A 57,671-nucleotide genomic window follows, 5' to 3' on the forward strand; every position below is an offset into this window, starting at 1 on the left:
TTAGTGAACTGTCCGAAGTTGGCGGAGGGGATCAGTTAGCTATTTTTGGCCTTATAAAATCAGACTTCTATATACCCAAGACCTACCCGATCATGTATCGCGGGTTTGTACACAACCTGATTCATCGGGATCACTACCTAAGAGTTTTGAAAGATAGGAACATGAAAAAGTTTTTATCAGAACTGAAATATACATCTTGCCCAGATGAAGTTTTTTTTAATAGCGCACTCAGCAATCTTGTGCCTGAGCATCAGCTGGTTAAAAACAACAATCTATTAATCACGTTTTGGAGAAAAGGCAGTGCCAGCCCGGACAAAATTAATGACGATGATATTAATGGGCTAATTAACGGACCCGGATTTTTTGCCCGCAAATTCGAGTCTCTCGCGCTGATGAAAAAAGTTGATGCGCTGCTAGACAGCAAAACAATTGATTAAAGGCACATGACATGACCGACGAGACAAATGAAATAATCAAACACTTAAGGACATCAATAAGTGATGAGTGACAAAAAAAAGCTATTGCTATGCATCCCTGATTTTCCGTTTCCTGCGCGCAAGAATGGGATTTCAATTCGCTATTATCCCATTCTGGAGAATGCAGCGAAGTCGTTTGATATTCACTTGATTGCTATTACCAATTCCACACCAAAGTCGGCAGATATGGAAACTGCCAAAAGCATTTGCAGCAAGGTTTCCGTATTCACTAGAACACATAAAAAAGTCGGCGCACTGCAAAAAATCAAAGCAAGGTTCAAATCTTTAATACCTAATCAAACACCCTTTGATTACGTGCATTATGACGAGCAACAAATTGCCAACTTCATCAAAAATGAAACGGCGGGAACCGAATATGATGTTGCGTTAAGCGTGCTAATTACGCATCAGAAATGGGTGAGAAAATATGTATCAGCCAAACGACACACTCTCGATGTGATCGACTCACCCTATTCAACCAGGCTGCGCACCCAGAAACCAGGGTTACTCAATCGCTATGACAGCTGGATGGTTCGTAAGTGGGAGCAAAATGCGGTTAATTCATGCGACTACGCCTGTTATATTTCACCACTAGACAAAGCGATTGCACTCGGAGATCTGCCCGCGAAGAATGTCGGTATAATACCCAACGGCCTATACCTACAAGATTATTCAACAGAGAAAATGGGTTTTGGATGCACTACTATAGGTTACCTCGGGAATATGGCCTATCCCCCGAACATTCGTGCAGCGATAAGGCTCTACCGTATTTTTAAAACGCTATCGGGCACAGCGCCCGACACCAAACTAGTGATAATTGGGCGCACCCCCGCAGCTGAAATTCAGGCTCTCGCAGAAGACCCAAATGTAATTGTGACAGGAAGTGTTGATAACATCTGGCCTTATGTAAATGGCGTAGATGCCTTTGTATTTCCTATGGAAATTGGCAGCGGGCAACAAAACAAATTATTGGAAACCATGGGCGCAGGTAAGCCTGTGATTTCAACGGAGCTGGGCAACTCCGGCATTGGCGCACAACACAATGAACAACTCATTGTGGCCAATACTGATGCTGAAATAGCACAAGCCGTCACTAGTATGTTGAGCGATGCACAAGCTCGTGAAAATATGGGGTTTAACGCACGCGAATTTGTTAACCAACGCTATTCATGGGAATCAATTTTTTCCCTTATCGACCAGACATTATTGAACACCAAGAACAATAATATTGCGCCAGATGGTCATTACAAAAAATGACCCGGTAAACAAATAAAAATTGACCGCACACAAGTACCTGCAGATATAACAAATCTGCAGGTTTTAATTAATACCCTCAATACAGAAGCGACGCTTCGGGTTTTTTATTCAGTGATTGGATTTACAACAAAATGGAAAAGAAAATTAAAAGAACGCTAAAACGCGCACTTTCCTTTGTAGGTGTAGAAATTAAACGAATTGGCACCGAAACAGATACGCCAATGTTTTTTGATAGCTACAAAGAAGCACTCTTGTTTAGTCAAGGCGGTAAATCCGCAGCCTTTCTGTGCCCGATAGAAAAATGTACGCACTATATTGGCTTGGGGTTTTCAAAAAGCCACTGGCACCCGTTTATTGAAACGGTTAAGCAATACAAAGCAAACCCTTTGCTCACTTATGATACGTCTGTTTTAAGACAGTATTATGACAACTGGACACCCAACTCAGCAGCGGATGCCATAGCGGGTTTCACCGGCTGCCCGCCTGTATTTGAAAATTTGTTACCGCACCATTTATTTTTGTCGCCCTGGGCGGCACTTAATCAAACTGACGTAGATATTGATGTACGCTGGTGGAACCGCAAAGACAACACCGAACATGGACGCGAAGACTTGCACTACCCAGAACACGGATGGGCATTTTTTGGCCCAACTCATCCAGACAAAGGAGCGCTTGAATTTGAACGGCTCATCAACCTATACAAAAGCTTGACCGCACACGGCTACGACAACTCAAAAGGGTGCGTTGGTGTTTCAGTATTAAAACGCGGCAATGACTGTATTTATCTGATTGGCGGTGGTGGATACCATAGAATTGCGGTTATGGCGGCAATGGAATTTGAAACTGTTCCGGCAAAGTTTCATCGCAATTCAATCATCGATGTAGCAGATGTAGGCCTCTGGCCTAATGTGCGCAACGGAATTTGGAGCGAACAACAGGCAATTGATTATGTAGATCATCTTTTTGCGTTTGATTCACGCCAATGGGCTAAAGAGTTGGGCTTATTGCGCTCTGGGATTTAACGTTTTAAACCGTGCAAGATGCATTTATTCACCTTTTAAAAAATTACCGGGAAAACAGATGACTCGCTTTTCAATTTTTGGCTATTACGGACAGGGCAACGCAGGCGATGAGGCGATTCTAGCTGCGCTAATTGATGGAATCAAAACAGAGTTACCCAAGGCTCATATCAGTGTTTGTTCAGCCAACCCGGAAGACACAAAAATAGAACATCGTATAAATGCCTTCCCCTATTTCGGAATTGATCTTAAATCAATCATCAAAGGCGTGTTAGGTAAAAACCGTAAAAGTTACCTCAATGCGATAATCAGCTTCTTTAGATCAGATGTAATTGTGATTGGCGGTGGTGGGTTGTTTTTTGATAACCCAGAAACTAATCGATGGTTTTTTGGTTACATTAGATTAATTCACCGCGCCAAACGGTTTGGCAAGAAAGTAGCACTTGTGGGAATAAGCGTTGGACCTCTTCATCACAAAAGCTCTGAAGAGGCAATTAAACAAACTTTTGCATTAGTTGACCTTATTTCCGTGAGAGACAACACATCCCGAGACACGCTAATACGCTGCGGTGTGGCGCCAGACAAAATTCATGTGATTCCAGACTTAGTATTTACACTGAATTCGGCGAGCGATGAGCGCATTGCGGAAATTCTTGCGCATGAATCATTTCCCACGCAGGGCAGCCGCAACATTGCCCTAACCCCCTGCTGCTACAACATAAAACAATCAGGCTGGATAGAACAATATGTTGCATTTTGTGAGCGCGCCACTACCGAATTAGATTGCAATTTGTGGCTAATACCAATGCAGCGCAACAACAACCACGACGACCTAAGCGCAATTGAGAGCATTTATTCAAAACTCTCACCTGATACCAAAAGCAGGACACACAAGTTGTTCGGCCGATACAGTGCAAAGGAAATTCAAGGAATTATTAGCAAAGCAGATTTTGTATTAGCAGAACGCTTGCATGGCTCAATAATGGCCATCAATACAAATACGCCTGTTATGAGTATTGCGTATATGCCAAAGGTGAATGGAGTACTCGAACTAGCTAAATTGACAGATAGACTTATTCCAATGAATAACTTTATTGACGGAAATTTCTTGATAGCCTCTCAGTTTCAATCCAAAGAAAACTTCAATTGTTTTATAGCAGGAACCGAAGACCAATTAAGTGAGACCAAAAATCACGCAACCTCTAATTTTTCCATGGTAGTTAAGATTACACCCCAACGGTAACCAATTAGTTTTTAGCATTTATAAGGCAACTGTCGATGAAGATTCTAGTATTTGGAAAATGCACCTTACCACATTCGTCTCAAATATATACAGGGATGTATCGCCTCAAAAATCAACAGATATTTGACCTTAAATATATCCCTAGCGAAAAGGCTCAAAAATATATTTCTATTGAAAAAGAAGTAATAGACCAGCTTCCGGGGGTGCTGGCGTTAATTAATTCGGATCTTGTTTTTTTCGACTTGCTAGACTCACCCAAGATAGAAAATCAAGTTTTAAATGAAGTTGATTTTTATCTGAAGCGTAGTTACAGAAAAAGTGGATATGAATCCCAAAAAATTCTTCCGTTAGGCCTCAATTTTGAAGTATATAACAATTATCCCTACTGGTTTGAAACATACAGATATCTTTCTCTCAACTACAGCCCGAAAAAGGCTCTCAAAACAAATTTAAGTGTTATTTCAGATTCGTTGGGGATTACCTTTGTACCAAGAATTGGAAGCTTTGAATGTAAAGAAAAAAATGCAGCCACTAACAATAAAATACTTTTTATGGCTAGAACTTGGGATCCGCTGGAGCCTGGAGCAAACCTTACAGCTGCAGAGCAAGAAGATCGGTATAAAATAAATTGCGAGAGAGCAGCATTAATTACACGCCTTAAGGCAGAATTCGGGCGTAATTTTGTGGGCGGATTCGCACAAACTGCGCATAGCAATAAAGAGTTTTCTGAACAAGTAATACCAGATAATAACCTCTCTCGAAAAAAGAACTATTTAAATTTAGTTAAAAGCATACCGATTTGTGTAGCCACCACTGGACTACACGGTTCGATTGGATGGAAGATGGCTGAGTATGTAGCCTTGGGCCGCGCAATCGTTTCAGAAGAGAATACTATCTTAGTTCCGTACGGATTTGAAGAAAGGAAAAACTATTTGGAGTTTAATAACAACTCGACTTGCATAGAGAAAATCGTTGAGTTGACTCAAGATAAAGATCTAAAAAGCAAAATGATGGAAAATAATTCTCAATATTACAAAGATTTTTTGATTCCAGAAAAATTAATAGCAAATGCGTTCATACAAATTGCGGCACATGCAAACCAACTTCAATGAAGACTGTTTTATCCCACACAATTGGTCGATCACGACAATCTGGCTTAAGCATCTTAACCCACGATTATTATCCCGCTAGAGATGGCGAGAACAGCCATCTTGACCTGCTCAGGATCAATGCAGACATCAAAAGCAAAAAAAGTAATGGCGGCTCACTCACCACGGTTTTTTTGACAAGTAATGTACTTATTTCTGCCGCGCCATCCAAGTTAAAAAGATAATAGTCTGAACCATCGTATTTCACATCTACAATCTTCTTTTCTAAGCCCGCCACAATATTAGGGTTTGCCAGACTAATAGCTGAAGTTTTACGCGAAACATCAAGCTCTTCCATAATATAGGCTGCCCCCAAATAACCATCTTCATCCACAAAATAACCCCAAGCTAGATAGGGTAAGTGGTCACTTGGCGTTTTGTTGGCTCCCCAAAGGTCGAATATTCCGCTTAGGTCAGAAGCTGTTAACTTCACCCAGAAATCAATTACCTCTGCCTCGGAAGGAAGGCGCCAGCCTGAATATGTACCGTTAAGATTAGTGACGACAGAGTTGATGCTTTCGCCATTATTAACACCAAAATCCAACCAGACCAAACCAGTTTCAACATCTCGTATGGCCAGATTATCGCCTTGCTTGAATGCATCGACATTTTCTATCGTGAGGGAATGTGCGACACAAGAAAACAATATTAGGAATAAAAATACCGATTTATATACGAACCTAGACATGCCTTACTCCTTGTTTGCATAGATCAGATTGCATTAGCGTGAACATATAAAAAGTATCAGATGAAACAGTTTAAATGGTTGCAGTTGATCACATTGCCTAAGTAATTTAGCCAGAATTGTTAGCTGCATACAAATAAAGCATTTTTTGAGGCGCCACGAAAAGCTGCACCATTGCCTTTCTACTTCTTGGGAGTTGGGTTTCGCTTATCCTGAAGCTTCACTGTGGGAGCTGAGTATATTCCGAATACCATTACCAATTGAAGCGGAATCACTCTCTTTGTGTATTGTGATGCCATCATCTCAAAAATAGCCGCAAGATAATTCCCTTCGCCATTGATAGGACAGGGGACACTTACTCTTTTAGGATATCAGCTTCTTTTTTTTGTAAATGAATGACTAAAAAGTGACAGAAAACGAGCAAAAAAATAGAGATAATTTAGAAAAAAAACAGTCAGGAATTGGCGCAACGAAACAACCCTCAATCGCTTAAGTAAAGCCATAACATTAAATAAACTAATGAGCGCTATTACTCCAAATGCAGCACTATACTCTCCGCCCAGAAACAATATGACACTTAAAAAAGTAAGCATCATCATTATTAGTGAAGCGATAGCCACTTTTGACGCAAAAAATTTCTTAATAGATTGTGTATCTCCGATCCCATGCCATCTTTCACGCGCAAAAAAATCTAATATCGTTTTAGGATATCCTTCATGATATACAAGAAAAGATGGATCCGGCCGCACCGCTATCCCTAAATTCTTAGCCCTATGACAAAAATCGACATCTTCTCCGGTCTTTAGGCTTTCACAAAAACCATTAACTCTATTAAAAACCTTTCGTGAGCAGATCAAGTTTCCTGAATTTATGTAATTCGCCCCATACGTTTTCATCCAGCGAAACCAAGATTGCTCAATCCAAGAAGGCTTTCTAGAAATGGCCACCTTGCACCCTGTAATGCTTAACGGCTCCTCATCGCAAATATGAGCAAAATCTATTAGCGCAGAAAACCATTCTGAACTAACTAATATATCTGCGTCGATAAATGCAAAGCAACTTCCTATTGATGCCCCTACACCTGCATTTCTTGCAGCGGCTACGGTAACACGCTCAGGCAGGGTAATGAGTTTAACCCACGAGCGCCTCCGCACAATATTTCCGGTCCCATCGGTACTAGCATTATCAATAACAATTACCTCAATATCACTCCTATCTTTTATTAAGTCTTGTAACTCTTGCAGCGTACAATCAATAAAGGAAGCTTCGTTGTACGCAGGTATTATTATTGACAGCACTTAATCCATTCCTTATTCAATAATTGCTTTTGTTGTCACAGGCCTATTTGACTCATCAAAGCCGCCTAAAGTTATGCGAATATTATCGTACCAAATTTCAAATGGTTCGCTAATATTTTGAGACCAATCTAGAAACGCAACCTTCCGAATCGGTTCATTTGATGGATGACGATTCAACAGTCCTGTGGCGTTAACAAAAACCTTACCATCAATCTCAACATAATATGCTCCATCATGTATTTCTTTTATGACACCACCTGTCGTGTCAACAGAGTTAAATTTTATTTTGAAGCGAAAATGGTGCCACGAATCACCCCAATCTGCCGCAGTCCAACCCTTTTTTTCTGGAGTTTCTACAACAGCTGTTCCATGAGAACGACCAATCCATTGAGGGTGCGCTCCATTGAAGTTAATTACATTCTGTGTATCATTTTGTGTCGTTGTTCCATCACCAAACGAAACTTGATACATTGATCCCTTACCAGTTGAAATACCTGTGTAATCCAAACCAAAAGTTGTATTAGCACCACCAAAGATCTTCAAAAACTTTATGCCCTCTTTAGCTTTTGGCATCTTCGCATGAAATTCAACATAGACTTCGTAAGTGTTGTAAGGCTTCATATCAAAACTTGCCCACCCGTATATACCGCCATTCGCTTTTGGATAAGTTGCCTTTAAACTACCACCCTTATTACCTAAGACCTCCTTGGGATCAGTGGAGACACCTACAAATCCTCCCGCCTGATAGCCAACACCCCACCCAGGGATTTCTTTTAATTCTCCAGAATCAAAATTCTCTTCAAACAGAATTTGAACTTCCGCAAACGAGAGACTACTAAACAATAAACATTGGATAAGTAAAATAGATCTTAAACTACACATAGTTATCTCCAAATAATTTATGACGATCTCTTTGGTTACGGAACTATTTTTTGGCCGCATTGAGAGAATATTTTGACCTTGAAACGGGCTTATTAATTTTAGTCAAGCAGACAATAAATGCCAGATGAACCCATAGAAATGGATAGTAACTCACAGTTACAAACTGACCAGCAACAAGAAACCCAAGAACACCGATAGCTAAACCTACTGCTATATTATTGAATAAGGATTCGGTTTTTAGAGCAAGAAATCTCCATATTGCAGTGAAGCAATAACCAATTATCATAATAAAAAAGATTAATGCAATAAAACCCGCATCTGTACCCACTTGAATGAAAATATTGTGCGGCAACTGAGCTCGAGGATATAACATATCGTAGGAAAAATGAGCCTCATAATACGGAATAAAATTAAAATAGCCGACCCCGGTAATAGGATAATCCTTCATCATCTCCCAACCATGCTTCCAATAGAGCAACCGTTGCTCAGACGTTTTGTCATCGCCCGCACTACTGAATCTATCTTTTTGTTCTTGTGGTAACAAATAATAGAGCGAAGTACATAAAACCATTATTCCAATTAATGGCTTTATACGAAATAAGCTCTTCCTAAACATTACAGCAAGTTGAACAACAAGCGCCACTTGCGCTCCACGGCTACTTGCGCCGAGTATTGTAAGAATAGGGCAAACCCAAAAGGCAATGAGCAACGCTTTTTCCCACCACAGAACCTTGTCTTTTAGGTATTGGTACATGTAGAAAGCCAAAGGGAATAGCATCAACATTAAGATCGCGAGCTCACCCGAGTTTTGAAAATAACCTTTTGGCCCCATTAAGCCCCAACTAGTAAAGCTAAATCCACGAAATGCCCATGATTTAGATGTACCCAAAGCAATTTTTCCAGCTGCGAGAAGATAAATAAGTAAAAACAGATACAATCGTTGTGGAGTATTAACAATATTAATTATAAGAAAATAGATAACAAACCAACTAAAGAATAAAGTGAAATGCTGCTGAGCAACATCTGTATAGATTGCACACAGTATTGAAATTAATATTGTGATGAAAAACAACACTATCAATACATTAGAAGCCGAAGAAACCCACTTAACCGTAGGGTCTATAAACGCGCCTACCATTGCCCCCATCAATAACAATTGCGCCCAGGGCAAAAAATCTATTTGGGGGAAAAGCGCTTGTGGTTTTACAAATTCAAAGAATAGATAGCCACAAATCATCCAAAATGAAAAATGTTGCTTTTTAAAGTAGCGCCACATGGCGCCTACTTTAAATGCGTAGAAATTTTCAACAGTTTCATTACTCATTGAATTTAACGTCTCTGTTTTTGCTATCCGTTTAAAGCTTGTGGTTTTTTAATTCATATTCAGCACTTGCTTGCGGTGCCAAGTGCTGTATTGCTTGCAGTAATTTATTGGCCGAATCTGCCACCATTTGTTCACAGCGTGAAAAATATTCTGGCCGCGCGTTATAAGGATCATGCAAATAGGCCAGCGGCGACTGCAACCACAAGCCTATAAGAGTAATTTGTACTGGGGCTTGTGCGAATTGCGCTTTTAATTGGCGAATATGCTTTGGCTCCATACCAATTAATAAATCACCCGCTTGCGGTGTGTATTGGTCAACCCGTTGGGTGATGTGTTCATTTAGGTTGTAGCCATTCGCTTGTGCCCAGGCAATTGCGCGCGGGTCGGCTGAGTCGCCACCGCGTGTGTCTAACCCGAAGGATGTAGTGGGCACACCTTGCTGGCGCGCAACTGCTTCGCCTAATGGGCTGCGGCAAATATTGCCGTGGCAGACAAATACCAGGCGCTTGACATGGGTGAAATCTACCTTGGTAAAGTTGCGATACACACCAAGCACACGCAGCACTTCATATGCGAAATATCGCAATAAGCCTTTTTTTGAGCCGTAGCGTTTTTTGATTAATTCTGTAACCGACACAGTTTTACCCTTAGTGGCAGATATTAATTATTTAACAAGCGCTGATAGTGCTGCTGGTAAGCCTGCAGCATGGCACTTAATGAAAATGTATTGCGCATATGCGCTTGCCCGGCGCTGGCCAACTGCGCAGCGAGCGCGCGGTCGCTTTGCAAATGTTGAATCGCAGCGGCGAGCTGATCTGGCATTTCAGTTGGAATTAAGTAGCCGGTGGTTAAATGCTGCAGAATTTCTTCCGGCCCACCACAGCGGGTGGCAATTACGGGCAAACCAGCGGCCATTGCTTCAATAGTAGCGATGGAAAAACCTTCGGAGCTGGAGCAGAGTACAAACATATCCAACTGCGCGAGAAAATCCGGTGTGTTGTCGTAAAAGCCAATAAAGTGAAGTTGCGCAGTCACACCCAACGCTTGCATTTGCGTTTCCAGTTTTTCCATTAAATCCTTTTTTTTGTGCCCGGCGATAATAAAATGCAGGCGCGGATTTTTTAACAGACCGACAGCAGCAATTAAGGTTTCGTAATTTTTTGCCGGACGAATATTGCCGAGGCTGCCAATTAGAATGGCATCGGCAGGAATATTTAACTGCGATTTGAGCGATGCTGCAGCAGGTTGTGTGTAGCGCTGTTGATCTACACCGTTGTAAATAACATCGATTGCTTTGCGCGGAAACAGCCCGCGATTTTCAATGTAGTTAGCCAGATCGCGGCTGACGGCAATCAGCTTGTCTACACCCATGCGCATAATGGTTTGTTTGATGGCAACAAAACGCTCGTTGGGGTTTATATCCACACGGCCATGCAACGTCGCAATCAGCGGCAAGCGGGTAAATAGCGAGAGAATAGAATAGGTAAGTGTAGAGCCAAGTAAATGTGCGTGAATCAGCGCGATATTTTCGCGGCGAATTAATTGATACAGCTGGAAATAATAGGGAATTGATAAAAATCCGTGCGGCTTGACTATGTGATAGCGAATGCCGCGCAACTTTAATTGATCTTCCACCCAACCTGCACCTTTAATGATGGCAAGATTGTCATAATCAGCGAGTTGCAGTTGTTGTGCTATATCGAGAAAAACAGTTTCTGCACCACCTGGTCCGGTAGTGTCAATCGCATGAAGAATTGTGCGTTTTTTATCGGTCATTCATTCCTTCCGATCAGTGTGCCGAGCAAATTTGGTGCGCGCATTCTATCACCTTCTTGTTGCAAGCTTGTGGATTTGTTGGGCAATCCGTATGATTCCAACTTTCATCTACTATATTGTTGTGCAGCACGTATTTGCACATAAATTTGATTGTTGTTTGATTGACATTCATTTGCTGACTAGGGCCGGTTGCAGAGACATGACACACATTATCCTTGTTCTTGACGCCGCGCAGCGAAGTGCTCTTGCCGTTACCCGATCACTGGGAAAGCTGGACGATATCCGCATAGTTACCGCCGATTCTACGCCATCTGCTTTAGCTGCCCACTCCAAATATTCCAGCGCTTATTTGCAATCGCCCAGCTCTGCCGATGAACCCGAATTGTATTTGCAGTGGATTAAACGCATCTGCAGCGAAAGCCACTATTCGCTGGTGATTCCCGTCACTGAAATTACCAGCCAATTACTCTTAATGCACAGTGAACAATTGAGCGATATACGCCTGCCATTTGCGAGCTACGATACAGTGATGTCGCTGGCCGATAAATATCGCTTACTGGAGCAGGCAAAAACTGCGGGCGTGCCAGCACCTGACTTTACGCTGTTTTCATCCAGCGCTGATTTGCAGCCGCAGCACCTAAGCTATCCCTGTGTCATCAAGCCTTGTTTATCGCGCATTTATACTGCGCAGGGTTGGATTTCCACCAGCGTGAAGCTGCTCAACAATGCGCAGGATTTACACGCGGCACTGGCCAGCGCACCTTATTTAGCCCAGTACCCGTTTATGATTCAGGAATTTATTCCCGGCTCAGGGGCCGGCCTGTTTTGTTTATATAACAAGGGCAAACCGGTGACGTTTTTTGCGCACCAGCGGCTGCGTGAAAAACCGCCGCAGGGCGGTGTGAGTGTATTAAGCGAAAGTGTAGCGGTTGATGCCACATTAAAACACTACGCGCAACAACTGCTGGACCACGTGCATTGGCACGGTGTGGCGATGGTGGAATTTAGAGTGACCCCCGATGGCACCCCCTATTTGATGGAGGTGAACACGCGCTTTTGGGGCTCACTGCAGTTATCGATTGATGCCGGTGTGGATTTTCCCCGGTTGCTGGTACAAGGGGAGCTGGGCATCGCCGGTGATATTCCCGAGCATTACACTATTGGCACTCGCCTGCGCTGGCTGCTGGGGGATTTAGACAGTTTATATTTATGTTTAAAGGGCGCTTATCCCCTAAGTTACAAACTCAAACGTATACTGGCTTTTTTAACACCATCGCCCTTTCGCACACGCCATGAAACTAATCGCCTGGAAGATATGGGGCCAGGCATTTATGAATGTAAAACCTATATTCGGCAATTGCTCGGGCGCAGCTAAACCCACTTTATCAACTCTGGATTTGTGTCTTTCATGAAGAAATTACTCAAGCAATGCGTTATCAGTGCAGCCAATCAATTTGGCCCGCATCGCTTTGCCGGGCTTGAGCGCGACCCACAGCTTTGGCTGTTGATGTACCACCGGATTTTGCCAAAGGATGATATTCGCTATCGCCTTGAAGAGCCGGGCATGATCGTCACGCCCGACACATTTGCCATGCATTTGCGCGAGCTGAAATTACATTTTGATGTGATGGATTTAGCCGAGTGGCTGGCCTTGCGCGCCAGTGGAAAAGCCCTGCCGCGCCGCGCCTGCGCAATCACCTTTGATGACGGCTGGTACGATAACTACGAATTTGCGCTGCCCATCATTCAACAGCAACAAGTTCCGGTGACCTTGTTTGCCGTGGTAGAAAAAATCGGCACCGATTTTCAATTCTGGCCCAATCTGGTTAGCGCCCTGCTCGCCAGCAATGCAATCGCTGCAATGCGGCAGCACCCTGTTTTTGCGCGCGCCTTGCAACAGGTTCCCGCCGCTGCCGATAGCCCCAATCGCGAAATTATCGACCGTGAATGCATGGCCGCGGTTATTCTCGCTCTTAAACAAAATAGCGATGCCGATGTATTTGCCGCACTCGCTGCGATTGAATGGCAGCAACACTTAAATTTTGCACTGCCGCGCGGGCTAATGAATTGGGACGAGCTGCGCGCTATGACCGGCACGGGTTTAGTGAAAGTAGGTTCACACACCTGCAACCACAAACGCTTAAACAACCACTTACCCAGCGCCGAGATTCTGCATGAAGTGGTAGACAGCAAAACCTTGCTCGCGCAACAGCTGCCCAATGCCGTGGATATATTTTGCTTCCCCAATGGCGATTACAACGCGGTCGCACTGGATGCGGTGAGCAATACCTATAGCGCAGCAGTGACCACCCAGCGCGGCATAGTGAATGGGCGCAATACTCCTGCACATCAACTCTGCCGCATCGGCCTGCATGAAAATGTCAGCCATTCACCGCGCCTGTTGGGCGCGCGTTTATCCGGGTGGGTTTGATCCAATGAGCCGTTTTTTTTATCGCGCCCTCGCCTCTAAACGCATCGCAGCGCTGATGAATATAATGGTTGGCCACTACGCCACCATCTATATGATTCATCGCCCGCGCCCGCGCGATGGTGCCTATGAGGGAGTTAGCCCGGAGCTGCTGGAAGAATGTATTGTCTATGCAAAAGCAGCGGGCTTTGAATTTGCCTCAATCGATGAAGTAATCGAAAAGGCGCGCAATAAACAAAAACCTGATCGCCCCACTTTGTGTTTTACCCTGGACGATGGCTATGAGGATCAGCTGGAACAACTGGTGCCGATTTTATTAAAACACCAATGCAAGCCCACACTTTTTACTATTGTGGATATGGTGGATGGCATTGATTGGCCCTGGGATTCAAAAATCAGTGCGGCAGTTTGGAATACACCGCAAAAACAACTCGCGTTCGATTTTAATAATCATGCATTTGCATTGGATTTTAGCGAGCCACACGCCAGGCGTGCCAGCCGCCGCCAACTGACCCGCTTTGGCAAAAGCCTGCCCGCAGCACAGCTCGAACAATATGTCACTGCGCTGCTCAGTGCGCTCGATGTTGAACCCCATGGGCCAGCGCCAGCGGAGTACAAGCCCAGCACTTGGGACAGCCTGCGCAAGGCGGAACAAGCGGGCTTACGTATTGGCTCACACGCCTGCAGCCATAGAGTATTTGCAGCGCTTTCCGATGCGCAAATCCAACAGGAGTTGCAGCGCGCACAGGCTGTACTCGCGCGCGAACTGGTGAATCCGTCGCGGGTATTTTGCTATCCATCGGGCACGCTTAACGATTTTTCGTTACACCATACCCAGCTGGTAAAAGACACCCAATTTTTTATCGGTGCGGTGACATCCATGCCCGGCAACATCAGCCAACAGCAAATTGCACAACAGCCTTTTTTGGTTAAACGCCACAGCTTTCCGGCAAGCTTTGATAAGTTTGTCCGCTACTCTTCCTGGCTGGAATATATTCGCAGCCGCATCTAATACGTTTTTCGCTGGTTATGAGAGAGACAATGGAACAACAACTCCACCAATTAAAATTGCTCAAAACGCAAAAAGGAATTATTTCGGGCAAATTTAAACACTTAAAAAAAAATACCCCCGAATATGAGCAGCAACTTGCGCTGATGAAAGATATATCGCAACAAATTGCGCAACTCGAAGCGGAAATAAAATCGGCTCAAGCATCAAACATCACCGCGCAACATAACTCACCTGCAGCAGTGGAACCGGCGTTTGCACTTATCGATAACAATAATTGCTGGGGCGGTGAAGTTGAGATCGCACTGGTGGCATTTGATGCGGTTGACGACTGGGCTGAATTTGTGCGCAAAAACAAGACCGCACTGCCTAGCCACAACCCGGCATGGGCGCGGGTTATTGCGCAAAGTTTTGGCCACCACTCGCTTATCCTCTGCGCTCGCTCAACAACCGGAGAATTGCTTGGCGGTATTCCGCTAACGGTTTTTTCATCGCCACTGTTTGGAAAATTTGCGGTGTCTATGCCCTATTTAAATTACGGTGGCGTAGTGAGCCAATACAGCGATGTATGCCACGCACTAATGCAGGCACTTGAGGGCGTGCGCGCGCAATTAAATTTGCAGCACATTGAAGTGCGCAGCATACAACCCGACCTTGGCGAAAACCCCTCGACCAAAAAAGCCTCCATGCTGCTACAGTTGCCAGCGAACGATGAGGCACTGGACAAAATGCTGGGCAGTAAAGTGCGCGCACAATACAAAAAAGCCGATGAATTTTTTCCCGACTGTAAAATTGGAAAAAACGAATTATTGCAGGATTTCTACCAGGTTTTTTCACACAATATGCGCGACCTGGGCACACCGGTTTATGCAAAAAAATGGTTTGAAAATATTCTTAATGATAGGGAATTAGATGCCCACATTATTGTGGTGTATGTAAAACGCAAACCGGTTTCCTGCGGCTTTTTAGTAAAGCAAGATGGGCTAATGGAGATCCCTTGGGCATCCACCCTTAAATCCGCCAATAAATACAATACCAATATGTGGATGTATCGCCGCATCTTATCGTTTGCGATACAACAGGGCTGCACCTATTTTGATTTTGGCCGCTCAACCTTGGATGCGGGCACCTACAAGTTTAAAAAACAGTGGGGCGCAGAACCGTGCCAACACTACTGGTACTGCGTATTGCCACCCAATACACCTAAACCGGAAATGAACCCCGACAACCCCAAACTTAAATTATTTGTGGCGCTGTGGAAATGGCTGCCAGTGTGGGCGGCCAATATTCTTGGGCCGCATATTATTAAGGGAATTCCCTAAGCGTTTGCCGCAGGAGGAATTAGCCTTTATTGCCCGCGCTTAAGCAACTCTTGCAAGCCATATAAAAGACGCGCGAATTTGCTGCGCACCAGCATGACACTAACCAGTGTGGCGCTGTGTGTAGCAAGGGATTTTTTATAGTCGCTATTCTTGCCATTGCCCGCCATAAAATCGTAGCTGTCCGCACCCGAGGCAAACGCTTTTTCAATTTGAAAACCAAAGTGAAGCGTACCGAGGGAAATGCCGTCTTGAAATTTTTCGCGATAACCGCTCTGAATATTATAAATTCTTCCGCGATATTCTAAATCCAAGGCTGCCGATACAGCCTGGCCATTGCAGTAGATGACCGATAGATCTGGTTGCCCACCCGCCATTGCAATTTTTTTGAGGAAGCCGGTAATTTGTTGCAAATTACGCCCTGAGTAACAGGGTTTGCCCCAGCGCTGTTGATGAAACTGATTTAATATTTGTACAAACTCATCGATATTTGGCCAGAGATTTTGCAGCGAAATATCGCCCAGCTGATAAAGTTTTTTACGCTTATTAAATAACTTCAAGCGGGTATTACTACCCAAGCCTTTTAGATAATCGGTAAAGCTATTATCGCCAAGTTGCACGGCATAGGTGAAGGCATAATCGCGCTCTATTAACTTGAGGCGCTCCGTTTGTGCAATTTCACACAACTGCTGGTATTCCGCCGAAGTTTGCAAAAGATCCGGAATAAACAACTGATCCCATTCAAATAACATCGCGGACTTTATCAATGCGGAAAGGCTTTTTTTATCTGCATTAAAATATTCACTGCGCAAGCTTGGGCTGGCGGGTGTTGAGATGCCTGCGGGAAAAAGTGTCTTCAGGGCGATTAGCGGTCGTTTTTTTTGTGTGTATAAATAGAAACCATCGCGACAATTTTCTACATCCGAATGCCGCTGCAATGCGGTAATCGCCGCACAGTCTGCCCATGCATCTTGCCATGCGTCTACCCATTCATGGGTGGCAAAAATTCCGGGGTAATGTGCGGCGGGGAAAAATTCAGCCATGCGGATAGTATCGGTGAAGGCAGAAAGAAAATCGCGAGCTACACAGGGTAAGCTCGCGATTGGGTTATAACTATTGTCGGCTTTTTGCTTCTTTTAGATGATCCTGTATTTCTTGATTACCTGGATCTAACTGAACTGCTTTTGACAACAGCTCAATACCTTTTTGCAGCTCGCCCTTTTCTACCAAAATCCAACCATAGGTATCGGCAATGGGTGCGCTGTTGGGCGCTAACTCGTAGGCTTTTTTAGCATATTCCAACGCGCGAGGATCTTTGCGCTCATAGTACAGCCAGGCAAGATTATTTAATGCCGCCGGCATATTGGGGTTTAGCTCCACCGATTTTTCGTACCAGGTGACTGCCTTTTCCACGTTATTGTTGTTTTGTGCTGCAACCGCCATCATGACTGCTGCCGCTTTACTCTCTGGAATTTTCTCAACCCAGGAGGCAACAAATTCTTCCGCTTTGGCTTTTTCGCCCGCTTTTTGATAGTAACCAAAAATTTGTTCGGCGACAGATTCCATAGGTTTGGCAGCCCAGGAATCCAGATACAGTTGAATGCCTTCGTCTTTTTTGTCTTCTGCAAAACGAATCAGCCCCTGTAAAAACAGTCGCTCGCCTTCGTTTTCCGGCACCTTAATAAATTGGTCCAGCAGCTTTTGCGCCTCAGGAATATTGTTAGCGGCAATTTCCGTTTCGATAAGATTACCCAGGAAGCTAGCATTTTCCGGCTGCAACTTTACCGCTTTCATTAAATTTTCACGGGCTTCTGTCAACTTATTTTGACTTCTAAATTGAACGCCCTGTACACGATAAAGATTGGCGGTTAATTGTTTTACATTGGCGCTTTGGTTGCTCCGCACCAGCGCAAGCTCGGCATGCTTGATGGCTTTGTCTAATTCTTTATTCGACATATAAAGTTGAGCGAGCACAATTGACGGCTCCCAGCGCGCTGTTTTTTCTTCCAGACCCAACAAAAACGTGAAGGCTTCGGAATCACGCTTCAATTTGCGCATTTGGGTAAACCAACGGGAATAGCCAACAACCATGCTGGGGTCTTCCTTAAGTGCAAACTGCCACGCGGTAATTGATTGCTGGGTTAAATCTTGCACTTCATATAATTGTGCGAGCCCGGCATAGGCCAAGTGCTTTTCACTGCTTTCGCGTACTGCGACCGCTTTTTCAAATTGTTGCTCAGCTTCTTTATAGCTTTTTTGTTGGAACTTATACCAACCATTGAAAAAATAACCGCGAGAACTATCGGGGTTCTTGCTGATATAGAGCTTTATTTCTTCTTCCAGTTTATCTGTCTGCTCACTGACGATCAGTGCTTTGAAATAAGATTGCTGGATATAAAAATCATTAGGTTGCTCCTGATAAGCCTTTTGCAACTGGGCAACCGCTTGCTCTTGTTGATCCATCGCCATATGTCTATTGGCCAGTGCAATACGGATGCGCTGCTGCCTTGGATCGAGTGCCAAACTTTTTTCCAGCACTGTGACCGCCTCATTGCTCTTAGGATCCTTGTCGAGCAAGGCCAACCCATAGGTTGCCAGTACAATAGGATTATTAGGTTGGCTTTCTGCCGACTTTCTTAACAATTCAACCGCATCATCGATTTGATTGTTGCGAAATTTTACTAGCGCCGCCGCTTGCAATACCGATGGTGTTACCGTTTCAGGGTCAATAAATTCATCAAATAAATCTTCTGCTTTACGATTTGAGCCCTGTTGATATTCAATCAAGCCTAACAACGTGCCGGTATTTTTATCATTGGGGTACTGATCTCTCAGCTCGCGCAAAATCACTTCGGCCTCTGCAAATTTACCCTGCTGATACAGCTCCATTGCATCATTAAAACGCTGCTGCGCTGCACTTCCTTCAGGGTTGGATTCGGCCAGAAGTTTTTGGTAGGTGTAGGCTTCACTGGTGCGCCCCAGCTGAATCAAGGTATCCGTTAACAAACTAATAATCTGACTTCTTTTAGTATTCATTATGTCGGTTTTTTTAAGCAAGCCTAACGCCTTGGTCAGGTGACGCTCGGCACCATCAAGGTCTTTAAGATAGAGGCTCACATTGGCCATGGTGGTCAGCACATCGATCTCTTCCGGAGTGGCTGCCAGCACTTCAGTCAAAATAGTCTTGGCGTCTTCTATCTCGCCTTTGGAGATTAAATAGTTGGCGGTGATGTATTTTGCCTCGCTCTCTTTTCCACCTAATGCAACAAATTCCTTCAAGGCTGCCTCATAGCCATCTTTGTTGCCTAGATATATGTTGGACATAGCAGTAAGCCAGGTTTGACGAATACGATCTTCTGGCTGGGAGGCGTCTGCAGGATAAGTAGTAACAGTGTTGATTGCGGTGAGATATTTTCTATTTAAAAAATGCGCATTCGCCAACTCGGTTGCCACCTCGGGCAGTTTTTCTACTACCGACAACAGCATTGATTGGGTTGCTGAATTAGCACCTATTTCGTTATAGATGCGCGCAAGACTGATGTACCCTTGCGGCGAGTCAGGCGTTAATTGAATAGCATTTTTTGCTTCAATAATTGCCGCCCGATATTGCCCTTGCTCTTGATATACCTTGGCAGACGCAACATGGCGCTGTGCGTCTTCACTATTTTTTTCTTGTTTATCTGCACATGCCGCCAGAGTCACGCAGAGCAAGACAACCATTATTTTTGAGATGCTGTACATTTTCTTCACCTGTTTGTCGGTATTATTCCTATCTACACTCTAACTACAAGAATCAATACAGGGCTTAAAAGCTATACCCTAAACCAATACTGTAAATATTTTCTTCGTAGGTTCCATTACCATCATCACTCTCGGCTTTTCTATCTTCATTTCGGGCGCTAAGCCGGGCATTTAAACCGTTTGAAAAGAAGTAGGCATATTCAATTGAAATGGTATTTAACTCATAATCCCGTGTAACTGTTTGATTATCAAAATCAACATCAGCCTGAGCAAAACTAAATGACAGATTCGCCGCACGAGAAAAAGAATACATAAATCGCGCGCGCGTATAGACACTCAAGGACGACTCATCTTTTTCAAGGTAATCATCTTCAACTGCAGAAACACCAGTGGAAAACTGGCAACGAGCGCAAATAACTTGTGTCTGCCAATTTACTTCTGCACTGCTACGATCGATTCTGCTAATCGCTTGTGACAAGCCATCACTAGCTGGCAACCCAGTAGTTCCTTCAAGATTGCCGTTGCCAAACGAGTTATCAGTCAACACGCGACTTGCACTGAAATCTAGCTGATTAAAACCACTTAAATAGCTGGCAGAAATACGATAAGAAGGCGCACCTTTGCTCTCACCGTTTTCAGGCTCGCTTTCGTTATAGCCAACCTCCACACCATAAGTGAGTTTGCGTAATTTCACACCATAAACCAACATTACACCTGAGTAGGCGTAATCGGACTCGGGAAAATGCTCAAAGCTGATTTTTTGCTGTTGCGAGTTGAGCCTTAAAAAGCTTGCCGGCGACAGCGGGTGTAGCCATCCCAACGAGATGCCATCGCGCCGGGAATTTTGCAAATCATTTTCAGGAAAGTTGACGCGGGCAAACTCGCCGCCAATGAACAATCTATCTGCAGCAAAAATGCGCGCGCGCCTCAGGCCGGGCAGATAAAACTTCTCGCTCTTGTTGATTTTGAGTCAGCGCCACGGCATCGGGAGCGGTCAACAATATTCTTCGCGAGTGATTGAGCTCAAGCGCTAATGGATCTTCTTGTTTGCCAAACAACAAACTGGAGCTACCTTCCGCATATTTGTCGTCGGCCTGTGATTGCTCTGAATATGTATGGGAAACCCAGTCGTAATCGGCATTTGCTTCAATCAACCAATTTGAATAGTCTGCAGAGACACCAACTTCATATAAGTCCTGACGCTCATCTATCGGCTCCGCTTGCGTTTTCAAGCTGTTATCGGAAAACATGCTGGAGGCTGAGAGAGTGGCTTTTATGTCATTTGCTTGAGCCGCAGCGCAACACAAATAAAGAATTGCCAAAGGGTAACCCGGGTTAACCTGCATTTTTTTTTCGCGCATGACTCGCCTCTCTCATCAATGATTGAAAACAAGACCGGCAAATTTTTCTTTACCTACTGCGTCTACTGCAGACAAGACTTCGTCTGTTACCACTTTGCCGAAAGGCACGACCAACAATGCATGATCGCAATACTTCGCCAGAATTCTCGCCTCGGTTGACTGCTGAATACTCGGCGCATCAAGCACAATAAATCTATCTGGATAGCGCGATTTGATCTCTGCAACCAATACTTCCATGCGTTTTGAATTAAAAAATTCTGCAGCGGATTCGCTCGCGCCACCAGAGGGAATCACGCGCAAACGTTCAACACCACTGGGATAAATAATGTTTTTGAGCGGCACAGTGTAATCAGTTAAATAATTGGACAGCCCCACATCTATATCTGACGTGACATATTTATCTACGTCAGAGTTGTAGGGGTTACAGTCAACAAACAATGCCGTTTTATGCTGATCCAGTGCAAAAGTGGCCGCCAAGTTAAAACTAAAATAACTGGAGGGGGCATCCATAGCTACCGATGACACCAGCACTACCATGTTGTCAGAGCGGTGGCGACTCAGAAGCTTGATACGCACTTCACGAAAAGCGTTAAGCACATCGCGCTGCCGCATGCCAGTGAAAACGATTTTTTTCTCGTACAGCTCTTCTTGAGTCCACAGCTGTGGCATTTCCATGTTCTTGATTTTTTCGCGCTTGCGATGCTCCAGCACAGCGCTTTTAACCAAGTGATCACTTGCCTCAACAAGCGCATCAACGTCTTCCATCAGCTGAGTCAAATTTTTCTCTTTTCGCTTATCCATTGTTCTGTCCTGACAATCAATAGGTTCAACCTTTGGCGACTAACCAATAGATGGCAATTGCTAGATAACAAATCATCCCAACCGCTGCCACCGAGAAAATCAGCAGGACATCTTTTTTAAGCAATCGCTCACCAATAGGTGATTTGTAATGCGGCACTACGCCTATTACTTCGATATCGGGCGGTAATTGTTTCTGTAAAGCTCTGGCAGAGCGCACATGTGGGTCAACCAATATAAACAGAATCAGCAGCCCCAGCGGACACAACAGGCCAATAAACGGCCCCACTAACGCAAAGTGAATAAAATGCAGACCCGATGGTTTCAACGGGAAGGCTGCCGGCTCTTGAATTCGATAAGAGACGCCCTGCCCTTCAATATCCAGCGTCATCGAAATGCGCGCCGTTTCTTTGCGCTGCAGCATTTCTTCATATACTTTTTTGGTTACATCGTAATCGCGAGTCAAATCGGAAAGGCTTGCTTGATTGGCAGCAATTCGCTGCTGCCGGGCATACTCATCTTCTTGCAATGACAGCAGAGATTGCATTCTTCTTTTTTGGGAGCGCAAACTTACATCAGCATCGGCCAGTTGTTTGCGCAATTCTTCGTAGAGCGGATTTTGCACCTTGTCGGAACTTCCATAAACCTCGCCGCCTGACTGCTGAATTTTTTCGATGGCAGCATCCAATTCACTAATTTGAGCGCGCATTGAAACTACATCAGGATAATTTTCTTGATAGCTGAGCAACATCTGCTCTAGTTGGGCGGTTAATGTTTGGCGCCGCTGTTTTAATTCATCTATCTGGCCTTTCGCCTGCAAATACTGCCCTTCGGTATTAAGCTGCTGCTCAATAGTGGTGATTCGCGATTGCGTTTCCTCAATAGTGATTTTTAAACTTTCAATTTCCTGCCGCAGTGAAGCAATACGCGCACTCACCGCGTCCTCACTACCATCGGTATTTTTTGACTTAAACTCTTTTAATTTTTCTTCGGCGGACTCAAGTTGTTTTTTGTAGGTTTGCACTTGCGCATCGATAAAATTATATGCACCTACACTTTCGTCGCGCTTGCGCTTGGCGGTGTCTTCAATAAATACATTCACCACCGCATTTAATATTTCAAAGGAACGATCTGGATTGGTCGTGGTGTAACTGAGCTGAACATAATTTTCATTGCGCTCGCGCGCCACCTTTACCCCTGCGCGAAGCTGAGCAACAATTGCATCCTGCTGCTCTTCTGATGCACCGGCCTTCAGCAACCCAGCCTGTTTGGCAGTCTCCAGCATTATGCGGCGCGTATAGATCACTTCACTGGCCTGCGCCGATCTATCAATTTTGGTTATTTCCGCACGTCCCTTCAGCAAGGGCTCAATAATATTGGTGACATCCGCAAACAACACTACCTTAGTCGTGTAGCTTTTGGGCCAAATCAGACCAACGAAGAGAAATAGATAGGCCACTCCCAAAAAGAGCAGCGCGCACCAGAATCGAAAACGAATCAATTCTGCGCGCAATGCCGCCAATAAATCTCTTAGATATGCTTTATCCATGAACTATCTCGATTGGTATTTCAGAAATCTATTAAACCTGGCTTGTTAAAAACTTCTTTCAGGTACGGTAACTATGTCTGATGGCTGCAAATCATAATTTGTGGATACATCGCCATCATTAATCAGATCATCAAGCTTGATTGGATAGACTTTTAATTCACCGCCGACCTTACGATACAGTTTTGCTTTATTGGCCGAAGCGTATTGGTTGGTGCCACCCGCTAACAACACTAGATCGAGAACGGTCATGCCCTCACGATAGGGAATGGATTGTGGATTGGATACTGCACCGGTAATTCTGACGCGGCGCTGAAAATCAGAGCTGCTTGGATTTGCAACAATGACGGTGACTTGTGGGCTTCTGATAAAAGTGGTGAGACTTTTTGTAATGCTTTGCGATAACTGGTCGGTAGTTAAATCCGCAGCCACTACGTCGCCAATTAACGGCATGGAAATTTTTCCATCGGGACGAACCGGCACACTGAGAGACAGCTCCGGGTTGCGCCATACATTAATGGTGAGCGCATCACCCACACCTATTTTATATTCCTCCAGTATCGCTGCATCTGCCGCCGCAGGCGGGCGCACCGATTTATTGCTACTGCATCCAGCCAAGATGGTTAACAGCAAACATGCTGACAAGATAAGATACTTATTTTTCATCTGGAACGTCCCTCGGTAATTAGTGAACACCTTTGCCTAACAAAACAATTTCCACAGTCTGAATCATGATTAACATATCCATAAAAAAGCTGTGATTCTTGGTGTAGTAAAGATCGTATTGCAGCTTGTTTTTGGCATCTTCTACTGATGCGCCATAAGGATATTTCAGCTGCGCCCAGCCCATTAATCCCGGTTTAACCTTATGGCGCATTTCATAAAAAGGAATTTGCTGCGCAAGCTCGGTGACAAATTCAGGGCGCTCAGGGCGCGGGCCGATAAAGCTCATATGGCCAGCAAATACGTTGTAAAGCTGGGGCAATTCATCCAGGCGCGTATTGCGAATAAATGCACCAACACGAGTTACACGCGAGTCATTTTTTTGCGCCCACACTGCGCCATTTTTCTCCGCGTCTTGCCTCATGCTGCGAAACTTATAAATGCGGAAGGTGCGACCATTCAGGCCAACACGAATTTGGTGATACAACACCGCACCGGGGCTTTCCAATTTTACGGCCAATGCTGTCAGCAACATAAATGGCCACAACACCAGCAAAAATACCGATGCCAATGCCAGATCAAACAAGCGCTTTGCCAGCATACGGCGCTTTGAATATTTAAAGCCATCGGAGAATAACATCCAACCCGGCTGCAACAGCGAGATATCGATTTTCCCTAATTCGCGCTCACAAAAACTCAATGAGTCGCTGGATGGTATACCGGCAAGTTTACAATCCAAAAACTGACTTAAAGGAAAAGCATCACCGCTGGTGCGGCGACGCTCATCGGGGGAGATTACTATTTCAGAAATTTGAAATTGTTTGGCGAACTGCAGCCAATCTGAAGGTTCCTGAATAATCAATCCGGCGTCTACTTTTACCGGTTCATCTGCACTGGGGATACAGCCAACAATTTTTACCCCTAAGACATTTACGTCGGGCGCCAAATCGGCCAGTAACTTGTTAGCTTTACTGCCTGCGCCGTAAATAACAACCCGGCGTTTTAATTGATCGACGTCGACAATTTTGACAAAAATCCAACGGGATACACACACCAATAATGTTGATAACAACACGCTCCAAAAAATCAGCGATTGGTTGATAAAAGAACCGTCAAACAGCAAATTAATAAGGTACAGGGATAGACTGCCCAGCAAGAAAAAACTGACCATGGTGCGCAACACCATGCTGGAGAAGCCTTCGCGTATCAATGCGGTATATACCCCCATAGACAGGGTGCAACAGCTCAGCACTAGCGATAGCGTAATAACCGGTAACCATTGATTAGAGGCAATACCATAGGGCTCAAGGATATCCCCGTGGAACCCGAAGTATTGAATAGACCAGGCAACACCTGCAACGATAAGCGCATCTACTACACCGAGGTAGAGATAGGGCAAATGAATATAGTGCTTATTCAGACGAATATAGGACAAACCCGATTCCTTCAAGTTGATATGACAGAAATTTTGACAGCGCCGGATTATATCATGTTTTGTGACAATATTTCGACTTATTACCCTAGGCGCCTTATTGCCACACTAACATAGCCAATTCGCATTTCACTTCACTCGCGTCATTTAAACTTGGGGCGAATATGCTATTTTAGTGACCCGTTTGTGGATCACCTCCCGCTAAGGAATAATCATGTTTGCAAGCAACCCCAAGCTCTGTGTTATAGGTTTAGGTTATGTTGGCCTGCCTCTCGCCGTCGAATTCGGTAAAAAAATTACCACTCTAGGTTTTGATATCAATCAGGCGCGCGTCGATGCGCTACGGGCAGGAACAGACCACACACTGGAATTGACTACCGAGGAACTCAACGCAGCCGATCAATTGAGTTTCACCACCGATGAGGCCGATATAAAAGGTGCCGACGTTTATATTGTCACTGTGCCCACGCCGATCAGTAATAGCTATCAACCCGATCTGACACCTCTGGAAAAAGCATCCGCACTCCTGGGGCGCGTAATCAACAAAAACGCCATTGTCATTTTTGAATCAACGGTTTACCCCGGCTGCACCGAAGAAGTGTGTATTCCGATTATCGAGCAAACATCCGGCCTGCGTTTTAATAAAGACTTTTTTGCTGGTTATAGCCCGGAGCGGATTAACCCGGGCGACAAACAACGACGCATCCACAATATTGTCAAAATTACTTCAGGCTCCACTGCGGAAACTGCTGATTACGTCGATCAACTCTACCGTAAAATCGTAACCGTTGGCACTCACAAAGCGGGCAGCATTAAAGTTGCCGAAGCGGCCAAGGTAATCGAAAACACCCAGCGCGATCTCAACATCGCACTGGTGAATGAATTGGCGTTGATTTTCCATCGTTTGGGCATCGATACACTTGAAGTGCTTGAAGCCGCTGGTACCAAATGGAACTTTCTGCCCTTCCGCCCCGGCTTGGTTGGCGGCCACTGCATCAGTGTTGACCCCTACTACTTAACTCACAAAGCACAACAAGTGGGTTATTACCCTGAAGTTATTCTCTCTGGTCGCCGCATCAACAACCGCATGGGCGCTTTTGTGGCTGACTCAGTGGTGAAGATGATGACCAAACGCAAGGCTCATGTGGTTGACTCCAATGTACTGATCATGGGTTTAACCTTTAAAGAAAACTGCCCCGACCTGCGCAACACCGGGGTAATCGACATCATCGAAGAAATGCGTAACTACAACACCAATGTACAAATTTATGACCCCTGGGCAGACCCAGTGGAGGCAAAACACGAATACTGCCTGGATCTAATCGACAAACCGATTCCGGGCAGTTATCAGGCCATTATTATTTGTGTCGCGCACGATGCCTTCCGCGAAATGGGCGCCGAAGGCATTCGCGCACTGGGCGCACCCGATCACGTACTCTTCGATGTGAAGCATGTACTGCCAAAAGCGGCCGTAGACGCACGCCTCTAAGATGAAAATACTCGTCACCGGCACGGCCGGATTTATCGGCGCCGCGCTCGCCCAGCAACTGCTGGCGCGCGGCGACGAGGTTATCGGCATCGACAACCTCAACGATTATTATGATGTGCAACTCAAGCAGGCGCGGCTGGATCAATTAACACCCCAGGCGGGTTTTACCGAGCTGCGCATTGCGCTGGAAGATAAGCACGCGGTTGATCAGGCCTTTAAAACGTATCAGCCGCAGCGTGTGGTCAACCTCGCTGCACAAGCGGGTGTGCGCTATTCACTGAGCAATCCACAGGCCTACATCGATTCCAATATCACGGGATTTTTAAATATATTGGAGGCCTGTCGCCACTTTGGCACTGAGCATTTAGTCTACGCCTCCAGCAGTTCCGTGTATGGCGCCAATACGCGAATGCCGTTCTGCGAAAGCGATAATGTAGACCACCCCGTCAGCCTCTATGCCGCCACTAAAAAATCCAACGAGTTGATGGCGCATACCTACAGCCACCTATTTAACATTCCCACCACAGGGCTGCGCTTTTTTACGGTGTACGGCCCCTGGGGTCGCCCGGATATGGCGCCGATTATTTTTGCTGACAAAATTCGGCGCGGCGAAACCATTGATGTATTTAACTACGGCAAACATCGCCGCGATTTCACTTATATCGATGATATTGTCAGTGGGATTATTCATGCACTGGACAACCCAGCGCGTGCAAACAATAGCTGGACAGGCGACAAACCCGACCCGGCAAGCTCACCAGCGCCCTACCGCATCTATAACATTGGCTCCAACAATCCGGTGGAGTTACTGTATTTTATTGAATTGATGGAGCAGGGGCTGGGCAAAAAAGCGGTGAAAAATTTGCTGCCGCTGCAACCGGGCGATGTGCCCGACACCTATGCCAATGTAGATTTACTAGCCGATGCCGTAGGTTACAAGCCGCAGACCTCTATTGAAGAAGGGGTGGAGCGCTTTGTTTCATGGTATAGACATTATTACCCAATACACTGAACCCACTTTTTCCGAGCACACAGTACATGTCACTCACGCACAGCAGCGCAACACCTAACAAAGTCACCCATGCGATGACCGTGGATGTGGAGGATTATTATCACGTTGCCGCCTTCGCCAAGGTGATTAAACCAAGCGAGTGGAAAAACTGGCCATCACGGGTAGAGGAAAACACCCATCGCCTGCTGCAATTATTTGATGATGCCAATATTAAAATTACTTTTTTTGTTCTGGGTTGGGTCGCCGATCACTATCCAGAACTGGTCAAAGCCATACGCGCGCAAGGCCATGAAATTGCCTCCCACGGTTACAGCCATCAACTGATCTACAAACAAAATCCAGACGTTTTTCGCGCAGAAACCGCCAAATCCAAAATCATTCTGGAAGATCTCGCGCAGACACCGGTTACCGGCTATCGCGCCGCCAGCTATTCGATCACACGTAAATCACTCTGGGCGCTGGATATACTGGCCGAACTGGGCTTCACTTGGGATTCCAGTATTTTCCCCACCCGCCACGACAACTACGGCATTCCCGGCAGCCCCGAGGAACCCTATCGCATCATTACCAATAGCGGCGCAAGCTTGCTGGAATTCCCCTTAACCACCGCCAAAGTGCTTGGACAATCGGTTCCCGCAGCAGGCGGGGGATACTTTCGCCAATACCCCTACGCGTTATCAAAATGGTTATTTGAGCGCGCCAGCCTCAATCAAACCAAACCGCAAATTTTTTATCTGCACCCCTGGGAGATAGACCCGGAGCAACCGCGCGTCCCCAATGCCAGTTGGTTTAGCAATTTCCGCCACTACACCAATCTCAAACGCTGCATGCCCAGATTGGAACGAATGTTGGGTGATTTTCACTTTGGCACCATGAGTGAAAGCATAGGCTCAACCCAAATCAGTAGAGAATTAAGCATTCACGATCTGGCGATAGATTTAAATCACAAATAAATTTGCCATAGACGGGCGCGGCCAAGGACAGTAGAATCGCCGCCCTCAAGGTTTTTCCCTCCAGCACCCGTAGCTCAGCTGGATGAGGCAAACGTTTTTCAACGCGTAGCGTTGAGTGCAGCCGACGACTGCATGGATGCAGAAGGTAGACAATGCAGGAGCATCTTGTCGAATGACAAACAACCTGTTGTTTGGCCGGACTTGAGCGAAGCGAAAGGAGTAGCTGCAGTGCGAAGCGCTGCTAGAACTTGCAGCAACTTAAGATGTAATTTTAGATTTTCCCTTCCAGCACCCGTAGCTCAGCTGGATAGAGTAGCGGCTTCCGAAGCCGTTGGTCACAGGTTCGAATCCTGTCGGGTGCACCATTCTCCAAATTATTTCAACTCTCTTATTTCTACTAAATTGCCCTGATCATCAAATTTCCACTCCTGATCAAAGTGATAATTACCCTGTTCTTCAGCGGTAATAAATTGCACCAAATCAATTTTATTGCCGAGGTTAGCAGCAAATTCTTTGGGTGGAATGAAATAATAATTTGCATTTTCACCGCCCCTAAAGGAGCGAATCGACGATGGGAAAGCAAAGGGATGAAAGGGCGATGCAATACCGGAAACCAATACATTAACTGGCTGCGGCTTACCTATAAGTTGTGCCGCGGCTTTGCTGAAACCGTTCAGCATATTTTTTTGCACCGACTCCATGGCCAAAACCCATGTGTTCCGAGTTCCCTGATACCGCTTCATACTCGTTAACGGACTCAGTACCGCCAGCACCAGCAACGCAATCAACAGTGGTCTGAAACTGATTTTATCCTGCACCATTTTCAATACAAAAAATAACAGCAAACAACACACATAGAGACCATTAAATGAATAACCTTCATAATGGTGGTTAGGCAATAATGCGTTGGGAAGCCAGGCCAAAAACGCAAATGCCACACAGACACACGCCAGAATTGTTAGCTGTTTATTTTTGTAAACCTTGTGCACCTGAAAGATAATTAGCAAAAACGCCAATACCAACGCAGGTGCAATACCTTCACTGGCATAACGCGCCAACTCTTTAAGCACACTCAAAGGCGCGATACTAATATGATAGCTAGTATCAGACGCAGCATCAGGATTAACAAATACCGATTTGGTTTTAAAGTTAATTAACGCAGAAATAACTCCAGCAATAAAAATTGCCACTCCAGGCGCAATCGCTTTCTTCCAATCTGTTCGCAGATAATAGATAAACCAACAGAAGGTTAAAAAACCAAAAGAAAGGATATAGGTTTCTTTTACCAGAAAGGCACAGCTACTAAACAATAAAACACAGCTAGTGCCAACATAGAAATGGCGCTCAGAGAGCAGCAGAAAACTATAAAAACCCAGCAATAACAACAAGTAAGAAACTTGTGAACCTATGTCTTGCGTATAAAAAGTATAAAAGTAGGGTTGCGTAAACAATAAGAAACAATAGAGCGCAAAAAATACAACAAAGGCACGATCAACAACCAGCCCGAGTAAACGCTTCGCCAAAAGCGCAGTCAGCGCGCAATTTAAAAATACTACCCCCACAACCCAAGCAACACTGCCCGGGTGCCCAAAATAACCGGTAAACTTATATATCCACATAAATAATGGCCGAGGCCAATTGAGCAAATTAATGAAACTATGCCCATCGCCCGGCGCAAACGCGAAGGATGCGGGAATGTAAAAATCCGAATGGTGGAAAGCAAGTGGAGAGTAATGCCCCGGAAATACAAAATTGAGCGCAAAAAAATGCACCAACCAAGCAACGCCACATAAAGCAATTACAGTAACAATACCATTCCCTGTAATAACTCCACTCACTCTTCTAACATTATTTTTCACTTGCAGCATGCAAAAATCCCATAAGCTTTCATTTACAATCCCAGCCTTTACAAAATTCATCATCGGCTTTTCTACATACAACCAGGATAACACCCCGGCCACAATTGCCAAGCAAGCGGCACTCAACCGATTAAAAAGTATTCCCTGCTCAGGAAAAAGATGACCTAGGCACTGCTGGATTAAAAAGCCATAAATATACACACCATAGGATGGATCTACTGGAATCCTTAATTTTTCCACCACAAACTTACGTGAGCCAAGATAAAGGCAGGTATAAAAAAACCACAAATAGAATAACGGAATCTTTAGCGCAGTTGACCAAAGCAATAGCAATAATAGGCCAAGCGCCAAAACCCCTTGACGATTTATTACAATAAACTGCTGATTGGTGGCAAATAGAGCCCCCAATGCAAAACAACCCGGCAGTAGTTGTGCTTCTTCACTATTTGCCAACAAGGGAGGCAAAATTTGCGGCATGAAAAAGGAAACAAAAAAAACGCCGGCCAAAGTTACATTTGACAGCCATTTAAATCGCCAAATGCCCAACCCATAGATTGCCGCCAAAAATAAATAACACGCCACCTCAAGGGGCAGAGTCCACAACGAGCCATTTAAACCGTGCTGACTTTCAGCAAAAACTCCAGGCAAGCGCCACACAAGCTCATAAAGAAAAGTATTATTAAAAAGATAGCGCCAGGTTTCACCCTGTTGAAAATATTCACTTAATGACAATGTGGTAAACCAAGGCCCCACAATAAATACCGAAATACACAGACAGACAAACAAACCAGGGAAAATCCTGGCAGCACGTTTTATTAAAAAAACGTCCATTTTTGGCACATTTAAAAAACTGACGGTAACCAGCAATCCACTGAGAATGAAGAAAAATTTTACTGCCAGGCTACCGGAATATTCAAACCGCAACAAATCCCACACAAAATCACTATTCACAGCATTTGGCACAACAGCAGATGCATGCCCATAAATAACCAGAAGGGCTGCAACTAAGCGAAACAAATCAAAATTATTGTTTTTGGGATTCAAAACTTGATTTAACAACATAACTTGCTGCTCGATAGTGTTCAGGTTACTAGTGGCCCGGCTCATCCATTTGGCGTGCTACGCCTATTTACATCAGCAGTAACCAGTGATGAATTCTGACTGGACAACAGGATTAATTGGCGACAAAAGCGGGAATTAATGTTTGTGCATTAATAAAATCTTCTTTAATTCCAATGTCGATAAAAAAATCACCAGCAGTCTGCGCATACAGACTATTGCCAACCATCTGCTGGATCACACTTGTTTCAAACGAAAATGGCGTGGATATAACCAGCTCATTAAATAAATTTACCGGCACATCATAAATCCCAGCGTTTATGTAACAGGGCGCAGATGAAGACTTTTCACCGAAAGACAGCACCAAGTGAGATTGATCATTGAACGCAATTGCACCATAACGGCCGGCGTTATCGACATGCTTCACCGCAATACCTACTGCACTCATGGAGCGACCAACCAAAGCTCGCAGCTCATGAAGATCTACTGCGCAAAGAGTATCGCCATTTAAAACAAAAACTCTTGTTTGAACAGCTTTAGTCAGCGCATATTGAATCGCGCCGCCAGTACCCAGGGGCTCAGTCTCTTCCGCATAAACAATTTCCGCACCTTGGTAATTATCGCCAAAGTAAGCGCGAATGGTGTCCGCCTTGTAACCTACAGAAAGAATGAAACGGCTAACACCCAATTGCATTAAATACTCCAATTGCCATGCCAAAAACGGCTTATCGGCAATCGGCGCCATTGGCTTTGGCAAGTCAGGCACCGCTTCACGCAAGCGAGTACCAAAACCACCGGCAAGAATAATAGCTTCAAACATAGAATTAATTTCGCGGAAACATTGCGGCTTCAACCAAACCGCAAATAATATGGCCTATGGCAATATGACCCTCTTGAATTTTTGGGGTTTCAGATGAGGGCATGCGCAAGGTGATATCGCACATATTGGCCATCTTGCCACCGGTGACGCCGGTGAATCCGATGGTCTTTAAGTTTAATTGCTTCGCTTCTTCAAAGGCAGCAATAACGTTGGCAGAATTCCCCGAGGTAGAAATCCCGATAAAAATATCACCTTCTCTACCAAGAGCCTGTACTTGACGAGAGAACAATCGCTCATAACCATAATCATTGCCAATAGCGGTCAAGATAGATGTATCTGTTGTTAAAGCGATAGCTGCCAAACCGGGGCGATCATAGTGAAAGCGGCTGACAAATTCACCGGCAATATGCTGAGCATCTGCTGCCGAACCACCATTACCAGCAATTAATACCTTACCGCCTTTGCGTATCGCATCGACAATTGTTTCCGCACATTCAACAACCTGATTAAGTAAAACTTTATCTGCCTGAATATCAGCAATTAATGTCGCTAATTTTGCTAATTCTTTTTCAATAAAATGGATCATATTACTCTCCAGGAGTGCGCGCCGTGTTTTACAAACACAGCAGACATGACTTGACCGTTAAATTCATTTAGTGCTCGAATTACGTTAGGGCGCTTAGCAGGATCAACTAGAAACATCATAAACCCGCCGCCGCCAGCACCCGATACTTTTCCTGCAACCGCACCTGATGCAATAGCGGCGTTGTAAATAATATCTATACCAGAATTACTAATCGTAGAAGCCATATTTTTCTTGGCTTCCCAAGTAGAGCGCAAAGAAGCAGCAAGATTTTCAAAATCGCCCTGCAAAATCGCTTCTTTCATATTTTTTGCTTCAGCTTTTACCGCATTAAGCGCAATCATTGCTTTGTCGTTGCGACCCACAACATTACTGGTTTGCTCTTTAATAATATTCGCCGACTCACGCGACACTCCCGTATAAAAAAGTACCAGTGACGACTCCAACTCAGCAAGATAATTAGTTTTAATTCGCAACGGGTTCACAATAACCCGATCGTGATAAAACTCCATAAAATTGAAGCCACCAAATGCAGCAGCATACTGATCTTGTTTACCGCCTGCTAAATTTAAATCTACACGTTCAATCTCATAGGCAAGCTTGGCAATATCATATTCGCCAAGGGGAAGTGCAAGATATTCTACAAAGGCTTGAACCATAGCAACGACCATTGTGGATGAAGATCCCAATCCAGATCCGGGCGGCGCTTCGCTATGTGTAACTAATGATATAGAAATGGGCTGCCCATCAAGAAAATCTCGCACTATACGGTTATAGACACCGGCATGAAGCTCCAATTTTTGACCCGCATCTATTACTGCTGTTGCAGCACCTTGCCAATGAGCCTCAATATCGGCTGCCACAAATTCAACACCATTATCATTATGACTCAGGGTTGCATAGGCATACTTATCGATAGTTGCATTGAGCACATAACCGCCGAACTCATCGGAATAAGGTGACACATCGGTACCACCGCCTGCGAGCCCAAGGCGCAATGGCGCTCTCGCTCTTACTTTGCCGGAAAGTTTGTCCAGATTTAAACGCATTTAAATTTTTCCTTCCTGTGATTCTGCAAGATTGAGCGCTTGACCAAGCATATTTCTCATAGTGGCACTGGAAAAATGTTGCTCAACAAACAGCGCACCATTTTTAGAGAGAGCACACCAGTTTTCATTATCATTCATGATGTTGCAAACATGTGTAGAGAACTGCTTGGCATTGGACGTAACACAAGCCACATTATCAAGCTGGTACAGCCCTTGCGCACCCACCTCAGTGGTCACCAGCGGAACACCATATGCCATAGCTTCAATTACTTTGTTTTTAATACCTGCACCATAGCGCAAGGGCACAACTGCAACACGCGCACTCATGTAATAGGTCAACAGTTGTTCATCAGTGACATAGCCAGTCACAATAATATCATCAGATGCCAAGGCTTTAACTTCATCGGAAGGATTAGATCCAATCAGATAAACCTTCACGCCATCAATCAGCTGTTTGATCTCAGGAAAGATGTCGCGGATAAACCATTTTGCCGCATCAGTGTTAGGCGGATGCCCAAAGCCCGCGACAAAAACAATCCGCTTATTATTTACCAACTCGCGCTGCATATAAGGTGCAGTATTTGAATAAACATAAGGTGAAATAGTTTGCGCATTAACAGCGGGATACTGACTTTTAATAAAGTTTGTCTCTTCATCCGAAGGATAGAGAACAACATCAACTGAATGCCAGATTTTACTTTCCAGCAATAAACAATCCTCGGCTTCTTTTAACAATTGTTTATTGTTAGTAACTTCAGCCTCATTTTTTATACGCGCAAAATGTAAATCGTGCCCATAATAAGCAACATGAATAGCAGGGAATTTTTTAAGTACACTTAAATAATTATCAGCCACATGAGGTCTACTCAACATAACATGTGTGATTTGGCCCTCCGCAGACCTGACCCAGCTTTCAAATTTACCAATGTATTCACTGCCATATAGCACCTCTACACCGAGCTGCTGCAGTTGCGACGTATATTCTGGATCAAACCACAAATTATCCGGCCAAAATTTAACACTGCAATTCAAATGCAAAAGACTTTCTATAAACGCCAACATTGTTCTGGAGCCCGCATCCCGATCTGGACGAGGGACATAGTGATCGACAATAACTACACAAGGTTTTTGTAATGTTTTATCGCGCGCTGAAAATACGCGACAGGCATTTTCCGGATGCTGCGCAAGAACCAACTTCCACTTTTCACAAAGTTTCTTTTGATTTTCTACTTGATAGGATTTAATACCCGTGCCGTTTACATCTGTGCCATTTGACACTCCTTCATAATGTACAACGACAGATGCCGGCTGATAATAGAGTTTTAATCCGGCCTCGCGAACCTTAAAGGCCAAGTCAGAGTCTTCACAATAGGCTGGCACATAAAGCTCATCAAACAAGCCGAGCTGGATAAAAAATTCTTTCTTAATTAACAGTGAAGCCCCGGAACAGTAATCAGCTTCTTTGAGATAATTAAATTCAGGCAAGTCAGGATTTTGCAGCCGCCCGTAATTCCAAGCGGAGCCATCGCGCCATAAAATACCGCCCGCTTCTTGCAAACGACCATCCGGGTAAACCAATTTTGAACCGACCATTCCGCAGTCATCGCGTCTGGCAAACACATCTAACATGCTGTCCAACCATCCATCAGTAACTTCAGTGTCGTTATTTAATAAATAAATATATTGTCCTTTGGCGAAGGATACCGCGCGATTACAAGAGCGTAAAAAACCTAAATTTTCTGGATTAACTTCGTAACGCAAGCCTTGCACTTGCTGCAAACAGTGAATGTCGTGATCTGCGGAGCAATCTTCCACCACAATAACCTCAACAGCAGCTTTCGGTTGATGGCGCACTATAGAAGCCAAACAGGTTAGAGTGATCGGTAAATTTCCGTAACTCGGAATAATAATCGATACTAAAGGTTGCTCCGATGATGGCATCACTAATGAAGCCAACACATTTTGTATTTCATCAGGCGGAATGACACCGGTTGCTGCTATAGCAGGCAAATTCGGTTTACCGCTGCGGCGCCACATTTCGTAATGCACCACACCTTCAAATAAAGGGCCTGCCACACGGTACATGCAGCCCGCCAAACCATTTTTAATTCGCGGACTAAGCGGTAATTTTTTATAAGTGTTGCGTGCAATACGTTGTAATTTTGGCTTTAGCGCGGCGGCGAGTACATCTGTTTCACCGCGCATTAAGCGCGCAACAACACGCAAAGGCTTGGTAATTTTCCAGGAGTGTGAATTAATGATTTTTGTGTAATTGCTACTAACTTCACTGAGCTGCCTAGTTAGCTCTTGATTCTCACCAGCAACATGAATCAGCTTCTGCTTTTGTGAATCAAGTTGCTGTGCGGCATTGAGTAGCTGTTCATCAAGGTCACCCACATGCTGCGTTAACTGCCTATTCGCATCAGCAAATTTTGCTATATCTTCTTGCGCCACATCATAATCGCGACGCAAATTTTGCTCCTTGATGCGCAACTCATGAACCTCCTGATCCAGGCCCTTAGCCCACCGGGTTCGCTCTTCAACTTGCTGCTCCAGAGATTTTGCCCAACTTGTTCTCTCCTCTACTTGCTTAGCCAGTTCTTTTGCATTAGTGATTTTATACACATATTCAATTGCTGACTTTTCAAGCTCATCCCACAATAAAAATTGTGCATCTAAATTGCTCTTATTTTCTTGATAAAACCTCAACAGCGTTATTTTTGCACTATTGTTATCGGTTAACATTTGGTTAAATAATTTATACGCCTCCACCACAACGGCAGGGCAGCGCTCATCATTCACCAATGCCAATTCATCGAATTTGCTGTGCCTTAACTCATTATCTAAAAATTCATTGGCAAACTTATCAGCCAACTGCATATCGACTGAAAGACCCAAGCTTTCTGCCAAACTCTCTATATGCGCAATGGGCCGATCCATCAACTGGTCATAATCCAATGGAATTAATTTTAGTTCTTGCGCCTCGGTGATTATGGATAAGTTGTAACTCAACCAAAGTAAATAGCCTTTTTGCACCGGCGATTGATTGCGCTGCAATAGCGAGTTGGCAACACTCAGAGGATGGCGCAAACAAAGTACATACTGCACGTCGCAATCCATACGGGAAAAAACTAATTTCCAAAACTTTAATAATTTTGCGACACGAGGATCTTTAAAGCCAAATACAGGTGTTGTTTTGGTTTTATCATTCAGCAGGGTAATTGCTTTTTCAAGATAACCTAACGAGATTAGTTTATTAATATCCTTATCACTGACCAAAGACAGGCTAAACCAGGTCTGCCCAATAACATCGAGCATTTCAATATTTAAATCATTTACCGATTTATCCTCAAAAAAACCTTTGGGATTATCAATCCCTGGCGGCAACAAGTTATCGCCCAGACTGACTCCCAAACATGCCAGTGCATTCATCACAGTACTGGTGCCGCTGCGATGCATGCCAATCACGACAACTAATTTTTTTGTTGTATTCACACGCAATCTCATCTTAAAAAGTAATTTATTGGCCTACATCTGCAGGCAGCAAAGTGTTAATAATTTGCTCAACACAATACTCTACCGAATGATCACAAGTATCCACTACTAACTCCGGGTGTTCGGGGCGCTCATAAACGCTATCAATACCGGTAAAGTTTTTAAGCTCGCCGCGACGTGCTTTGGCATATAAACCTTTGACATCGCGCCGCTCACATTCACTTAAGGGGGTATCCACGAAGACTTCGACAAATTCAGTGACATCAAATAATCGCCGCGCCATTTGCCGTTCAGCTTGAAATGGCGAAATAAACGAAGCCAATACAATCAGGCCAGCATCAACCATCAATTTTGCGACTTCTGCCACGCGCCGAATATTTTCTACACGATCAGCTTCGGTAAAACCTAAATCGCGATTTAAACCATGGCGAAGATTATCGCCATCTAGCAGATAGGTATGCAGTCCGCGTTCACAAAGACGTTTTTCCAGCATATTTGCCAGTGTGGATTTACCTGAGCCAGAAAGACCAGTAAACCAAATACAGCGCGGCTGCTGTTGTTTCATTGCCGCGCGCAGCGATTTATCAACGCTGAGTGATTGCCAGCGAATATTGGTTGCGCGATAGAGTGGAAACTCTATGTGGCCTTTGCCCAATAACTCTGAAGTTTGCAGATCCAAAATATCGATATCGGCACTTTTATGTTCATCGACACTAATAGCCTGAGCAGTGCTGATATTAGCAATACCAGTTTCACCTGCATTGAGTTTTTTTGCAGAGAGGTGTTCGCCGGTTTTGTCATCTTTTCGATATTTAAGTGCTGTCACACTCACCAACAATTCTTGCTGTCCACGCCGCAATAGATAAGTGCGCCCCGCAACCAAGGGGCGCACCGATTGCCAGGCAATTCTTATTTGGTATTGATCAGCAGTGAATGACACAAAAAATTCCTTTATTGAGCGATTGTTTCATTAGCAGCGACTGACTCACTCCAAACTACATCCATCGGCATTGGAAAAAGACCGGTAAACTGATCACGCACATCATCAATCATTTCAATCGATAACAAATCATCATAGCGACTCATCAGTAATGTCTGTTCCAGACTTGGAGCGTTAACCAAACGTAGGCGCACACGATAGACACCCTTTTGAAAACTGCACGTCATAGCAATCGATACGCGCTTTTCACCGACAAATTGTGGAATAGCAATACGCTTTCCGGTGAGCTGCATACCGCGATTATCAATAATGTCCACAATTAAAACAGGTGCCGCAATAACGGCAGTCATTACAATATCAACTGCCAGTGTCAAACTATGATTAAACGCAAGGGTGGCGTGCTGGCCCATACCAAGAAAACTCGCGTGCACCACATCAAAGCCATGCACCGCAAAACCTTTTTCATGGCGCTTAACGTCCAAGCCACTGCCTAACTCAGCAATGCGATCCTTCTGCACAATATATAAATAGTCAGCAATCACATCATCGGGAATACCCGCTTTTATTACGCGCCCCTTATCCAACAGCATGGCTTGATTACAAAACGCGCGCACTGCACTTAGATCGTGCCCAACAAACAACAGCGTGGTGCCGCGCTTTAATATTTCTTCGATTTTATTGAGTGCCTTAGCCTGAAAGCGCGCATCGCCAACTGACAGAGCCTCGTCGACAATTAATACATCTGGATCAACATGTACCTGCACCGCAAAAGCGAGACGAACCATCATGCCTGAGCTATACGTTTTTACCGGGCGCTCGATAAAATCGCCAATGTCGGCAAAGGCGACAATTTCGTCATAGCGCGCATCAATTTCGCGACGCGTTAAACCAAGAATAGAAGCATTGATATAAATATTTTCACGCCCGGTAAATTCTGGATCAAAGCCGCTACCGAGTTCCAATAAGGCCGCAATGCGACCTTTGGTTTCAACACTGCCACTGGTCGGCTGCAAAGTGCCGGCAATAATTTGCAACAGCGTACTTTTACCACTGCCATTTAAACCGATAATGCCGAGGCTATCGCCTTCTTGCACACAAAAACTTACCTGCTCCAGCGCCTGCACTGATTGGCAAGCACGCTGCATTAACCCAGCGCTATACCCAGGAAATAGCGGGCGCAGCAAGCGCACCAAAAAAGGAACAAGCAAGCGACTAAACGGAGTGCGCCAAATCAAGTAGGTTTTGGAGAGATTGCTAACCTTAATCATACGCGCAACCTACAACACGTCGGCAAAGCCGGGACGGACTTTGCGAAAAAAAACAAAACCACTGGTCGCAACGACTATTGCAACCAACGCATAAATAGCCAACCCAAGTAGATCAGGTAGATGGCCATAAATTAACACTGCCCGTGCAGACTCAACGATATAGGACAGCGGATTAAGAAAGATCAAGGTCTGAAATTTTTCAGGCAAAATATTAACGGAATAGAATATTGGGCTTAAAAATAATAACAGGGTGGCGAGTGTACCGGTAATTTGCTGGATATCACGCAGATAAACACCGAGTGCGGCAAGAAACCAGGACACTCCCAACAACAATAGAAAATAGGGCAACAGAATTAGCGGCAAAAGTAATGCAGTTACAGGAATGCGATGCAACTCAATCAATATAAAGATTAATAGCAAACCAAAACTGATAAGGAACGTAAAAATTGCCCCCAACAGGGTAACCCAAGACAACAGCTCCAAAGGAAAAACAATTTTCTTAACAAAGTTCTGATTGCCGGTAATCAGCAGTGAGGATTTATTAAGAATATCCGCCATGACTGCATGAATGGTCAAACCAAGAAACAGCACTATCGCGAAATTGAGCGTAGTTTCGCCGGCACTATCACTCCAACGGGATTTGAAGATGTATTGAAATACAAAGGTGTAAATGGCCAACATAATCAGTGGCGTAACCAGCGACCAAAACAGTCCCAGTACTGAACCGCGATAGCGCGAATGCACGTCGCGGCGCAGTAATTGCCAAATCAGGGTTTTATGTTTCCATGCCTGAGCGAACATCATTTGCTTGTGCCGCCCTGATTTTTTTTCTGGTTGTGCAACATCCAATTAATTGTTTTGATAATTCCAGTTTCGAAACTTTCTTGCGGGTAATAGCCAAGCTGGGCATGGCATTTACTGGGGTCAATCGCATAGCGGCGATCGTGCCCAGGCCGATCTTTCACAAAAGTAATCAGGCTTTTTGCTGCATCGCCTTTGGCATAGGGAGTATTCGGATACTGTTGCAACAATTGTGTATTAGCGGCCAATGCTGCATCTACCTGATCACAAATCAAATTAACTATGTCGATATTGCGCCATTCATTTTCGCCACCCACGTTGTAGACTTCGCCAATTTTTCCTTTGGCAAGAATTAAATCAATTGCGCGGCAGTGATCTTCAACATATAGCCAATCGCGGATATTTTTCCCGTCGCCATAAATTGGCAGCGCCTTACCCAATAAAATATTTTGAATAATCAGTGGGATTAATTTTTCACTATCCTGATAAGGTCCGTAATTGTTGGAGCAATTACTGGTGGTGACATTCAAACCATAGGTATGGTGATAGGCGCGCACCAAATGATCTGACGCCGCCTTGGAAGCAGAGTAAGGTGAATTGGGCGCAAATGGACTGGATTCAGTAAACGCTGGCGCATCTGTCTCTAGCGAGCCATATACTTCATCAGTGGAAACATGATGAAAATGATGTTCGGCAATACCGGCATCTAACCAGTACTTTTTTGCTGCTTTGAGCAGCACATGGGTACCCATAATATTGGTTTGCAAAAATGCATCCGGCCCATCAATTGAACGATCCACATGCGATTCAGCGGCAAAATGCACAACACAATTGATATCGTGCTCAGCAAATAATTTTTCCACTAACGGCTGATCGCCTATATCGCCCTGAACAAAAATTAGTTGGTTATTTTTTTCCAGCATCGCCAAGTGTTCGCGATGCCCCGCATAGGTTAAGGCATCCAGAACAATTAATTTATCATTAGGATGTTGCACAGCCCAATAGTGACAAAAATTGCTGCCTATAAAACCGGCGCCACCTGTGATTAACATATTTTTCATAGTGTTATTTTCAATCGTAAACAGTATTTAAAGATTGCAATGTAATATCTGCCTGTGGGTGCACTACACACACCATCGTCACTCTCGCTTGGGAGAGTCCAGCTTAGTGTTCAAAACCGGTGGATCCCCGCACGCGGGGATGACGACTCCCTCACAGAAAGGTAGTGAATGATAACTTTCTATCACGTTCGTTGTTTTTTGTAGGCGTCTAACATATTGGATAAGGCATCCCGCCAGTAACAAGGTGCGATACCCAATAAACCCCAGGTTTGTCGTTTATCTAACACACTGTACGCTGGGCGCTGTGCCGGTGTTGGATAATCACTGGTAGCAATAGGATTTACTTGAGGCATTTTTTCAATTAGCCCAACTCTCTTTGCTTCAGCAAAAATTGCGACCGCAAAATCATACCAACTGGCAACACCAGCATCGGAAAAGTGAAATAACTTTTGTTTTGGTCGCTGCTCCAATAATTGCCAAATCATCTGCGCGAGATTCACTGCATAAGTCGGTGTACCAATTTGATCTGCAACAACACCTAACACGTCCCGCTCTGCACCCAAGCGCAGCATGGCTTTGACAAAATTATTGCCCTGTTCGCAATAAACCCAGCCGGTGCGCACCACATAACCAGTAGAACAATTTTCTAATGCAGCTTGCTCACCGGCACATTTTGTCTGCCCATAAATACCCAGTGGATTAGTTTGATCTTCTGGCAAATAGGGTGAGGATTTTTTACCGTCAAATACAAAATCCGTAGAGACCTGAATTAGCGGAACTTGGTTCGCTTCACACCAACGTGCAATCACTGCAACGGCAAGTGCATTAATCGTATTTGCCTGCAGTTGATCGGTTTCTGCTTTATCGACTGCGGTATAAGCAGCAGCATTAATAATTGCGTCGGGCTTATACTGATTTAATAGCGCAGTTAATGTTTCCGGCTGGGCGAGATCAAACTCTGCACGAGTAAGCGCAATCAGCTGTAACGCAAAATCAGTTTTAGCGGAAAAAGCTGCCGCTGTTTTTTGCAGCGCGTACCCTAACTGCCCATTAGCGCCAGTAATTAGCACTCTCATGAGTTTCTCATTCATGCAAAAGTCTCAGCTTGCGCCAATGAGAGTGCAGCCTGATCTTTGGCGGATAATACCGGAACCTTTATGTCGCCCAGCGGCCAGTCAATTTTTAACGCAGGGTCATTCCACAAAAGCGAGCGGTCATGCTCAGGAGCGTAATATTCAGTGCATTTGTAATTAAATTCTGCGAGCTCACTTAAAACCAAAAAACCGTGCGCAAAGCCGGGCGGAACCCAGAAGATATTTTTATTTTCTGCAGATAGGTAAACTCCAACAGATTGACCAAATGTGGGCGAGCTTTTGCGCAAATCTACTGCGACGTCAAACACTTCGCCAGCAGTAACGCGCACCAGCTTTCCCTGCGGATTTTTTATTTGGTAATGCAAACCACGCAGTACTCCACGAGCAGAGGAGCTGTGATTATCCTGCACAAAATTTACTTTGATATCGCGTTCTTCAAACCAACTTTGACGAAACGTTTCCATAAAAAATCCGCGCTCATCGCCAAACACTTTTGGCTTGAACAACAGCACATCTGGAATTTTTGTTGCTATTACGTCCATTAAAACACTCGATCTTCAAGAATATTCATCAAGTACTCACCATAACCACTTTTTAATAGGGGCTCAGCGAGACTTATTAATTGCGCTTTATCGATATACCCCATGCGAAAAGCGATTTCTTCCGGGCACGCCACTTTTAACCCCTGACGCTTTTCAATGGTTTGAATAAACTGACTGGCGGCAAGTAAATTGTCGTGCGTGCCTGTATCTAGCCAAGCGGCACCACGCCCTAGCAGCTCAACAGTTAATTCACCCATTTCTAAATATTTTTTATTGATGTCGGTAATTTCCAACTCACCGCGCGCGGAAGGCGTGATCGATTTGGCGATATCTATGACACGGTTATCGTAAAAATATAAACCGGTCACGGCATATTTGGATTTTGGTTTAAGCGGTTTTTCTTCAATCGATAGGACAGTGCCATCATCGGCAAATTCCACTACGCCATATGCGCGCGCATCGTCCACGTGATAGCCAAACACAGTTGCGCCATTGGTGCGCGCATCGGCATTTTGCAGCAGTGCGGAAAAATCGTGCGAGTAATAGATGTTGTCGCCCAATACCAAGGCGCAGCTGTCACTGCCGATAAACGCTTCGCCAATGATAAATGCTTGCGCCAGGCCATCGGGCGATGGTTGCTCGGCGTAGGAAATACTCAAGCCCCAATCTGCGCCGTCACCCAATAATTCGCGATAGGTGGGCAAGTCGCGCGGGGTAGAGATAATCAAAATATCGCGAATACCCGCCAGCATTAAGGTAGTTAGCGGATAATAGATCATTGGCTTATCGTAGATAGGCACAATTTGTTTACTGATCGCTTTGGTAATGGGGTACAAGCGTGTGCCCGAACCACCGGCCAGCACTATGCCTTTGCGGCGGGATGCTGTTGTTGCGCGAGTGTTTTGCGGCATAAATCAAACCTTTGAAAAGACTATGCCCGCAAGGGCAATATCCACAGAAGTGCTACACAGCACCTCACTCTGAGGGGGAGGATTATCGCAGCCAAGGCCAATTGGGGCTATAGCCCATGTCGCTTAATAGGTTTTTTAGCTGCTTGTTGGCCGGACGAAACCAGTATTTGAGGAGCCTGCGACAGATTCTATGGCCATTTTTACTGTAATCCCCTGCAAATATGCGGGCTGGCACAGGAAGATTTGCATCGGCCACACCCAGAAATTTGCAAATCCGTGCAAGCGTCTGATGGTGCTGCGTAACTAACTCGCTGTTATCGATAATTAGAATTTGTTGATCTGGATAATAGCGGCGCAAATGCTGCAATTGTTCTGCATAGTTACCGCGTGTGCGATAGGAATGGCAGCGGCGCGCACTGTTCGGCGCACGGCTTTTATCACGGTGCAAACGCACAGCTTCCAGTAGCAGCGCTTGCCACAATGGTCGAACTTCAGTGCCGCGCCCAAACTCCATGTTGTATTGTGAAATTGCGCGCTCGGCTGGGTCGCGCAACATAATCACCAATTTCAACTCAGGATTGTACTGATGCAAAGCCGGTATAACTTCTGGCCAATAGAGATAGATGGGTGTTGCTTCACCGAGCAACTGCGCAGGGGTCGCCGCTTGAAAATGTGCGGCGTAGCGCTGATTAATCTCATCCACCGACCACTGCGGATCAAAATCCGGCGCATCGAATAAATGCACTTCTTTGCCATCGGCCATACAAATCTGATCGTGCTGCGCGAGAAAATGGCTAAGCGCAGTAGTGCCGCCCTTCTGCACACCAATAATCATAAAGCTCAGGGATCTCATGCAGAAGTCCTGATGCTATCCATTAATTCATCCAACTGCGCGAGCGGATAAAAGTAGCGCAGTGCATCGCCAAAGCCACGCAACTGCTGGTAAAACACTTCCATTTGCGCAAGATCATAACCACTATTGCGATTCGCGCGCGGTTTATGCTCCGCTTGATAGACGGTATCTAGCTGCAATTTTGCGCCGACGGAATGGGGGTTAACCACAAAATCCTCGTAACGCAAAATACGCCCATCAAGATTCTCTAGATATTGGCGGCAAAACCATTCGAGGATATGTAATTGCCGCTCTAGTCGATCACTTATCTGACCAAGCTGCGCCTTTAGCTGTGGGTCAAACATTTCACCCGCCGGAATATGCCCTTGGTTAACCGGCAAATCCACCTGATTCCAACTCGCCAATACCGCGAGCGGATTGCGCACTATGCCGTAAACAGGTAGCGAACTATTCAGCTCCGGCAACAACGCCGTAAACAAGGCATTGTGTTTGATCACCAGAGTAAAGTTTTCATCTAATAAACGGTTGTGCACATCAAGTTGACCGAGACTCACATCCATTGGTCGCAAACCGCCCTCCCCCACTGCCTGTGAGACAGGATTTTCAGGGACCTCTCCGTCTTTCTGACGGCTGACAACAACCCCCTCCGCCAGCGCAGTCATGCGATTTTGCTGCGCAAAATTAACCACTTGCGCAACGGCAGCAGCACGCCCCAGGGCAGGATCAAAATCGCTGGGCGTCATGGGCTCATGGAGCGCGAGCACGTTGGGATAGGCATTCAGAATATGACAACAGAGTGTGGTACCGGCACGCGGCAAACCGGTCAACAATAATGTGTTAGATGGGTTCAAACTGGAATCTCGGTAACTAAACAGAACAGGAAAAGCCGGAGGCCCACAGCTCATCCACTTGATTCATTAGCGCTAAAAATTCGGTGCGTTCACGCTGCAGTGAATGATAAGCCAAGGTTGCAGCGCAATGCTGTTTAAAAATGTTCAGCCGGTCATGCTGCTGGTGCAATACTAATGCTTCATTAACAGCGCCAGCCAACGCAGCACTATTGTACTCGGGTATCAGGCAATTTTGCTGGTTGTGGCAAAAACTGCGATTGCCAACGCAATCCGGCACTATGGTGATATCGGCATAACGCATTGCCTCCAATGCCGGCAAATAAAATCCCTCAGTAGGATTTGGCAACATGACTGCGATACGGCTCGACGCAAGCAACACCAGTAATTGTTCTCGCGGCAACCACTCGGTCACACAAAAAGAACCTATGTCCTGCTGCGCAAGCCTTGTTTTTAACTCTTCCGCCATGTGGGGATTTTTTGGCCCGAAAATAAAAACATCGTGCCGTTTTTGCCGGGGTTCAATTGCGGGGATATCAATGCCATTGGCGATAGTAAAGACTGGCCCATTTACTTTTCCAGTGCCTGTTATCGCCTTTTCAACCTCAGGTGATACACAAATACGAATGGCGCGCTGCGATAAAAACCTGTGCATTGGCTGCGCAGGATCTGCATGGCGAACATGTTGGATCAAATTAATTACGGGCTGATTTTCAGGACGCGCTGATGCGAGGTACATCTCCCAATCCATTCCCGCTAGAAACACATATTCGTAATTGGCTGGACGATAATCAACTAACTGATGCTGGTATTCGGGAAACCATGGATTGCTTTGATTCCAGAGGCTATTCGATGAAAAGGCAATTACAGGCTTGAAGTTGGAAGACGATTGCAAATGTGCAAAATAGTCCGCGACCTTCTGGTGACCGCCGGTGTATTCCTGAAAGTCGCGGTAGAAAAGTAGGCGCCCACCACAGCTTGCGAGGCTTGTTCCCTGCACAGTTAACGCCTCCTCAAAAAAGGTTGCTCAACATAACGATAAGTTAACTGAGAAAAAACAATAGTAACTATTAAAACTAGCAATGTTAGCCACTCACCCGTTACATTTATTTTAAGCGCAATCATAATTCGGGTTATTACTTCAAACACGGGCATATGAAACAAATAGATTCCATATGACAATACCCCTAGGTATTCAACCACTTTCAGCACTGTATATTTTACGGTGCTAGGTTCTCGTTGGGTCTTATCGATTATTGCTACACACATAACAATCAATGCGATTGAAGGTATTAGCGCATAAGCATTAAAGTAGTTAACTAATCCTTCTGACATTTGCTTTAGTCCAACAGAGCTGCAATAGATAGTTATCGCAACAAATGCGCTCACCAAAATTACTTTTATGCATTGACGATAACTCAGAAAAAAACTGTGATATCGAGGATTGCTTACAATGATTGCGCCAAGACCTCCAAGCAAAAATGCTGGCAGATTATATAGAAAATCAAATCTTGCGTGATAATTCCACTCGCGTCTTGATGCCAAAATCCCTTCGGAATTTTTTTCAAATCCAGAAAAGGAATAATTTGCCACAACCAAAAAAAATATTAGTATGATTAAAAAAGCAGCCACATCTCCATAGCGTACAGCTAGCCACTGCAGAGTAACAAATGCGAACGGAGCAATAGAAAAATAGAACATCTCTACAGGCATGGTCCAGTAGACATGGTTAAATATTATTCCATTCATCGGTTTATAATTTTCCACAAACAGAAACAGTTGGAATACTCGCCATGGATGCTCGGCCGCTGCAACCCAAAAAACCAACACACAAATGACAATGGAGAAATAATAAAGCGGAATAATGCGATAAAGGCGACTGCGATAATAAACAGCAACCCCTTTTAGAGCATAAGCATCATGCCTGTGCGCGATGAACCCAAGCGATACCAAATATCCACTTAGAGAAAAGAAAACCAATACCGGAATATAACCAAAGGGGTTGAAAAAAGCATTTAACCACTCATTTTCAGCCAAATGAAAAAAAATATTTGCCTGGAATGGCATATGGCAAAAGACTACAGCGACCGCACTTAGCGCACGCAACACCATTAGATAATCAATTTTAGATTTGCCGCTTTTGTCCATTTTTATTGCTTTCTCACACTAAACCCATACTATGATTCACCTTTTTTTATTCTCTCTCTTACTCTCATTATTGGTTGTTCAATCCACCTAACCACTAACCAAGCAACGAAAATAATTAAGGGAATGGACACCAACACTAACGTTACATCCCCCCTTGAAATAGTAAAACCAAGATAAGCAATTCCATTCATCGCCAAAAAACCTATTTGATAATGAAATAGATAAATGGGGTAGCTCAAGTCACCTATTTTTTTGTCTATATGCTTAAACCAAGCTATTGGCAAAGAGCCACTCACAAGGTAAGAAATGGTGAGCGCGCAAATAAGATAATTAATGTAGAAGCCAATATCGCGCACATATCCCCCAAGTGATGCAAACCACCAATTAGTAGGAAGAGCGATAAACAGCAATATGGGTACATACAAAGCCTTAGGAAAAATAGCCACCGCACGCACCAAAAAATCACGAAAATGATAAATCATTGCACCTGTTGAAAACGGCAGCGATGCAGCCCATACAGTAAAGTAAATTTCATCCCAACCGTAACTGTTAATTGCTGCAAACAAATGGTACGCAACACTTGATACAAACCATGTTGCAGTAATCGCCTTATTCCTTGATAGACCTACGCCGATAAGCAAGTAAAAGAATAGCTCAACCGTAAGAGCCCAAGCAGGGGGAGTCAACCTTGGCGACTCAAGCTGAGGAAAGAAAATAAATGTGTTTCTTAGTGTATCCAAGGTATCTTGAGGTAAATATATATCGGGGTGGAACGCACGCGTTGCAGATGCACTAAAAGTTAAAATTAGAATAATTGAGACAAAAGCCGACAACCAATATAGAGGATAAATCCGTAAAAAGCGGTTCAGAAGATAACGCCCAACCCCTTTTACCGAATAACCATAGCTTTGACTCATAACAGTGGTCATTAGGTAGCCACTAATGCAATAAAAACCAAACACCGCATATGCACCCAGCACGTGAGCACCGGCAAGGTGTTGTGTAACAACGAGCAAAGCCAATAGGGTTCTGTAAGCTCCAAGCATAATCTACCGCTTTATTTTTATACCATTTGATAGCAAACGCTATTTTTGAGAGGCGCATAATTAGTCGCAAAAAATAAGGGCGCCCGAAGGCGCCCTTATTTTTAACAACGTTAAATCTATTGTTAATTACTTAACGTCAAGATTTACAGTGTCGTTTGAACCGTAAGAAACTGAAGTAGTATCAGTTACAACGGTTTGAGTAGCTGCATCAATTACGCTAGCTGGAGCCAAGGCAACGATGGTAGCAGCAGTACGAGTACCACCAGTCAAGGTTACAACGTCAGAACCTTTCAGAACCAAGGTTTTGCCTTTTGCCAAAGTACCAGTTGCTTTAGTACCAGCAGTTGCAGTTACACCAGCTTCTGGAGTAAAGGTGATGCTGTAGGTAGTGTCGTTAGAACCACGGTTAACCAAAATCAATTTTTGGTTCAGACCAGCGTTAGTGGTCAAGTATGGAACTTGTGCAGTAGCACCGTTACGCTTGATATCACCCAATGCAGCAGTAGCAGAAGCAACACCGTATGCATTGTTAGTGATTCCCACTGGAGTGAAGGTCAAAGAGTAAGAACCAGCACTGATTACGTCAGTGGTGTTAGCAGTAACAATAATGTCATTGCCTGCACCAGCAAGAGTAATACCGGTCAGAGTGCTCAGAGTACCAGTAGACACTTTGCTAGTTGAAGTAGCATTTACGTCAGCGTTTACACCACCAAAGGTCAACTTGGTAGCAGTAGTAGCTGCATCGGTATCACCGATAAAGCTCAAATCACCAGTAACTGCCAACTTAGACTTACCAGCGCTTGTGTCCATTACTTGAGCCAAGGTGGTCACAGCGGTACCAGTTGCATCTACAGCACCAGCAGTCAAAGTAAACTTCACGTTACCGAGAGTTGCAGTAGTGCTAGGACCAGTGAACTTGGTAAATGGAGTTGCCGCGTTTACGTCTGCAGTGGCGCTAGAAGCAGTGATAGCGGTAGTCAACGCTGGAGCAACGCTGGCAAAAGCGTAGCTATCGGTAGCCAAAGCACCGGTGGTGTTGGTAGCAGAAGCAGCAACAGCAGAAGGTGAAGTGCTGTAGTGAGCAACAGTCATAGTTGCAGCAGAAGTTGGGCTCAACTGCATGTCAGCCAAATCCAATACAACTGCTTGAGCTTGAGTCATTGCAGTCACAGCGGTAACGTCAAAAATTACATAAGTGTCACCAGCAGCACCGCCTTGACCAACTTGCACTACGTAATCGGTAGTTACTGTTTTACCAGTCAGAGACAATGAAGCAGCAGAAACGCCAGTCTTGAACTTAGCACCGCCAGTCAAGTCGATACGAATGAATGCGTGTGAACCTGCAGAAGTACCAAAACCAAGGGCAAAGGTAGTATCCAACGCAGTAGCGTTAACAAATTGAACCAAGCCGCTGGTCACTTGACCGGTGACAACAGATTCTTTGGCAACAGTGATTGCACCGGTACCAGCGCCGCCAGTACCAGCAGTCATATCGATCGCAGCGAATGCTTGTGAAGAGAAGACAGCAGCAATAGCTACGCCTAAAATTTTCTTGGAAACCATATGGTTTAACTCCTATTTCATGAATTTATAATCAACGTTGATTTTGATTGGTCTTGGTTCCTTGGGTCTGCAAGAGCAATCCCACGATTTAAAGACCGCCCAAGAATATACTGCATCAAACCTATAGATCAAGCCTAAGTTATTAAAAGCCAACCCTTTTGCGCGGTTTTGGATTTAAATCACGCCGATTTTGATTAGAGCTTAATCATTCTGAACGGTATCTGAACCGAGCGCATCCAATTCTTCTGGCTGCTGAAATGCCTGTTGGATGCTTTTTGTCACTGCCTGCCCCTCTTCAGGGCTATTTATGACATAAGGAATAATCATTACCATAAGCTCGGTTCGGGCTGATGAATTGCTGTCAGCACGAAAAAGCCGCCCAAGTATAGGCATTTTTCCTAGCCATGGAACCCCTACATCGCCCAATGACTTAGAACTGGAGATCAAACCACCGATTAAAATCGAGCCACCATCTTGAAGCGTGACGGTTGTCTGGATTTTGCGGTTGAAGATACTAGGGGAGTCGATACCGCTACTCTCGTTCGGCTGCGCTTCGCTGAGCTCTTGATCTATCTCAATATCAACATGGCCAGATGCATGAACCACTGGCGAGACAGTTAAACGTACGCCTGTTTTTCGGTTGGTAATGCTCGGAGGAACGACTAAGCCACCGGTAGTGACACCACTGGACGAACTCAAGGTTGGAATTTCTGTACCTACATCTATAGTGGCCTGTTGGCCGCTCTTCACCATTAGGCGCGGACGCGAGCGAATTTCGGCGCGCTTGTTTTCATAAAATAGATTGAGCATCGCACGGGTTTCTCCCGCACTATCCAAGGTTGCACTTAAACCTGAGGAGCCAATCCCCATACCACCCAAGGTGCCCAACACTGAACCGTATACTTTGCCACCGACTTTTTGCGATCCGTTGGCGACAAACTCAAAACCCGTCTGCTCTTTGTCATTCAGGGTAACTTCTGCCAATAAGACCTCAATGAGAACCGATGGAGCGGCTTTGTCCAGAGTTTGAATTACCGGGAGCATATCGAGCCATGCCTGACCACTCCCTTTGAAGATAATAGTATTGCGGTTAGTATCCACCACAAAGTTACCACCATTGACCCGCGCGCTCGCACCTTGAGCACCAGAGCCTTGCTGCCCGGAGTTTTGTGACCCAGAGTTACTGGTTACATCGGAAATCGCACTACCGGAATCCACTCCACCAGAACGGGTATTACTGGTGCTTCCGCCATTTTCAAAGCTGTTAAGCAGTTCAACAATATGCGCTGCATCCGTATTACGCACTTCGTAAGTGAAGATTCCTTGATCAATACTCATTTGTTGGCGGCGATCCAGCACCTCCACCCAGTCACGAACATGGTTAATTATTTGCTGTGTTGAGGCGAAAACAACCAGTTGATTAGTGCCGGCTAATGGAATCAATATAATTGAGCCCAACTGTGAATTCATTTGCGCATCATAACCCTCAGCATTAAGCACCTGCTGGAGGTTTCTGCTGAGCGCATCAACCTTGACGTAAGCAGGCTCAATACTGGCTGAAAATTTGCCGCGCATCATTGGCTGATCAAGCACTTCTATTATTGCAAGCGCTTGATTCACCAAGTCTGGCTTACCTTTAAGCAGGACTGCATTACGACTCGAGTCTTCATTAACTTGTATATCTTTCCCTGTTAATGCATCACGCACCCAACTAGCCACTTTGGAATTGGTAACCACCTTCAAAGGTACAAACATAAAAATTGGGCGATGCGATTGAGGCACTTCCGGCAAGGTACGACCACTTACCAACAAAGGCGTCTCACCTAGAGTAATGTTTTTATCGATTACAAAGCTCAACACATCACCTTGCTGTGAAATCGCTACGCCGTAAGTATTCAGAGTGCGTGCCGCCACACGAAACAACTCTTCAGGCGGAACAGCCTCTATTAAACGCAAAGTGACCAGATCCTCTTGCTTCTCTATTTGTGGATCGAGCGTGAACGACAAACCTAACTGCTCACCAAAGACCTCATTAATAAAGACAGGCAGTGGCATGTTGTGATAATTGCCAGCGATGGGCGCACCTTTCAAACCCAGTGACAACTCTTGCGCCTGTGCGTCTGCAGTGGTTCTACCAAAAGTGACTGATGGCCCCGCTTTAATTTTGGTTTGGGGTGTCACTTGCTGAGATTGCGGCTGGCTAGCGATAGTATTGAATTCTCTAGGCTCACGCAGTGGATCGATTCCTGCCAGTTCCCGCCCCTTTTCTGCAGCAGTAGGTGTGTGCCAGAAAGTACTGCAGCCGCTAAGCGCCATGAGCACACTGAGCGAGATGACAGTTTTCAAGCTAACTATTGGGAGCGAACAGGTACTAAAGCTGAACATTATGATGACTTCCCGACTTGCGATGATGTTGGACTTTAATGGGCGGGTAGTTTGATTAACTAAGTGACGGCGCGCAAGGCTTGTGTGAAAACCTATGGATCCCCGCAAGCGGGGATGACGACTACTTACTAAACGCAGATTGCCGCAGGTGGGGATGGCGACTGACTGTTATTTGGCTTTGGGTTGATACATCTTGAGGGTTTGGGTTTCATTGCCCTGTTGGATTTCAACCTGATTGTGGCTGATGTGTTTGACAACCCAATCGCCGACCAATGTATCGCCCTCAGTTAATTGGCGAATGGCAGGCTTAGTGGTGCTGCCGGCAGGGGCAATAAGAGGAAGAAATAGTGCGTAGGTTTTATCACCTTTCGCGACCAGACCTGTCAGGCGCAGACTTTCAGGTTTACCTTCCAAGGCTTTGAGTGGATCTTCCGCTGGTGCGGCAGCAATGGCGGCACCTGCTTCAGTAAACCAGCGCGGTTTCTGCGACACAACTATAAATTGCGCCGCTGCGTCGTCGGTCTGGGGAAGAACCGAGGCTTGCCATTCGTTCTCTGTGGCGCTGCGTTGATCTGAGAAGCCCAACAATACCCAGAGCAGACCCACCACAAAACCCACCGCTAGTGCACTTGCAATCAGTTGATAGAGTTTTTGTTCGTGTTGCGGTAAGTGTGCAAAGTTAAGGCGCAGCATTGGTTGCCTCCGCGGTGTCATCGGCGGTGGAGAAATAAGCTGTTACCAGCAAGCTGAGTTGGCCAGCGCGTTGCGGGCTGTAGGCAAAACGCTCAACCAGAAGCGCGCGCCTATCTTCCGCCATAGCGCGCATCAGCGGGTCAATCTGCGCCACATCAATCATCGCCGACACATCGGCACTGACTTTTAATAGGGTTTCACCACCCAGCACGAGTGTTTCTGTAGGAGCGAGGCGCAAGCGCAAGCCATCAACATTGTAATTGGCCATTAATTGGCGCAGATAATTTTGTAAATCTGCTTCGGCCAAGCCGGGGGTTTTGGCTTTCCACAGCCGCTGGCTGAGCTGCTGGGCCACTTCGGTTTCTGCCGCCTCACGCTCTGGCCACTCAGTTTCAGATTTAAGCTGCTGCAGTTTGACCGCAGTGCGTTGCAATTGGTTGATGCCCTGCTGCTGTTCTGCGCGCCATTCGCCCAGACTAAGCGCAAAGTAAATGAGGAAGATATAGAGCACACCCCAGAGCATCCAACGAAGCCTTGGGTTGGCATTGGCTTGTTGCTGGAATTGCAGCCAGTGAGGCAGAAGAGCTTTGTGCAGATTCTCAAACATCGCTATCGCCCTCGCTTACGGCAGTGGGCAAATTAAACAACACCCGGGTTTGATCCGGCGTAATGCCCGGTTCAACCCGTACATCGACAAATGCGGTATTGGCGGTGCAGGCTTCGATCAGCGCGCGGGTGTCCAGCCCTTCTTTTTGCAAGACTAGGGCAAGCTGGCCGCGCTGGTATTGCCAATCGAGAATGACAAAATCAAAATCGGCGAGACACTGGTGTACTTGCGCCGATAAAAATAAGGGCGAGGGTGCTGCGATCAAATCCGTCACCGCCCGATTAAATTCTTGTTGCCGCAATGCGCCATCGCGCTGGTTAACCAAATCAAACATAGCCTCGTTTTGTGCGGCGACAGATGAGGCTAACCAAGACTCTTTGACTAAAGTCCCCGCCCCCATGCCCAACTCCAAGGTAACCCAAACCAGCAATATTCCGGCGATAAGTTTGGTCGCCACCGATTCGCTGGTGAGCGTCTCTTTGCTCCAGAAGGGTTTTTCATTCCAGGGGCGCGCTAACAAAGTGGCATCTGCCTCAGCCCATTCCACCCGATCCAGACTATAGCCACAGGTGCGGACAAAATCGGCTTGCGCGCGCGCATCAGGCCATTGTGGCAACCAACGGGTGTGGCGCAAATTACCTGCATCCCAATATTGCAATTCCCAGCCAAACAAGCAGGTTTGGATGCGAAACCCCTGCTCAAACGGGGCCTGCAACAGTGTTTCGGGCAAGACAGATGTGGGTAACGCAGGATCTCGTTCGCGTCGGCTGCGGATCGCGCTCTCATCCCAAAACCAGATTTGTGCGCGACCCGCCTCCTGCACCACCCAACTCGCCGGATGACTGAAGGGACTTGCTTGCTGCAAACGCTGCTGAATCAGGTTATTGCGCAGAGCATTGGGCACTGCGGTGAGGTCTATGTATAAATAGAAGAGATATTGACGCGGGATAATCAACCGCGCGGATTCCAGCTGCGTGCTGGCACTTGCTACCGGAAGGTCGCTGAGCAGACTGGCGCCGTCAGCGGTCATCACCCAGGGTGTGGCCAAAGAGGGTTGTTTGCTGAAGGACCGAAGGTTCATGATCACGCCTATTTATCGGGGCTTGGTATTGATAGTTAATTTGCCATGGACCATAGGGGCCAGCGGGCGTTAATTGTAGGCTAATCACTTCCGCTTGTCCCTCATCTAAATTCCATAGGCAAACTTGAAATTCAGTACCAAAGAAAAAGCGTGTATTTTCGTCGGTCAATCCATCAGAAATACCAGAACGCAAAAAAAAGTCATCTAAATTCATGAACGGATTTTTGTGCCGCTCGCTAACCAACTGCTCGGCCATTTCTTCGGTAACACCAAAATAAGCCTGCATAAGAGATTTAGGCATGCTATTGGGGTTTATCATTGAGTAACGCCGTACGCTCAACCACTCTTGCAACTTAAATTGTGGATTCAAATTCAACCAAGACGCCCATCCATACACGCGCTGCAATTCAATTTCTGAACGCAAATAATCATTGGTCGGTAATGCAAGACCGGCGCGCGCATACTCATACTTTTCTGCCCCCGCCAAACTCAGCGTATCGTTTGCGTCAATATAATCCTGCAATGCTGTTAAAAGTTGCCGGTTAATTTGTGCATTTGGTTCTTGATTGCCCATGAGCCGCTGCAAGTCATAATTATCAGGAGCATTTAACGCAACCAGCCCCATTAGGTCCTGAATATAAAACGCACTTTTTCCCAAGCCCAAGTAGCTGGTACCGTCCAATAACATTTCATCACCAACTGGATCAGTATTCAGCGTTCCTTCTTCTACATTTATGTATTCAAAAATACTCTGCTTGGCCAGCGTCATGCCCGCGCGGGTTAAGCGAGACGTGGCCAACACATAAAATAATGTTTGTTTTGTAGAGTGGAGATCTAATTGCTGTTGTAAATGCGACTTTGCTTGTATGCCAATCTTTATTTTCTCTTGTACATAATGATGGAATATTCCAGCGATGATCAGAATAATTGCCACTGACCAGAGCACAGCGACCAGAATAAACCCCTTCTGTGTCGAAACAATCACTGCTGGTTTTCTATTATTCCCGACCATACATTTTTTCATCAGCGGTAATTATGGCTCTCAGCCTTGTCTCTGTTGCAACTACAAAATTTAGCAATTTATCTCCCTGACGAACCTGCAATCTGATAGCGCTGGGTAAGGCCATGGGCTCACCTTTTGATGACAACCACCGATCACGCCATTTTTTTTCAAGATCCAAATACTGAAATTGTCCTTTTGCACCAGCCCATGTATTCACTATGAAGTGCTGCGCACCTTCGCGGTACCCAAGCACTAAATTGCCGCCCTTAATATTCAATTCCCACGCAATACGAGTCTTCACTCCTGAATTTTCCAGCAATGCATTGTAAGTATATGTAGACAGCTGATCTTGATTACCTTCCAGACCAAGGTCTTTAGGGCGCATAGCAACCTGCGATTGGAGTGTTGAAGCAAACCAACGATAAGCAAATGCTTGTTGATACGCACTAGCCTGATTTTTTACTACGCGCTGGTACAGCCCAAGTGAATACCCAAAACCCTGCATTACTACAGTGACCACCATGGCAACTATAATCAGAACTACCAGCATCTCAATCAAAGTGAATGCACTTTGACTGCGCAAACCTACTTTAGGGAACAAAGTCATCTTCATTCTTTTTCGGCTCCCGCGCTTGATACCAAGCTGTTTGACGATAACTGTAAGTCGCTACAACTTGACCGCCTTTATTTAAATCAACGACAACCCGATACAACCCCAAGTCATAAATTCCCACCGTCCCACGCGGAGACAAGCCCTGTGACCATGGTTCCACCAACTCTGCCCGCCACCGCACCTGATAGCCCGCAACATCAAACAAACCGTCACTCTCATTACGCAAATCTACTAACTTAAGCCGCTCGATGACTGAATTAACCACAAACTCCGATTCAGCGACCACTACAACGCGATTAAGCGAAATCAAATTAGTATTGATCCAACTGTAGATACCCATAGCCGCCATGGAGAAAATTACTAAGGCGACCATCGCTTCTACCAGCGTAAAACCAAGTTTCGAATTAATCATTTTCACGCGGCTCACAGTAAGGAGGATCGAGCTGCAAGCGGCGCTTGATGCCATTTAGCTCTACATCTATCTGCCCTC

52 protein-coding genes, 1 tRNA gene and 1 pseudogene (1 of these 54 running past the window's edge) are annotated in these 57,671 nt (G+C 45.2%); 13 read left to right on the forward strand and 41 right to left on the reverse strand.

What is annotated here, in order from left to right; all coding sequences use genetic code 11:
- The 5 genes from AWU77_RS20675 to AWU77_RS04700 all read left to right on the forward strand — a co-directional run.
- A partial coding sequence (locus AWU77_RS20675; RefSeq protein WP_238582305.1) for a hypothetical protein occupies window positions 1-437 on the forward strand: 437 nt, incomplete at its 5' end.
- A gap of 63 nt (window positions 438-500) precedes the next feature.
- Window positions 501-1,733: a glycosyltransferase family 4 protein gene (locus AWU77_RS04685; protein WP_062059819.1), complete on the forward strand. Its 1,233-nt coding sequence runs from the start codon at window positions 501-503 to the stop codon at window positions 1,731-1,733.
- Between the two features lie 131 nt (window positions 1,734-1,864).
- A complete protein-coding gene (locus tag AWU77_RS04690) occupies window positions 1,865-2,755 on the forward strand; it encodes a hypothetical protein (RefSeq protein WP_062059821.1) in 891 nt (296 codons plus the stop codon).
- A gap of 58 nt (window positions 2,756-2,813) precedes the next feature.
- Window positions 2,814-3,995 (forward strand): polysaccharide pyruvyl transferase family protein, encoded by a 1,182-nt coding sequence (locus tag AWU77_RS04695; RefSeq protein ID WP_062059822.1) that lies wholly within the window; start codon window positions 2,814-2,816, stop codon window positions 3,993-3,995.
- A 35-nt stretch (window positions 3,996-4,030) separates the two neighbouring features.
- Window positions 4,031-5,107 (forward strand): hypothetical protein, encoded by a 1,077-nt coding sequence (locus tag AWU77_RS04700; protein ID WP_062059824.1) that lies wholly within the window; start codon window positions 4,031-4,033, stop codon window positions 5,105-5,107.
- 67 nt (window positions 5,108-5,174) lie between these two features.
- Here the strand turns inward: AWU77_RS04700 and AWU77_RS04705 are convergent, their stop codons facing one another.
- The 6 genes from AWU77_RS04705 to AWU77_RS04730 all read right to left on the reverse strand — a co-directional run bounded on the left by AWU77_RS04705 (window position 5,175) and on the right by AWU77_RS04730 (window position 11,108).
- The gene (locus AWU77_RS04705; protein WP_062059826.1) at window positions 5,175-5,831 is read right to left on the reverse strand and encodes a hypothetical protein; all 657 of its coding nucleotides are present in this window, start codon (window positions 5,829-5,831) and stop codon (window positions 5,175-5,177) included.
- Between the two features lie 368 nt (window positions 5,832-6,199).
- Window positions 6,200-7,126, reverse strand: coding sequence for a glycosyltransferase family 2 protein (locus AWU77_RS04710; RefSeq protein WP_062059829.1), 927 nt, complete (start codon window positions 7,124-7,126; stop codon window positions 6,200-6,202).
- 12 nt (window positions 7,127-7,138) lie between these two features.
- Complete coding sequence (locus AWU77_RS04715; protein WP_062059830.1) at window positions 7,139-8,008, reverse strand: hypothetical protein; 870 nt, start codon at window positions 8,006-8,008, stop codon at window positions 7,139-7,141.
- Window positions 8,009-8,051: 43 nt separating this feature from the next.
- Entirely contained in the window at window positions 8,052-9,332 is a 1,281-nt protein-coding gene (locus tag AWU77_RS04720; protein ID WP_062059832.1) for an O-antigen ligase, read from the reverse strand.
- A gap of 31 nt (window positions 9,333-9,363) precedes the next feature.
- On the reverse strand, window positions 9,364-9,969 hold the full coding sequence (locus AWU77_RS04725) for a hypothetical protein (RefSeq protein ID WP_062059834.1): 606 nt from the start codon (window positions 9,967-9,969) through the stop codon (window positions 9,364-9,366).
- Window positions 9,970-9,992: 23 nt separating this feature from the next.
- Window positions 9,993-11,108 (reverse strand): glycosyltransferase family 4 protein, encoded by a 1,116-nt coding sequence (locus AWU77_RS04730; protein ID WP_062059836.1) that lies wholly within the window; start codon window positions 11,106-11,108, stop codon window positions 9,993-9,995.
- 199 nt (window positions 11,109-11,307) lie between these two features.
- On the opposite strand from AWU77_RS04730, the gene AWU77_RS04735 reads away from it, so the two are divergent.
- Genes AWU77_RS04735 through AWU77_RS04750 form a run of 4 tightly spaced genes read left to right on the forward strand, consistent with a single transcriptional unit; the run spans window position 11,308 to window position 15,867 of the window.
- A complete protein-coding gene (locus AWU77_RS04735) occupies window positions 11,308-12,483 on the forward strand; it encodes an ATP-grasp domain-containing protein (protein WP_062059929.1) in 1,176 nt (391 codons plus the stop codon).
- Between the two features lie 33 nt (window positions 12,484-12,516).
- A complete protein-coding gene (locus tag AWU77_RS04740) occupies window positions 12,517-13,539 on the forward strand; it encodes a polysaccharide deacetylase family protein (RefSeq protein WP_062059838.1) in 1,023 nt (340 codons plus the stop codon).
- Window positions 13,436-14,548, forward strand: a complete 1,113-nt coding sequence (locus AWU77_RS04745; RefSeq protein WP_084618068.1) for a polysaccharide deacetylase family protein — start codon at window positions 13,436-13,438, stop codon at window positions 14,546-14,548. The genes AWU77_RS04740 and AWU77_RS04745 overlap by 104 nt, the downstream gene beginning before the upstream one ends.
- A 29-nt stretch (window positions 14,549-14,577) precedes the next feature.
- On the forward strand, window positions 14,578-15,867 hold the full coding sequence (locus AWU77_RS04750; RefSeq protein ID WP_062059842.1) for a FemAB family XrtA/PEP-CTERM system-associated protein: 1,290 nt from the start codon (window positions 14,578-14,580) through the stop codon (window positions 15,865-15,867).
- 26 nt (window positions 15,868-15,893) lie between these two features.
- Here AWU77_RS04750 and AWU77_RS04755 read toward each other — a convergent pair whose 3' ends face one another.
- From AWU77_RS04755 to AWU77_RS04790, 8 genes are all read right to left on the reverse strand, one after another.
- Window positions 15,894-16,907: a GNAT family N-acetyltransferase gene (locus AWU77_RS04755; RefSeq protein ID WP_062059844.1), complete on the reverse strand. Its 1,014-nt coding sequence runs from the start codon at window positions 16,905-16,907 to the stop codon at window positions 15,894-15,896.
- A 70-nt stretch (window positions 16,908-16,977) separates the two neighbouring features.
- Window positions 16,978-19,605 (reverse strand): tetratricopeptide repeat protein, encoded by a 2,628-nt coding sequence (locus AWU77_RS04760; protein ID WP_062059846.1) that lies wholly within the window; start codon window positions 19,603-19,605, stop codon window positions 16,978-16,980.
- 64 nt (window positions 19,606-19,669) lie between these two features.
- Entirely contained in the window at window positions 19,670-20,299 is a 630-nt protein-coding gene (locus AWU77_RS04765) for a hypothetical protein (RefSeq protein WP_152625267.1), read from the reverse strand.
- A 205-nt stretch (window positions 20,300-20,504) separates the two neighbouring features.
- Window positions 20,505-20,966 carry a hypothetical protein gene (locus AWU77_RS04770; RefSeq protein WP_062059850.1) on the reverse strand — a complete coding sequence of 154 codons (462 nt, stop codon included), beginning with the start codon at window positions 20,964-20,966 and terminating at the stop codon, window positions 20,505-20,507.
- 15 nt (window positions 20,967-20,981) lie between these two features.
- Window positions 20,982-21,767 carry a CpsD/CapB family tyrosine-protein kinase gene (locus AWU77_RS04775; protein ID WP_062059852.1) on the reverse strand — a complete coding sequence of 262 codons (786 nt, stop codon included), beginning with the start codon at window positions 21,765-21,767 and terminating at the stop codon, window positions 20,982-20,984.
- Window positions 21,768-21,792: 25 nt separating this feature from the next.
- On the reverse strand, window positions 21,793-23,313 hold the full coding sequence (locus AWU77_RS04780) for an XrtA system polysaccharide chain length determinant (RefSeq protein ID WP_062059855.1): 1,521 nt from the start codon (window positions 23,311-23,313) through the stop codon (window positions 21,793-21,795).
- A gap of 45 nt (window positions 23,314-23,358) precedes the next feature.
- Window positions 23,359-23,976: an XrtA/PEP-CTERM system exopolysaccharide export protein gene (locus AWU77_RS04785; RefSeq protein WP_062059857.1), complete on the reverse strand. Its 618-nt coding sequence runs from the start codon at window positions 23,974-23,976 to the stop codon at window positions 23,359-23,361.
- Window positions 23,977-23,995: 19 nt separating this feature from the next.
- Window positions 23,996-25,408: a TIGR03013 family XrtA/PEP-CTERM system glycosyltransferase gene (locus tag AWU77_RS04790; RefSeq protein WP_062059859.1), complete on the reverse strand. Its 1,413-nt coding sequence runs from the start codon at window positions 25,406-25,408 to the stop codon at window positions 23,996-23,998.
- A 211-nt stretch (window positions 25,409-25,619) separates the two neighbouring features.
- On the opposite strand from AWU77_RS04790, the gene AWU77_RS04795 reads away from it, so the two are divergent.
- The 4 genes from AWU77_RS04795 (at window position 25,620) to AWU77_RS04810 (ending at window position 29,224) form a co-directional block, all read left to right on the forward strand.
- Window positions 25,620-26,894, forward strand: coding sequence for a nucleotide sugar dehydrogenase (locus tag AWU77_RS04795; protein WP_062059861.1), 1,275 nt, complete (start codon window positions 25,620-25,622; stop codon window positions 26,892-26,894).
- 1 nt (window position 26,895) lies between these two features.
- A complete protein-coding gene (locus AWU77_RS04800) occupies window positions 26,896-27,906 on the forward strand; it encodes an NAD-dependent epimerase (protein ID WP_062059863.1) in 1,011 nt (336 codons plus the stop codon).
- A 26-nt stretch (window positions 27,907-27,932) separates the two neighbouring features.
- Window positions 27,933-28,859: an XrtA system polysaccharide deacetylase gene (locus AWU77_RS04805; RefSeq protein ID WP_062059865.1), complete on the forward strand. Its 927-nt coding sequence runs from the start codon at window positions 27,933-27,935 to the stop codon at window positions 28,857-28,859.
- Between the two features lie 288 nt (window positions 28,860-29,147).
- A tRNA-Arg gene (locus AWU77_RS04810) sits at window positions 29,148-29,224 on the forward strand.
- Window positions 29,225-29,233: 9 nt separating this feature from the next.
- On the opposite strand, the gene AWU77_RS04815 is transcribed toward AWU77_RS04810, so the two are convergent.
- The 27 genes and pseudogenes from AWU77_RS04815 to AWU77_RS04940 all read right to left on the reverse strand — a co-directional run.
- Window positions 29,234-31,780 (reverse strand): acyltransferase, encoded by a 2,547-nt coding sequence (locus tag AWU77_RS04815; protein WP_193747498.1) that lies wholly within the window; start codon window positions 31,778-31,780, stop codon window positions 29,234-29,236.
- Window positions 31,781-31,892: 112 nt separating this feature from the next.
- Window positions 31,893-32,597, reverse strand: coding sequence for a nucleotidyltransferase family protein (locus AWU77_RS04820; RefSeq protein ID WP_062059869.1), 705 nt, complete (start codon window positions 32,595-32,597; stop codon window positions 31,893-31,895).
- 4 nt (window positions 32,598-32,601) lie between these two features.
- Entirely contained in the window at window positions 32,602-33,183 is a 582-nt protein-coding gene (gene gmhA, locus AWU77_RS04825) for a D-sedoheptulose 7-phosphate isomerase (protein WP_152625268.1), read from the reverse strand.
- A complete protein-coding gene (locus AWU77_RS04830; RefSeq protein ID WP_062059871.1) occupies window positions 33,180-34,229 on the reverse strand; it encodes a dehydrogenase in 1,050 nt (349 codons plus the stop codon). Before AWU77_RS04830 ends, gmhA begins: the two co-directional genes overlap by 4 nt.
- Window positions 34,230-37,724 (reverse strand): glycosyltransferase, encoded by a 3,495-nt coding sequence (locus AWU77_RS20575; RefSeq protein ID WP_202966624.1) that lies wholly within the window; start codon window positions 37,722-37,724, stop codon window positions 34,230-34,232.
- A 25-nt stretch (window positions 37,725-37,749) separates the two neighbouring features.
- A complete protein-coding gene (gene cysC / locus AWU77_RS20980; RefSeq protein WP_375600832.1) occupies window positions 37,750-38,289 on the reverse strand; it encodes an adenylyl-sulfate kinase in 540 nt (179 codons plus the stop codon).
- A 144-nt stretch (window positions 38,290-38,433) separates the two neighbouring features.
- A pseudogene (locus AWU77_RS20985) lies at window positions 38,434-38,664 on the reverse strand (hypothetical protein); the annotation flags it as partial.
- Between the two features lie 11 nt (window positions 38,665-38,675).
- Window positions 38,676-39,932: a polysaccharide ABC transporter ATP-binding protein gene (locus AWU77_RS04845; RefSeq protein ID WP_062059878.1), complete on the reverse strand. Its 1,257-nt coding sequence runs from the start codon at window positions 39,930-39,932 to the stop codon at window positions 38,676-38,678.
- A gap of 9 nt (window positions 39,933-39,941) precedes the next feature.
- The gene (locus AWU77_RS04850) at window positions 39,942-40,736 is read right to left on the reverse strand and encodes an ABC transporter permease (RefSeq protein ID WP_062059881.1); all 795 of its coding nucleotides are present in this window, start codon (window positions 40,734-40,736) and stop codon (window positions 39,942-39,944) included.
- Window positions 40,733-41,794, reverse strand: a complete 1,062-nt coding sequence (gene rfbB, locus AWU77_RS04855; protein WP_062059883.1) for a dTDP-glucose 4,6-dehydratase — start codon at window positions 41,792-41,794, stop codon at window positions 40,733-40,735. Before rfbB ends, AWU77_RS04850 begins: the two co-directional genes overlap by 4 nt.
- 182 nt (window positions 41,795-41,976) lie before the next feature.
- Window positions 41,977-42,870 (reverse strand): dTDP-4-dehydrorhamnose reductase, encoded by an 894-nt coding sequence (rfbD, locus tag AWU77_RS04860; protein ID WP_062059885.1) that lies wholly within the window; start codon window positions 42,868-42,870, stop codon window positions 41,977-41,979.
- A gap of 11 nt (window positions 42,871-42,881) precedes the next feature.
- Complete coding sequence (gene rfbC, locus AWU77_RS04865; RefSeq protein WP_062059887.1) at window positions 42,882-43,430, reverse strand: dTDP-4-dehydrorhamnose 3,5-epimerase; 549 nt, start codon at window positions 43,428-43,430, stop codon at window positions 42,882-42,884.
- The gene (gene rfbA / locus AWU77_RS04870) at window positions 43,430-44,341 is read right to left on the reverse strand and encodes a glucose-1-phosphate thymidylyltransferase RfbA (protein ID WP_062059889.1); all 912 of its coding nucleotides are present in this window, start codon (window positions 44,339-44,341) and stop codon (window positions 43,430-43,432) included. Before rfbA ends, rfbC begins: the two co-directional genes overlap by 1 nt.
- An 82-nt stretch (window positions 44,342-44,423) precedes the next feature.
- Window positions 44,424-45,194 carry a sulfotransferase gene (locus AWU77_RS04875; RefSeq protein ID WP_062059892.1) on the reverse strand — a complete coding sequence of 257 codons (771 nt, stop codon included), beginning with the start codon at window positions 45,192-45,194 and terminating at the stop codon, window positions 44,424-44,426.
- Window positions 45,191-46,045 (reverse strand): hypothetical protein, encoded by an 855-nt coding sequence (locus AWU77_RS04880; RefSeq protein WP_152625269.1) that lies wholly within the window; start codon window positions 46,043-46,045, stop codon window positions 45,191-45,193. The genes AWU77_RS04875 and AWU77_RS04880 overlap by 4 nt, the downstream gene beginning before the upstream one ends.
- A gap of 16 nt (window positions 46,046-46,061) precedes the next feature.
- Window positions 46,062-47,042, reverse strand: a complete 981-nt coding sequence (locus AWU77_RS04885) for a glycosyltransferase (protein ID WP_062059894.1) — start codon at window positions 47,040-47,042, stop codon at window positions 46,062-46,064.
- A gap of 2 nt (window positions 47,043-47,044) precedes the next feature.
- Complete coding sequence (locus AWU77_RS04890) at window positions 47,045-48,190, reverse strand: acyltransferase (RefSeq protein ID WP_062059895.1); 1,146 nt, start codon at window positions 48,188-48,190, stop codon at window positions 47,045-47,047.
- Window positions 48,191-48,219: 29 nt separating this feature from the next.
- Window positions 48,220-49,236, reverse strand: a complete 1,017-nt coding sequence (locus AWU77_RS04895; protein ID WP_062059896.1) for an acyltransferase — start codon at window positions 49,234-49,236, stop codon at window positions 48,220-48,222.
- Window positions 49,237-49,362: 126 nt separating this feature from the next.
- Window positions 49,363-50,799 (reverse strand): hypothetical protein, encoded by a 1,437-nt coding sequence (locus AWU77_RS04900; RefSeq protein ID WP_062059897.1) that lies wholly within the window; start codon window positions 50,797-50,799, stop codon window positions 49,363-49,365.
- Between the two features lie 201 nt (window positions 50,800-51,000).
- Window positions 51,001-53,145 carry a secretin N-terminal domain-containing protein gene (locus tag AWU77_RS04905; RefSeq protein ID WP_193747499.1) on the reverse strand — a complete coding sequence of 715 codons (2,145 nt, stop codon included), beginning with the start codon at window positions 53,143-53,145 and terminating at the stop codon, window positions 51,001-51,003.
- Between the two features lie 207 nt (window positions 53,146-53,352).
- On the reverse strand, window positions 53,353-53,877 hold the full coding sequence (locus tag AWU77_RS04910; RefSeq protein WP_062059899.1) for a hypothetical protein: 525 nt from the start codon (window positions 53,875-53,877) through the stop codon (window positions 53,353-53,355).
- A complete protein-coding gene (locus AWU77_RS04915; RefSeq protein ID WP_062059902.1) occupies window positions 53,864-54,484 on the reverse strand; it encodes a hypothetical protein in 621 nt (206 codons plus the stop codon). The genes AWU77_RS04910 and AWU77_RS04915 overlap by 14 nt, the downstream gene beginning before the upstream one ends.
- A complete protein-coding gene (locus AWU77_RS04920; protein ID WP_152625270.1) occupies window positions 54,477-55,565 on the reverse strand; it encodes a hypothetical protein in 1,089 nt (362 codons plus the stop codon). The genes AWU77_RS04915 and AWU77_RS04920 overlap by 8 nt, the downstream gene beginning before the upstream one ends.
- The gene (locus AWU77_RS04925; protein ID WP_062059906.1) at window positions 55,504-56,577 is read right to left on the reverse strand and encodes a general secretion pathway protein GspK; all 1,074 of its coding nucleotides are present in this window, start codon (window positions 56,575-56,577) and stop codon (window positions 55,504-55,506) included. Before AWU77_RS04925 ends, AWU77_RS04920 begins: the two co-directional genes overlap by 62 nt.
- Window positions 56,564-57,181: a type II secretion system protein gene (locus tag AWU77_RS04930; RefSeq protein WP_084618078.1), complete on the reverse strand. Its 618-nt coding sequence runs from the start codon at window positions 57,179-57,181 to the stop codon at window positions 56,564-56,566. The genes AWU77_RS04925 and AWU77_RS04930 overlap by 14 nt, the downstream gene beginning before the upstream one ends.
- The gene (locus AWU77_RS04935; protein ID WP_062059911.1) at window positions 57,159-57,593 is read right to left on the reverse strand and encodes a type II secretion system protein J; all 435 of its coding nucleotides are present in this window, start codon (window positions 57,591-57,593) and stop codon (window positions 57,159-57,161) included. The genes AWU77_RS04930 and AWU77_RS04935 overlap by 23 nt, the downstream gene beginning before the upstream one ends.
- Window positions 57,586-57,671: the final stretch of a Tfp pilus assembly protein FimT/FimU gene (locus tag AWU77_RS04940; RefSeq protein ID WP_062059913.1), read on the reverse strand. It continues 310 nt past the right edge of the window; 86 of the gene's 396 nt are visible here — the last part of the coding sequence; its start codon lies beyond the right edge, outside the window; the stop codon is at window positions 57,586-57,588. The genes AWU77_RS04935 and AWU77_RS04940 overlap by 8 nt, the downstream gene beginning before the upstream one ends.

Source organism: Cellvibrio sp. OA-2007, assembly GCF_000953825.1.
GTDB lineage: Bacteria > Pseudomonadota > Gammaproteobacteria > Pseudomonadales > Cellvibrionaceae > Cellvibrio.

Excerpts from the sequence above, each read along its gene's own strand:
- AWU77_RS04685 (WP_062059819.1), top strand. The coding sequence starts at position 501 with ATGAGTGACAAAAAAAAGCTATTGCTATGCATCCCTGATTTTCCGTTT.
- AWU77_RS04690 (WP_062059821.1), top strand. The coding sequence starts at position 1,865 with ATGGAAAAGAAAATTAAAAGAACGCTAAAACGCGCACTTTCCTTTGTA.
- AWU77_RS04695 (WP_062059822.1), top strand. The coding sequence starts at position 2,814 with ATGACTCGCTTTTCAATTTTTGGCTATTACGGACAGGGCAACGCAGGC.
- AWU77_RS04700 (WP_062059824.1), top strand. The coding sequence starts at position 4,031 with ATGAAGATTCTAGTATTTGGAAAATGCACCTTACCACATTCGTCTCAA.
- AWU77_RS04705 (WP_062059826.1), bottom strand. The coding sequence starts at position 5,831 with ATGTCTAGGTTCGTATATAAATCGGTATTTTTATTCCTAATATTGTTT.
- AWU77_RS04715 (WP_062059830.1), bottom strand. The coding sequence starts at position 8,008 with ATGTGTAGTTTAAGATCTATTTTACTTATCCAATGTTTATTGTTTAGT.
- AWU77_RS04720 (WP_062059832.1), bottom strand. The coding sequence starts at position 9,332 with ATGAGTAATGAAACTGTTGAAAATTTCTACGCATTTAAAGTAGGCGCC.
- AWU77_RS04730 (WP_062059836.1), bottom strand. The coding sequence starts at position 11,108 with ATGACCGATAAAAAACGCACAATTCTTCATGCGATTGACACTACCGGA.
- AWU77_RS04735 (WP_062059929.1), top strand. The coding sequence starts at position 11,308 with ATGACACACATTATCCTTGTTCTTGACGCCGCGCAGCGAAGTGCTCTT.
- AWU77_RS04740 (WP_062059838.1), top strand. The coding sequence starts at position 12,517 with ATGAAGAAATTACTCAAGCAATGCGTTATCAGTGCAGCCAATCAATTT.
- AWU77_RS04745 (WP_084618068.1), top strand. The coding sequence starts at position 13,436 with ATGGGCGCAATACTCCTGCACATCAACTCTGCCGCATCGGCCTGCATG.
- AWU77_RS04750 (WP_062059842.1), top strand. The coding sequence starts at position 14,578 with ATGGAACAACAACTCCACCAATTAAAATTGCTCAAAACGCAAAAAGGA.
- AWU77_RS04755 (WP_062059844.1), bottom strand. The coding sequence starts at position 16,907 with ATGGCTGAATTTTTCCCCGCCGCACATTACCCCGGAATTTTTGCCACC.
- AWU77_RS04760 (WP_062059846.1), bottom strand. The coding sequence starts at position 19,605 with ATGTACAGCATCTCAAAAATAATGGTTGTCTTGCTCTGCGTGACTCTG.
- AWU77_RS04770 (WP_062059850.1), bottom strand. The coding sequence starts at position 20,966 with ATGCGCGAAAAAAAAATGCAGGTTAACCCGGGTTACCCTTTGGCAATT.
- AWU77_RS04775 (WP_062059852.1), bottom strand. The coding sequence starts at position 21,767 with ATGGATAAGCGAAAAGAGAAAAATTTGACTCAGCTGATGGAAGACGTT.
- AWU77_RS04780 (WP_062059855.1), bottom strand. The coding sequence starts at position 23,313 with ATGGATAAAGCATATCTAAGAGATTTATTGGCGGCATTGCGCGCAGAA.
- AWU77_RS04785 (WP_062059857.1), bottom strand. The coding sequence starts at position 23,976 with ATGAAAAATAAGTATCTTATCTTGTCAGCATGTTTGCTGTTAACCATC.
- AWU77_RS04795 (WP_062059861.1), top strand. The coding sequence starts at position 25,620 with ATGTTTGCAAGCAACCCCAAGCTCTGTGTTATAGGTTTAGGTTATGTT.
- AWU77_RS04800 (WP_062059863.1), top strand. The coding sequence starts at position 26,896 with ATGAAAATACTCGTCACCGGCACGGCCGGATTTATCGGCGCCGCGCTC.
- AWU77_RS04805 (WP_062059865.1), top strand. The coding sequence starts at position 27,933 with ATGTCACTCACGCACAGCAGCGCAACACCTAACAAAGTCACCCATGCG.
- AWU77_RS04815 (WP_193747498.1), bottom strand. The coding sequence starts at position 31,780 with ATGTTGTTAAATCAAGTTTTGAATCCCAAAAACAATAATTTTGATTTG.
- AWU77_RS04820 (WP_062059869.1), bottom strand. The coding sequence starts at position 32,597 with ATGTTTGAAGCTATTATTCTTGCCGGTGGTTTTGGTACTCGCTTGCGT.
- gmhA (WP_152625268.1), bottom strand. The coding sequence starts at position 33,183 with ATGATCCATTTTATTGAAAAAGAATTAGCAAAATTAGCGACATTAATT.
- AWU77_RS04830 (WP_062059871.1), bottom strand. The coding sequence starts at position 34,229 with ATGCGTTTAAATCTGGACAAACTTTCCGGCAAAGTAAGAGCGAGAGCG.
- cysC (WP_375600832.1), bottom strand. The coding sequence starts at position 38,289 with ATGAAACAACAGCAGCCGCGCTGTATTTGGTTTACTGGTCTTTCTGGC.
- AWU77_RS04845 (WP_062059878.1), bottom strand. The coding sequence starts at position 39,932 with ATGATTAAGGTTAGCAATCTCTCCAAAACCTACTTGATTTGGCGCACT.
- AWU77_RS04850 (WP_062059881.1), bottom strand. The coding sequence starts at position 40,736 with ATGATGTTCGCTCAGGCATGGAAACATAAAACCCTGATTTGGCAATTA.
- rfbB (WP_062059883.1), bottom strand. The coding sequence starts at position 41,794 with ATGAAAAATATGTTAATCACAGGTGGCGCCGGTTTTATAGGCAGCAAT.
- rfbD (WP_062059885.1), bottom strand. The coding sequence starts at position 42,870 with ATGAGAGTGCTAATTACTGGCGCTAATGGGCAGTTAGGGTACGCGCTG.
- rfbC (WP_062059887.1), bottom strand. The coding sequence starts at position 43,430 with ATGGACGTAATAGCAACAAAAATTCCAGATGTGCTGTTGTTCAAGCCA.
- rfbA (WP_062059889.1), bottom strand. The coding sequence starts at position 44,341 with ATGCCGCAAAACACTCGCGCAACAACAGCATCCCGCCGCAAAGGCATA.
- AWU77_RS04875 (WP_062059892.1), bottom strand. The coding sequence starts at position 45,194 with ATGAGATCCCTGAGCTTTATGATTATTGGTGTGCAGAAGGGCGGCACT.
- AWU77_RS04890 (WP_062059895.1), bottom strand. The coding sequence starts at position 48,190 with ATGGACAAAAGCGGCAAATCTAAAATTGATTATCTAATGGTGTTGCGT.
- AWU77_RS04895 (WP_062059896.1), bottom strand. The coding sequence starts at position 49,236 with ATGCTTGGAGCTTACAGAACCCTATTGGCTTTGCTCGTTGTTACACAA.
- AWU77_RS04900 (WP_062059897.1), bottom strand. The coding sequence starts at position 50,799 with ATGGTTTCCAAGAAAATTTTAGGCGTAGCTATTGCTGCTGTCTTCTCT.
- AWU77_RS04910 (WP_062059899.1), bottom strand. The coding sequence starts at position 53,877 with ATGCTGCGCCTTAACTTTGCACACTTACCGCAACACGAACAAAAACTC.
- AWU77_RS04915 (WP_062059902.1), bottom strand. The coding sequence starts at position 54,484 with ATGTTTGAGAATCTGCACAAAGCTCTTCTGCCTCACTGGCTGCAATTC.
- AWU77_RS04920 (WP_152625270.1), bottom strand. The coding sequence starts at position 55,565 with ATGAACCTTCGGTCCTTCAGCAAACAACCCTCTTTGGCCACACCCTGG.
- AWU77_RS04925 (WP_062059906.1), bottom strand. The coding sequence starts at position 56,577 with ATGGTCGGGAATAATAGAAAACCAGCAGTGATTGTTTCGACACAGAAG.
- AWU77_RS04930 (WP_084618078.1), bottom strand. The coding sequence starts at position 57,181 with ATGAAGATGACTTTGTTCCCTAAAGTAGGTTTGCGCAGTCAAAGTGCA.
- AWU77_RS04935 (WP_062059911.1), bottom strand. The coding sequence starts at position 57,593 with ATGATTAATTCGAAACTTGGTTTTACGCTGGTAGAAGCGATGGTCGCC.